General features: G+C 41.5%; 35 protein-coding genes (1 of these 35 only partly in view). 22 read left to right on the top strand and 13 right to left on the bottom strand.

Annotation, left to right across the window (positions count from 1 at the left end; all coding sequences use genetic code 11):
* Positions 1–61: 61 nt before the first annotated feature.
* On the bottom strand, positions 62–535 hold the full coding sequence (locus FY557_RS15385) for a 23S rRNA (pseudouridine(1915)-N(3))-methyltransferase RlmH (protein ID WP_149248127.1): 474 nt from the start codon (positions 533–535) through the stop codon (positions 62–64).
* A gap of 235 nt (positions 536–770) precedes the next feature.
* Between FY557_RS15385 and FY557_RS15380 the strand changes: the two genes are divergently transcribed.
* A complete protein-coding gene (locus FY557_RS15380; RefSeq protein ID WP_149248126.1) occupies positions 771–1,775 on the top strand; it encodes a YihY/virulence factor BrkB family protein in 1,005 nt (334 codons plus the stop codon).
* A gap of 143 nt (positions 1,776–1,918) precedes the next feature.
* Here FY557_RS15380 and FY557_RS15375 read toward each other — a convergent pair whose 3' ends face one another.
* The 10 genes from FY557_RS15375 to FY557_RS15330 form a co-directional block, all read right to left on the bottom strand.
* The gene (locus tag FY557_RS15375) at positions 1,919–4,123 is read right to left on the bottom strand and encodes a RelA/SpoT family protein (RefSeq protein WP_149248125.1); all 2,205 of its coding nucleotides are present in this window, start codon (positions 4,121–4,123) and stop codon (positions 1,919–1,921) included.
* A 690-nt stretch (positions 4,124–4,813) separates the two neighbouring features.
* Entirely contained in the window at positions 4,814–6,739 is a 1,926-nt protein-coding gene (gene acs / locus FY557_RS15370) for an acetate--CoA ligase (RefSeq protein ID WP_228451805.1), read from the bottom strand.
* A gap of 38 nt (positions 6,740–6,777) precedes the next feature.
* Positions 6,778–8,664 (bottom strand): AMP-binding protein, encoded by a 1,887-nt coding sequence (locus tag FY557_RS15365; protein WP_149248123.1) that lies wholly within the window; start codon positions 8,662–8,664, stop codon positions 6,778–6,780.
* Positions 8,665–8,727: 63 nt separating this feature from the next.
* Positions 8,728–9,093, bottom strand: coding sequence for a response regulator transcription factor (locus FY557_RS15360; RefSeq protein WP_149248122.1), 366 nt, complete (start codon positions 9,091–9,093; stop codon positions 8,728–8,730).
* A 36-nt stretch (positions 9,094–9,129) separates the two neighbouring features.
* Positions 9,130–11,814, bottom strand: a complete 2,685-nt coding sequence (locus tag FY557_RS15355; RefSeq protein WP_185151741.1) for an ATP-binding protein — start codon at positions 11,812–11,814, stop codon at positions 9,130–9,132.
* Positions 11,807–12,001 carry a hypothetical protein gene (locus FY557_RS15350; protein ID WP_149248120.1) on the bottom strand — a complete coding sequence of 65 codons (195 nt, stop codon included), beginning with the start codon at positions 11,999–12,001 and terminating at the stop codon, positions 11,807–11,809. The genes FY557_RS15355 and FY557_RS15350 overlap by 8 nt, the downstream gene beginning before the upstream one ends.
* A 157-nt stretch (positions 12,002–12,158) precedes the next feature.
* Positions 12,159–12,386, bottom strand: coding sequence for a DUF6814 family protein (locus tag FY557_RS15345; protein WP_149248119.1), 228 nt, complete (start codon positions 12,384–12,386; stop codon positions 12,159–12,161).
* 43 nt (positions 12,387–12,429) lie between these two features.
* Positions 12,430–14,010, bottom strand: a complete 1,581-nt coding sequence (locus FY557_RS15340; RefSeq protein WP_149248118.1) for an MFS transporter — start codon at positions 14,008–14,010, stop codon at positions 12,430–12,432.
* Positions 14,011–14,087: 77 nt separating this feature from the next.
* The gene (locus tag FY557_RS15335; protein ID WP_149248117.1) at positions 14,088–15,467 is read right to left on the bottom strand and encodes a porin; all 1,380 of its coding nucleotides are present in this window, start codon (positions 15,465–15,467) and stop codon (positions 14,088–14,090) included.
* A gap of 243 nt (positions 15,468–15,710) precedes the next feature.
* On the bottom strand, positions 15,711–16,127 hold the full coding sequence (locus FY557_RS15330) for a terminase gpP N-terminus-related DNA-binding protein (protein ID WP_149248116.1): 417 nt from the start codon (positions 16,125–16,127) through the stop codon (positions 15,711–15,713).
* Between the two features lie 160 nt (positions 16,128–16,287).
* Here FY557_RS15330 and FY557_RS15325 point away from each other — a divergent pair, with 160 nt between their 5' ends.
* The 8 genes from FY557_RS15325 (at position 16,288) to argH (ending at position 25,460) form a co-directional block, all read left to right on the top strand.
* Entirely contained in the window at positions 16,288–16,887 is a 600-nt protein-coding gene (locus FY557_RS15325; protein WP_149248115.1) for a GNAT family N-acetyltransferase, read from the top strand.
* A complete protein-coding gene (locus tag FY557_RS15320) occupies positions 16,859–18,055 on the top strand; it encodes an argininosuccinate synthase (RefSeq protein WP_149248114.1) in 1,197 nt (398 codons plus the stop codon). Before FY557_RS15325 ends, FY557_RS15320 begins: the two co-directional genes overlap by 29 nt.
* An 88-nt stretch (positions 18,056–18,143) precedes the next feature.
* Complete coding sequence (gene argC, locus FY557_RS15315; protein ID WP_149248113.1) at positions 18,144–19,106, top strand: N-acetyl-gamma-glutamyl-phosphate reductase; 963 nt, start codon at positions 18,144–18,146, stop codon at positions 19,104–19,106.
* Between the two features lie 290 nt (positions 19,107–19,396).
* The gene (locus FY557_RS15310) at positions 19,397–20,566 is read left to right on the top strand and encodes an aspartate aminotransferase family protein (RefSeq protein ID WP_149248112.1); all 1,170 of its coding nucleotides are present in this window, start codon (positions 19,397–19,399) and stop codon (positions 20,564–20,566) included.
* Positions 20,567–20,915: 349 nt separating this feature from the next.
* Positions 20,916–21,875, top strand: coding sequence for an acetylornithine carbamoyltransferase (locus FY557_RS15305; RefSeq protein WP_149248111.1), 960 nt, complete (start codon positions 20,916–20,918; stop codon positions 21,873–21,875).
* 81 nt (positions 21,876–21,956) lie between these two features.
* Complete coding sequence (gene argB, locus FY557_RS15300) at positions 21,957–22,751, top strand: acetylglutamate kinase (protein ID WP_149248110.1); 795 nt, start codon at positions 21,957–21,959, stop codon at positions 22,749–22,751.
* Positions 22,726–23,808 carry a M20 family metallo-hydrolase gene (locus FY557_RS15295; protein ID WP_149248109.1) on the top strand — a complete coding sequence of 361 codons (1,083 nt, stop codon included), beginning with the start codon at positions 22,726–22,728 and terminating at the stop codon, positions 23,806–23,808. Before argB ends, FY557_RS15295 begins: the two co-directional genes overlap by 26 nt.
* A 347-nt stretch (positions 23,809–24,155) precedes the next feature.
* Positions 24,156–25,460 (top strand): argininosuccinate lyase, encoded by a 1,305-nt coding sequence (gene argH / locus FY557_RS15290; RefSeq protein ID WP_149248108.1) that lies wholly within the window; start codon positions 24,156–24,158, stop codon positions 25,458–25,460.
* 152 nt (positions 25,461–25,612) lie between these two features.
* Here argH and FY557_RS15285 read toward each other — a convergent pair whose 3' ends face one another.
* Positions 25,613–26,074 (bottom strand): Lrp/AsnC family transcriptional regulator, encoded by a 462-nt coding sequence (locus FY557_RS15285; protein ID WP_149248107.1) that lies wholly within the window; start codon positions 26,072–26,074, stop codon positions 25,613–25,615.
* 165 nt (positions 26,075–26,239) lie between these two features.
* Here FY557_RS15285 and FY557_RS15280 point away from each other — a divergent pair, with 165 nt between their 5' ends.
* From FY557_RS15280 to FY557_RS15245, 8 genes are all read left to right on the top strand, one after another.
* Positions 26,240–27,229 carry an L-histidine N(alpha)-methyltransferase gene (locus FY557_RS15280; protein ID WP_149248106.1) on the top strand — a complete coding sequence of 330 codons (990 nt, stop codon included), beginning with the start codon at positions 26,240–26,242 and terminating at the stop codon, positions 27,227–27,229.
* Positions 27,230–27,248: 19 nt separating this feature from the next.
* Positions 27,249–28,430: an ergothioneine biosynthesis protein EgtB gene (egtB, locus tag FY557_RS15275; RefSeq protein WP_149248105.1), complete on the top strand. Its 1,182-nt coding sequence runs from the start codon at positions 27,249–27,251 to the stop codon at positions 28,428–28,430.
* Positions 28,431–28,640: 210 nt separating this feature from the next.
* On the top strand, positions 28,641–29,531 hold the full coding sequence (locus tag FY557_RS15270) for an aspartate carbamoyltransferase catalytic subunit (protein WP_149248104.1): 891 nt from the start codon (positions 28,641–28,643) through the stop codon (positions 29,529–29,531).
* A gap of 119 nt (positions 29,532–29,650) precedes the next feature.
* Positions 29,651–30,733 carry a carbamoyl phosphate synthase small subunit gene (locus tag FY557_RS15265; protein WP_149248103.1) on the top strand — a complete coding sequence of 361 codons (1,083 nt, stop codon included), beginning with the start codon at positions 29,651–29,653 and terminating at the stop codon, positions 30,731–30,733.
* A 153-nt stretch (positions 30,734–30,886) separates the two neighbouring features.
* On the top strand, positions 30,887–34,069 hold the full coding sequence (gene carB / locus FY557_RS15260) for a carbamoyl-phosphate synthase large subunit (protein WP_149248102.1): 3,183 nt from the start codon (positions 30,887–30,889) through the stop codon (positions 34,067–34,069).
* A gap of 305 nt (positions 34,070–34,374) precedes the next feature.
* Positions 34,375–34,857, top strand: coding sequence for a hypothetical protein (locus tag FY557_RS15255; RefSeq protein WP_149248101.1), 483 nt, complete (start codon positions 34,375–34,377; stop codon positions 34,855–34,857).
* 342 nt (positions 34,858–35,199) lie between these two features.
* Positions 35,200–35,748 (top strand): hypothetical protein, encoded by a 549-nt coding sequence (locus tag FY557_RS15250; RefSeq protein ID WP_149248100.1) that lies wholly within the window; start codon positions 35,200–35,202, stop codon positions 35,746–35,748.
* A 15-nt stretch (positions 35,749–35,763) separates the two neighbouring features.
* Positions 35,764–36,522 carry a hypothetical protein gene (locus tag FY557_RS15245; protein ID WP_149248099.1) on the top strand — a complete coding sequence of 253 codons (759 nt, stop codon included), beginning with the start codon at positions 35,764–35,766 and terminating at the stop codon, positions 36,520–36,522.
* A gap of 12 nt (positions 36,523–36,534) precedes the next feature.
* On the opposite strand, the gene FY557_RS15240 is transcribed toward FY557_RS15245, so the two are convergent.
* The gene (locus FY557_RS15240) at positions 36,535–37,380 is read right to left on the bottom strand and encodes a hypothetical protein (RefSeq protein ID WP_149248098.1); all 846 of its coding nucleotides are present in this window, start codon (positions 37,378–37,380) and stop codon (positions 36,535–36,537) included.
* A gap of 110 nt (positions 37,381–37,490) precedes the next feature.
* Between FY557_RS15240 and FY557_RS15235 the strand changes: the two genes are divergently transcribed.
* The 5 genes from FY557_RS15235 to FY557_RS15215 all read left to right on the top strand — a co-directional run.
* On the top strand, positions 37,491–38,642 hold the full coding sequence (locus FY557_RS15235; RefSeq protein WP_149248097.1) for an ATP-binding cassette domain-containing protein: 1,152 nt from the start codon (positions 37,491–37,493) through the stop codon (positions 38,640–38,642).
* A gap of 21 nt (positions 38,643–38,663) precedes the next feature.
* On the top strand, positions 38,664–40,526 hold the full coding sequence (locus FY557_RS15230) for a hypothetical protein (protein WP_149248096.1): 1,863 nt from the start codon (positions 38,664–38,666) through the stop codon (positions 40,524–40,526).
* Between the two features lie 49 nt (positions 40,527–40,575).
* Positions 40,576–41,100 (top strand): Crp/Fnr family transcriptional regulator, encoded by a 525-nt coding sequence (locus FY557_RS15225; RefSeq protein ID WP_149248095.1) that lies wholly within the window; start codon positions 40,576–40,578, stop codon positions 41,098–41,100.
* Between the two features lie 54 nt (positions 41,101–41,154).
* Positions 41,155–41,709: a DinB family protein gene (locus tag FY557_RS15220; RefSeq protein ID WP_149248094.1), complete on the top strand. Its 555-nt coding sequence runs from the start codon at positions 41,155–41,157 to the stop codon at positions 41,707–41,709.
* A 257-nt stretch (positions 41,710–41,966) separates the two neighbouring features.
* On the top strand, positions 41,967–42,056 hold the beginning of the coding sequence (locus FY557_RS15215; RefSeq protein WP_149248093.1) for a DUF2911 domain-containing protein. It continues 516 nt past the right edge of the window; 90 of the gene's 606 nt are visible here — the first part of the coding sequence; the start codon lies at positions 41,967–41,969; its stop codon lies off the right edge, out of view.

Here is a 42,056-nt window from a genome sequence, read left to right as displayed (position 1 = left end):
ATTAAAAATAGTACGGGTTAAGGCTCGGGACGGCTTGCCGTCCCGAGCCTTAACGTTTGTATCAGTCGTTGTGGTAAGGCTTTCCCTGCAGGATCTGATCGGCCCGGTAAAGCTGCTCTACAATAAACAGCCGGATCATCTGATGGGTAAACGTCATTTTAGACAGCGATACTTTCTCGTTCGCTCTCGAATACATTTCATCCGAAAATCCGTAAGCCCCGCCAATCAGCAGGTGGATTTTTTTTACCGAAGCATTCATCCAGCCGTCGATTTTACCGGCAAATTCCCTGCTCGTGAGCTGTTTTCCCTTTTCATCCAGAATCAGGACCAGATCCGTCCGGTCGATATGGTTTAAAAACAGTTTTCCTTCTTCCTTTTTCAGAAGGTCGGGCGAAAGATTTTTTGCATTTTTTACATCCGGGATTTCGGTAATCTCGAAGTTCCAGTGTTTCGGAAGACGTTTCAGGTAATAATTAATGAGTGAAGTGATTTCCTTATCATCTGTTTTTCCGATACAAAGTAAGCTGATCTGCATGATTAGAGTAAATTTTAATGACAAAGATATTCATAAATTAAAGAAAGTCATCATTCCTTAATTCAATGGGAAATTTCAATTTTAAAAAAATCATTACTTTTGTAGGAACACCGGTCCGATGCATAATACAAATTCCTTCCTGTATTTTCGTATTTTCTACCGATGGCTCGCATCGGCGGGAGTATCGATGGTGGATACCGAAATGCTGGACAGAACGGTTATATTAAAATAAAGAATGAGCGCAAAACTTCCAAAATTTATCTTGAAAATCCAAGAGTTTTTCGACGATATCCATATCCCTGTATTAGGTATTTCCCTCTGGCAGATGTTTCAGATCTATATCCGCGGAATTTTTAAGGATAAAATAGGCCGTAAGGCGGCAGCTATTTCGTGGAGCTTTACCATTAGTCTGTTCCCGTTTATTCTTTTCTTGCTGTCAATTCTGCCATATATGCCGCATTATGACAAGCTACAGTTTTATATTTTTGATGTTTTACTGCATAATATTTTCCCATCCAATATTGAAGGTGATGTCCGCGATTATATCGAAAACAGCATTGTCCCGAACATGAAAGGGATCAGTAACCTGACCATCGTTTTTGCCCTGATTTTTGCGACAAACGGAACCTTTTCTCTCATCAACGGATTTAATGAAAATACAGATGAAAAGATGACGGATGTGAAAGAATTCATCCTTTCCTTTTTCATTACCATCGGGTTTATATCCATCGTTTTCCTATCGCTGTTCGGGGTTTACTATTCGGAATTTGTATTGAAGCTTTTTACGCCGGTAAAGGATATCTCGTGGCTCATCAAGAACCTTTCGAAAATCATCGGATTTGTTTCCTTTCCTATTTTTTATTTTATCCTCCTTACGTTATTTTACTGGCTGGGAACGGTACGGATTGCGAGGTTCCGGCAGGCAGTTCCGGGAGCGATTCTGACGACGGTTCTGTTTGTCGTAACGACTTATATTTTTGCGCTGTATGTAAAAAACATCGCCCGTTACAATGTATTGTACGGTTCCATCGGAAGCATGATTCTTCTGATGATCTGGATTAACGTCAATGTTTATCTGCTTCTTTTCGGAAACGAATTAAATATGGCCATCAGAAAGGTGAGAATTGAAAAACTGCTGTCCGATGAACTGAAGAGAAATACCAAAAACAAAGAGATCAACAGCAAAACACTGCTGAGCCGCCGGAAAAATCTTAAAAATAAGAATGAGGAAAACGATTGATAAGTTAATCACAACTAACTTTAATCATGTAAAGTCCAGAATTTAATAATTCAAATGTACCAGCATAAGGCTGTAAGACAGAAAATCAGAATATTTCCGGAAAAATTAATATTCCGGAAAATCCTGTAAATTGTAATTACAAATTATATTCTCCTGATCCTGGAAACGCCGTTGATGTCTTTCAGTTTGGTAAAAGTCTGCTCAAGCTGGCTTTTGTTTTTCACCTCAAGAATAATGGTTCCTGTAAAAATTCCGTCGTTGGATTCGATCGACATACTTTTCATATCCATTCCCATGGAACCGCTGATAACCGTGGTAATATCATTGATCATTCCCATCCTGTCAAGCCCTTCAATTTCGATTTTCACCCTGTTTTTGAAGCTTTCCGCATTTACCCATTTGGCAGGGATTACCCGGTAATCGTATTGGGCACGGAGGTTAATGGCATTCGGGCAGTTGTCGCTGTGGACCTTGATTCCGTCTGAAATCGTAATAAACCCGAAAATTTTGTCGCCCGGAATTACCGTACAGCATTTGGCATAAGTATAATTTAGCTTCTCTTCATCTTTTCCAAAGACGATCATATCAAGATTCTGTTCCTTCGGTTCTACAAAGGCTGTATTTTTTGATGGGGATTTCCTGAATCTTGAAAGCAGATTGTTGAATACATTTTTACTTTCAATATACTTTCTCAAACTGCTTGCATCCAGTTCGTTGGATTGGAATTTCAGAAACAGTTCCTGAGAACTCTTAAGGTTATAAAATTTCTGCAGCTTGTTGATTTCGTCATCATTAAAACTGATTTTGGCATGACGGAGCTTTCGCTGCAGGATTTCTTTCCCTTCATCAACCAGCTGGTTCTTCTGTGAATTCAGGTAGCTCTTGATCTTGGATTTGGCTTTTGAGGTCACCACAAATTCCAGCCAGTCGGATTTTGGTTTCTGATTCTGGGAAGATAAAATATCCACCTGATCCCCGTTCTGAAGAACATAGGAAATCGGGACCAGCTTCCCGTTGATTTTCGCTCCCAGGCATTTCATCCCCAGATCGGAGTGAACCGAAAAGGCGAAATCAAGAGCAGTAGCATTGGTCGGTAAAATTTTAATTTCTCCTTTAGGCGTAAAGACAAAAACTTCTTTGGAATATAAATTAAGCTTGATGTTATCAAGAAGTTCCGAAGTGGTGAGGTTCTGCTGCTGTTCGAGTACCTCACGGATCTCCGTTACCCAGTTCTCAAAGTTGCGGTCTTCCGAGCTCTGCTTGTAGCCTTCTTTGTATTTGTAATGGGCAGCCACCCCTTTTTCAGCAATTTCATCCATTCTTTCCGAACGGATCTGCACTTCAATCCACTTTTTATCAGGTCCCAGGACCGTTAAATGTAAACTTTCGTAGCCTGTAGATCGCGGCTGCGTAATCCAGTCACGCATTCGGGAAGGGTTACTATGGTAAACATCTGTTACAATGGAATAAATTTTCCAGGCCAGGAATTTCTCGTTCTTGGCATCGGATTTATAGATGATCCTGATGGCATAGTTATCATATACTTCCTCAAAAGAAACGCCCTGCTTCAGCATTTTCCGGTAAATCGAGGAAATAGCCTTTGCCCTTCCTTTGATTTTAAAATGCAGGCCTTCTTCATGCAGCTTTTCGGAAACTTCCGTTTTAAACTCTTCAATATACCTTTCACGGCTTTCCTTGGCAAGCTCGAGTTTTTCCGTAATCTCCTTATAGACATCAGGATTGTTGTATTTCAAAGAAAGGTCTTCAAGTTCGGATTTGATGTTATACAAACCGAGACGATGGGCCATCGGTGCATAAATATAAACCGTTTCGGAGGCAATCTTCTTCTGCTTGTCCGGTACCATGCTTTCGAGAGTCCGCATATTATGAAGACGGTCGGCGATCTTAATCAGGATGACCCTGAAATCTTCAGAAAGTGTCAGCAGAAGTTTCCGGTAGTTTTCAGACTGTACCGAAATATTCTGGTGGTTCATGATGGAGATCTTTGTCAGCCCGTTTACGATATTTGCTATTTTCTCACCAAAGATTTTCTTAAGATCTTCGTAAGTATAGTCGGAATCCTCGACTACATCGTGCAGAAGAGCACAGGCAATAGAAGTGGCTCCCAAACCGATTTCTGTCGCTACGATTTTCGCAACGGCAATGGGATGGTAAATGTAGGGTTCACCCGATTTTCTGCGCTGGTCCTTATGGGCGTCCAGGGCAATGTCGAATGCTTTTCGGATGAGCTTGTTGTTTTCCTCATCTAAAGTCCGGTATGTGTTAGAAATTAGATCTTTGTATCTTGCAAGGATCTCCTTATTCTCTTGTTCTAAGTCGTAACTCATTTGTGCAGCAGCCTATATTTAAACGAAAATACGAAATTTCCCGCACTTTTCAAAGCTAAAAAATCCGCAGAAAGTTCTGCGGACTCAGGTTATAGATTTTATCCTTGATAGTTAAATTTCGTTTCAGAATCCTTCCCGCTTGCAAAACCTTTTATGTTCGTGCGGTTTTGGGATTTAACTTAAATTTCAAGACCAGATTAACTTTATAAATACTGGACAGGAATTATTTTTAAAATATATTCACGGTGTCTTGAATTTTAAATCGGTGGTAAAGGTAATGTAATTTTTAATATAATTTAATATTTTTTAATAAAAATTAATATTTGATATTTTATTACTAACGATTGATTGTTTTTAATAACATTAATAAAACTATAAATTTCAAAATACACTAATAAATTCTGATAATAATGTAAACTCGAAGCAGGAACAATTTAAAAGGCCTGAAGGGGCAGGCTGGATGCCGGAAGTTTTTCTACTGATATTATAGCCGGCAGTCTGTATTATCAAATTATATTATTTTCCATCTTAATTAAGAGGATGCTATTAATGATTAATTCTGATTCTGAAAACAAATTAATAATATCGTATTTACGCTAATGAAAGCAGGTGTCAATCTTTTTAAATGATCGGGAGGCTGAAAAAAAGAGCGGACTTAATAAGCCCGCTTTCGTAATTTCTTAGTTTCAATTAAATTTTCTCATTTTTAATTTCTTCCACAATTTCAGGATTTAAAAGCGTGGTAATATCCCCGAAATTACTGAAGTCGCCTTCTGCAATTTTTCTCAGGATTCTGCGCATGATTTTTCCGGAACGTGTTTTCGGAAGTCCTGAAACGAACTGAATCTTATCCAGCTTGGCAATCGGACCGATCTGATCGGCGATCAGCTGGTTGATTTCTTTTTTCAGGTTTTCCCTTTGTCTGCTTTCCCCGGTTTCCTTCAGCACGACATAGCCGTATAAAGCATTTCCTTTGATATCGTGAGGGTAGCCTACAATAGCGGATTCCGCTACAGCCGGATGCTGGTTGATGCTGTCTTCGATTGGCGCGGTTCCCAGGTTGTGTCCCGAAACGATGATTACATCGTCTACCCGTCCCGTAATTCTGTAATAGCCTACTTCATCCCTCAAGGCACCGTCACCGGTAAAATATTTCCCAGGGAAGGCTGTAAAATAGGTTTCTTTATACCGCTGGTGATCTCCCCAGATGCTTCTGGCAATTCCCGGCCATGGAAAACGGATGCACAGGTTCCCGGTTACCTGGTTGCCCATAATTTCATTGCGCTTGTCATCCATCAGGACGGGTTGTATCCCCGGCAGCGGAAGGGTGGCGTAGGTTGGTTTGGTAGGTGTTACAAATGGCAGTGGCGAAATCATAATTCCTCCGGTTTCCGTCTGCCACCATGTATCGACGATCGGGCACTTTTTCCTGCCAACGTGATCGTTGAACCAATGCCAGGCCTCATCATTGATGGGCTCACCTACGGATCCTATTACTTTCAGGCTGCTCAGGTCATGCTTGTCTACCCATTCCGCACTTTCCTTAGCCAGTGAACGTATGGCAGTAGGAGCGGTATAAAATTGGGTAATCTTATGTTTTTCAATTACTTCCCAAAAACGGTCAGGCTCAGGATAAGTAGGAACCCCTTCAAAAATGACGGTCGTGGCTCCGTTTAGCAACGGTCCGTAAAGGATATAGGAATGTCCGGTAATCCATCCGATGTCAGCCGTACACCAGTAGATATCGTTTTCTTTATAATTGAATACATTTTTAAAAGTATAAGCCGTATACACCATATATCCGGCACAGGTGTGCAGCATTCCTTTCGGCTTCCCGGTAGAACCTGAAGTATAAAGAATAAAAAGCGGGTCTTCAGCATCCATGATCATCGTCACGAAATCCGGAGAAGCATTTTCATACAGTTCTTCCATCCAGAAATCCCTGTTTTCTTTCATCTTTATTTCGTTCTTTGTTCTTTTAACGACCAAAACTTTTTCTACGCTCGGTGTTTTTTCAAGGGCTTCATCCACAATGCTTTTCAGATCGAGCACTTTGTTTCCACGGTAGCTTCCGTCTGAAGTAATCACCATTTTCGCTTCGCAGTCATTTACCCTTGAGGCAACGGCAGAAGCAGAGAATCCGGCGAAAATAACGGAATGCACGGCACCCAATTTGGCACAGGCCAGCATGGTAACGGCCAGTTCAGGAATCATCGGAAGATAGATGCACACCCGGTCGCCTTTTTCAATGCCCATTTCTTTAAGAACGTTAGCGGTTTTGTTGACCCTTGTATATAAGTCACTGTAGGAAATATGCTGGGCTTCTTCTTTCGGATCGTTAGGTTCCCAGATAATAGCGGTCTTGTCGCCGCGCACGGAAAGGTGCCTGTCCAGGCAGTTTTTGGTGATATTTAATTTGGCATTTTTAAACCAGGTGATCTTCGCTTCATTCATGTCATATTTCACGACCTTGCTCCAACGCTGATACCAGACAAAATTCTGATCGGCTATTTTGTCCCAGAATTTCTTTGGATTTTTAATAGACTTTTTATATTCTTCAAAATAATGCGGTAAATCTTCTATCAGGTAGTTTCTCATATCCCTTTCGTTTTTTATTTGAATTTTGTTATTTAAATTTATGTTTAATTTCTTGTTTACGCCCTATATTCTCTGATTTTCAGCTGAATTTCTTCGACGATTTTTTCATCATCAATTGTCGACGGAACCTGGAATTCTTTTTCGTCCAGCAAAGTACGGATCAGCTTTCTCAGGATTTTTCCGGAGCGGGTTTTCGGCAGGCGTTTTACAGTCATCACATTTTTCAGACAGGCGACAGCACCGATTTTATCCCGGACCATCTGTACGATCTGTTTCTCTATCGTTTCACAGGAAATACGGGAACAGTTCTTTAAGACAACTGTTGCAAAAGGAACCTGACCTTTCAGGTCGTCATCGATACCTACTACGGCGCATTCGGCCACATCGGGATGTGAGGAAACGATCTCTTCCATTTCGGAAGTCGAGAGGCGGTGACCGGCCACATTGATGACATCGTCGACTCTTCCGGTGATGAAGATATAGCCTTCTTCGTCTTTTATAGCGCCGTCTCCTGAGAAATAATAGCCTTTGTATTGCGATAGATAACTGCTCTGAAAACGGTCGTTATCATTCCAGATGCCGAGCAGTGCTCCCGGCGGAAGCGGAAGTTTAATAATGAGATAGCCTTCCTGATGGGCATCCAGCTCATAGCCGTTTTCATCAAAGATCTTAATATCATAGCCAGGAACCGGTTTTCCGGCGGAAGCCCTTTCGATTTTATAGTTCCCGTCAGCAGTCATCAGGCCAAGCATCGGCCAGCCCGATTCCGTCTGCCACCAATGGTCGATGGCGGGGACGCCGATGTGTTTTTCAAACCAGTCGAGGGTGGCGACATCACATCTTTCCCCGGCGAGAAACTGCTTTTTAAAATGGGTTAAATCGTATTTTTTGATCAGTTCGCCGTCAGGATCTTCTTTTTTAATCGCCCGGATGGCGGTAGGCGCCGTAAACATGACTGAGACTTTATACTCTGAAATGATCCTCCAGAAAGTTCCCGCATCAGGCGTCATCACCGGTTTCCCTTCAAAAATAATTGTGGTGTTCCGGTTGATCAGCGGTCCGTAGACGGAAAAGCTGTGGCCAACCGCCCATCCGAAATCGGAGGCAGCCCAATAGGTTTCGCCCGGTTTTACGCCGTAGATATAGTTCATGGAAAATTTTAAGGCTGTGGCGTAACCACCGGTATCCCGGGTAATGCCTTTCGGTTTTCCCGTTGTCCCCGAAGTATACAGTAAATAGAGTGGATGAATGGATTCTACGGCAACACAGTCTGCCGGTTCCGACTGTTGAACAAGTTCTTCATAATCAATCAGTCCGCCAAACATTTCATGCTGATTGTCGGCGAGTTTCCTGTTGTAGACAATGATGTTTTCCACTTTATCCTGAGCCAGCTCGATGGCTTTTTCTACCAACGGCAGGTAAGGAATCCTTTTGGAAATTTCGATGCCCGCGGTTGCGGTAATCAGTGCCTTCGGCTTGCAGTCATCAATCCTTACCACCAGCTCATGCGGGGCAAAACCTCCGAAAACTACATTGTGAATAACGCCAATTCTTGCACAGGCCAGCATAGCAAATAATGTCTGGGGAATCATCGGCATATAGATCACGGCGGTATCGCCTTTTTGTAACCCCAGGGAAACCAATCCTCCGGCAAGCTTTGTAATTTCTTCTTTAGCCTGGCTGAAGGTATATGTTTTCTTTTGTCCGGTCACAGGAGAGTCATAAATAATGGCCGTCTGGTCCCCGAAGCCGTCTTCGATATGTTTGTCGATGCACAGGTAACACATATTCAGTTCCCCGTCGGAAAACCATTGGGGATAATCGTTTTTGCCTTCCGAAAGAATTTGTGCCGGAAATCTGAACCACTGTATTTGCTCAGCCTGCTCCTTCCAGAAATTCTCTTTGTCTTCTATGCTTCTTTTAAATAAATGTTCCGTATCCATTTTTGTTTTTTTAATTAATCCAATCGTGTTTAAAAGCGATTAATCATCAATATCATTTATCAATCATTCTCCCAGCATTTCTGCAATCTGCTGCATCAATTTTTTGATGGAGTAAGGCTTGGTAACGTAGGCATCAGCACCCATCTCAAGCCCTTTTTCTATATCTTTCGGATTGTTTTTCGCGCTTAGGAAAATAACTCTGGTCTCTTTCAGTTTTTCATCCTGCCTGATGATCTCCAGGGTGCTGTATCCGTCCAGGTTCGGCATCATAATATCCAACAGGATGACATCAGGAACCATGGTTTTTAGAAATTCCAGGACTTCCGTGCCGTCTCTGGCAATAAATACGTCGTAGCCGTTTTTCCTGAAGCTGTATTCCAACGACATCAGTATCTTATGTTCGTCATCTGCAATAATGATCCTTTTCATTTTTCTTTTTCTTTATTAAATAGGAACCCTTAGGGTTCAATTTTCTTCACTACCTCTATTGGCCGGCAAGGTAACCGTAAAGGTCACGCCCAGCCCGCTGTTTTCTGCTTTTATAATGCCTCCCTGGGCCTGAACGATTTTTTTGCAAATAGCTAACCCAAGCCCGCTGCCTGCCGGTTTTAAAATATTCTGGCTTTTGGACTGGTAAAATTTGTCGAAAATCATTTCCAGATCCTCTTCCGGAATGTGTTTTCCGGTATTGAATAAGGTAATGACGAAGCGGTTTTCTTTTTCGGCAAATTTAGTCTGAATCGTTCTCTGCTCATCTGTAAATTTCAGTGCATTTCCTAAAATATTCTGAAACAGCTGAATCATACGGGCTTCATCATATTCAAATAACACCCGATTGAGAAGATTAACTTCGCTTATATGGATGTTTTTCTGCTGAATCAAATGAAGGAGCGGATTCAGTGCTTTTTTATAGGTTTCCAGGATGTTGTGTTCCTTTATGTGCAATACAATTTCACCATGTTCCAGCTTATCAAGATACAGGATATCGTTGATGATCTCGCTCAGCCGGTCGGATTCAGTGATAATATTGTTCAGGAACTCCTGTTTGATATCCGGCGGGATATCATCATCGTCAGCCAGGATTTCTCCGGCGGACCGGATAGCGGTAATCGGCGTTCTCAGCTCATGGGCAACGGAATCCAGGAAATCGTCTTTCTGCTGGTCTTTAATAATTAAATTTTCATTGGCGTTTCTCAGGTCGTCCGATAATTTTTTCAGCTCTTCCGATTGTTCCGTAAGTTTTTTATTAAGGATGATCGTTTCTTTGGATTCTTCCAGAATATTCAGGACTTCCTTCAGCGAAATTTTATCTTCTTTGGTTACCCCTTCGATTAAAATTTTTGCCGAAGCGGTGCCTATTCGTCCGGCCAGCAGGTTTTCCGAGAATTTGATAAATCTTGAGTCGGCCGTCTCAGCCTGCGAGTCGATGTTGTATTTCAAATTGAAAATCCGCAGGGCCTGTTCGGTTTTCTTTTTTCCCAGAAACCGTTCCAGGATATTTTTGATATCCGAAACATAGGCAGTCCCGCGCCAGATAAAGGCATTTTCATGATTCTGGATATATTTGTCGATGTCCACGTACAGTTCGGCAAAGTTCCGTTCCCGGTAATCGCCTTTCTTGCTTACGGAAATGATGCTGAACAATCCGGAATTCACAAGAAGTGACCAAAAGAAGATTTCCGGAATTCTTCCCAAAAAAGGAATGGTAAAAAAGTTGAAAGCCTCATACAGATCTCTCAAAGCCCCTTTTAGTTCCTGATTAAAGGAAAAATAGTATTGGGGGATAATTAAGCCGAAATAGCAGATCACCAGCCCTGCAAGCAATCCGGCGACAGCCCCTTTGTAGCTTCCTCTCCGCCAGAAGATCGCCCCGAAAAAAGCGGGTGCCAGCTGGGCGATAATCACGAAGGAAATCAGTCCCACCGAATCCAGCGAAGTTTTTAAAATGAAATATTTATAAAAGGCAAACGCCATGATGATCAGCGCGAAAATGCTGAACTTCCGGATATTGGTAATGATGCGGGTATTTTTTATTTCATTCTCTGACTTAAATTTCCCAAGCAGTCCGTAGGGAATAATTAAATTGTTGGAAAGCATGATGGATAAAGTAATGGCGGAAATAATGATCATTGAAATGGAAGAGCTCAGTCCGCCCAGAAAAACACAGACCGTAATCCAGGTATTGTTGAAATGCTGAGGGATTAAAATGGAGTAGAACTCCGGATTAACGTTTTGTCCGTCAAAGATCAGCCTTCCCGCCCAGGCGATCGGAAAAATAAAGACGGTAAAAATCAACAGATAGATCGGAAAAAACCAGATCGCTGTTTTAATGTGCTTCTCCTGCCGGTTTTCGATGATGGCCGTATGGAACTGCCGCGGCAAAATGCAGATGGCTGTTCCTGAGATCATACACAGGACCATCCAGTTCATAGCTCCTTCAATCCCGTTGAATGTGTTTTTTTGCTTAAAATCCGCGAACCGGTTGGCTTTTTCATAAATGTCCGAAAATCCGTCAAATACAAAATAAATAACGAACACTCCCAGAACAATAATGAAAAACAGTTTTAAAAAACTTTCGAAGGCAATAGCTGAGATAATGCCCAGTCTTTTTTCCGAAGCATCTACATACCGGGTGCCGTAATACGATGCAAACAGAGCGATTAAAAGAACAACAAACGTAGCACTATCCGTTAAGATATTTTTTGAAATTTCCGTTTCGGTAACCAGATGGAATGTTTCGGAAATCGCTTTGATCTGAAGTCCGATATAAGGCACGATCGCCAGAAGGCAGACAATGGTGATGATCGCGCTTAGGCTCCTGCTGTTGCCATACCGCAATGAAATGAAATCGGCCAGGCTGCTGATTTTATTAACCCTGGAAATCCGCACAATCCGGGTGTTGATGTAAATCCACGCTGGAATGATCATAATGGGGCCGACATAAATCGGTAGATAATTGAGCCCGCTGGTCGCCGCTACACCAATACTTCCGTAATACGTCCATGCGGTGCAGTAAACTGCAAGCGAGAGGGCATAGATATAAGGATTGTTGATCCATAGCTTGCTTTTCTTCCTTTCTGCCAGGTAGGCCACCAGGAACAAAAGAGCCAGGTAAAATAAAACCACGGTGAACAATGCGAAACTACTCATCATGCTTTTTTACAATTACAAAAGAAATAATGATGGAAATCATCCAGACCACGAAAATATAGACTAGAATCACCGGATAACCGAAAACTTCACGGGAACTGTTGAACAGCAGCGATATAGGAATGCTGAAGGCGATCAGAAGCCCGATGCTCAGGATAATCAGTTTTTGTTCGTGTCTTTTTTTCATGATTGATGATTGATAAATGATGATTGATCATCTTATGACAGGTAATCCGTCATTTATATTTTATAACTTTTTTTATGATAAATAATTAATGAATGGTAATTGATCGTTTGACGGAAATTTATCCATCACTGATCAATTACCATTCATCATTCATCACTTAGCTTTTCTCGTCAGCATATTCCCCGATCAGGGCATAATAGCCGAAAATCGCCAGTCCGCCTGAGATAATCGGCATCAGCACAAACAGGACGATAATTCCGAAAACCAGATCTTCCTGTTTTCCTGAGCTGATTTTGGGGATTCCCAAGACCGTAATCCCGAAATATCCTACCACCAGTGCAATGGCGATCCAGAGTATACCTAATATTTTTTTTAGTCCGTTCATTTTAGTAGATTTAAAATTAATAAAAATTTAAATGCTTCAGCACTTAATCGTGAATATTGTTGTTCTTGTTTTTAAGATAAAATAATCCGATCAGCAAACATACGGAAGCAACGCCTATCGGGTACCAAAGTCCTTCCAGATACCAGGTGGCGTGGCCCGCTTCCTTGCCTGTTGTTACCAGATAAGTAGCCACAGCCGGAAGCAGTCCCCCGAAAACGCCGTTTCCGATGTGATAAGGCAGCGACATTGAGGTATAACGGATCCTTACCGGGAACATTTCTACTAAAAATGCGGCAATAGGGCCGTATACCATCGTTACGAAAATCACCTGGATGAATACTAGAAATATCAGGAGCATATTCGTGTCGGTATTTATTTTAACGGACTGGGTTACTTTAGGTTCTTCCGCTTTTCCGTCTTTCATGACAGGTCCTGCCGGCGACCAGTGGACGATGCTGTCTTTTTTCATCAAAGTCCCGTCGGTATACGTCAGTTCTTTATGGAAGGTGATCAGGCTGTCGGTCGCAATTTTATCATGTATTTTTGCCGTTCTTTTTTCAACCAGGCCGTTTTTGGCAACCGTTTTGGATTTCAGGTCAATGCTGTTGAACATTTTATCATAAATGGGACGGTATGCCAGAATCGCAACCAGCATTCCCGTCATCATGATGGCTTTTCTTCCCACTTTATCGGAAAGCCACCCGAAAAATACGAAGAACGGCGTTCCCATCAGGAGCGCAATCGCCATCAGCTTATCGACCTGTGCGGATTCGATGTTCATTACTTTCTGCAGGAAGCTCATGGCATAAAACTGACCCGTATACCAGATTACCCCTTGTCCCATGGCTGCTCCGAACAAGGCCAGCAAGACGAATTTGAAATTGAATTTATTGCCGAAGCTTTCTTTTAACGGATTTTTAGAAGTTTTTCCTTCACTTTTAGCCTTGGCAAAAAGCGGCGATTCCTTCATGTTTTTCCGGATGATATATGAAACACCTACCATCAGGATCGAGATCCAGAAAGGAACCCTCCAGCCCCAGTTGTCAAAATCTTCAGCCGATAAGGTGCTTTTCGTAATTAAGATAATAATTAATGAAATAAACAATCCTGCCGTTGCCGTGGTCTGTATCCAGGAAGTCCAGTATCCCCGCCGGTGCGGCTGGGCGTATTCTGCCACATAAGTGGCGGCACCTCCGTATTCTCCGCCCAATGCCAATCCCTGCAATAATCTTAAAATTAAGACCAGGACAGGTGCCATAAACCCGATGGTTTCATAGCTCGGAATACATCCGATAAGGAATGTAGAGAATCCCATGATCAGTAAAGTAACCAGGAAAGTGTATTTTCTTCCGATGAGATCTCCCAGTCTTCCGAAAAACAGAGCTCCGAAAGGCCTCACCACAAATCCTGCAGCAAATGTAGCCAGCGTGGATAAGAATGCGGCGGTGGGATTGTCTGCCGGGAAAAATTTTGTCGATAAAACGACGGCAAGGCTTCCGAAGATATAGAAGTCGTACCATTCGATCAGGGTGCCGAGGGAGGAGGCGGTGATAACGCTCCAGATCGTGCGGTTTTTCTGCTTCTCAGTCATGTTCTGGTAAGCATCGTGATGATTTTCGCTCATATGGCTTGGTTTAGTGTTGGTTAAATTTGTTATTGAGTTTCTGAAATTTTCTTTTTGATGGCTGATGCCAGACATTGCTATAGATAAATCTGGAACTGTACGATAAATTCCCCTTTTGAAGAAGGACTTTCCGTCGGGCTCATATACACCGGCCTTGTTGAGTACTGGGTGGTAATTTTAGCGTGGTGGCCGTCCAGGAACCAGTTGGCTCCGATATCGAATTGTGAGGATGATTTATCTAAAGCCTCAAAGCTTTTGTGCGTATAGGCGGCAAAAGGCTGGATCCTGATTTTGGGTTTTTCTGCATGGCTTGGCAGTAATAATCCGGCCTGCGCATAAATCATATTTCCGGTACCGATCACAGGCTGAAGGTTTCCCGGTCCTGCAATGGCTTTCTGACCGATAAAATTCGGATCGGAAGCGGCAATGTTCATGGTTCCAAGATTTCTCAGGTAATTCGGGCCGAACTGGTAATTGTAATAGCCTGCATAAGCGGAAACGGCCATTTTATTTTTAGCATTGCCCAAAGGAATATCGGCGAAAGCATCCACGGCAAAAAGGCTGATGTCGTGCTTTTCAACAGTTGAATTTACGGAAGTCCGTGTTCCGTCTTTTTGATGATAAAACCCGGCGCCTACATTGAAAACTTTTTTCGTTCCTAAATAGGAGCCGACTTTAAAAGGCAGTGTATTGGATTCTTCATCCAGAAACTGGTATTCCACATAACCTGCCTTTGAGAAATTCGGGTTTCCATTATTATCTACGGCCACGGCTTTTGCCGGATCGGTAACGTTGACAGGGGTAAGATCGGTCGCAAAAGGTTTGTTCAGGCTGAAACGGTATTCCAGTTTTCCGTATTTTCCTTTCGCAAACATTCCCAGCTGCCGGGCAAACTGGTCGGAATTGTCGATCAGCGGCCAGGTAAAGACAGGGGAGTCTACGGTAAGGAAATTCAGGGTGGAAGCCATGGTCATCCGGGAAAGTCCCATATAATAATGCAGCCCGGCTCCTAAGGATAAGCTGAATTTCCCGGCCTCTCCTGGTAAAACTACGGCATATTCATTCCAGGCATCGTGGAAAAACAGCTGGGTCTTTTTCCCGTTGCCGTTTCCACCGGTACCGGTAGTTCCCGGGGCGCCACCGTTGATAAAGGTTTGATTGTTAATTCCAAAATGAAGGAGGATCATGTATCTTTTGGAGATCTGAGCATAAGCCAGAGCACGCAGCCGGCGGTTTCCCAGGCTCCAGGAATTGTCGGTAGGTTCTCTGCCCACCATACTCCCGGGATTCATTTCAGTATTTCTCAGCCAGAACTGATCCCATAAAATAAATCTGACGTATTTATCGCCCTGTTGATTCAGGTTGAGTTTCAGTCCGCTTCCATAATCCGGCGATCCCTGGGAATATAAAGAATTGCTGATTAAAGCTAATCCGATAAAAGTGAGTAATTTCTTCATAAATTATCAATTTTTGGCGTTGTTTTTTATAAAAGCCAAATTGTAATTAATAATTTAGTTACGAAAATTTAATATATATTACCGGTAAGGATATAGCTGCAAGTTATAAAGTATGAGTTATGAGTTTCAAGTTATATGTTTGATCACTGTCTCAAGGGATAGAAAAACATGATACAGGCTATTGTAAGGCTATGATTTATTAATGGTTAAATTATTTTTAATTCAGCATTAATAACTTATAACTCATTTTTTAAACCTTTCCCATTTGATCAGCATATATTTATCGGCAAATTGGGTGATGATAAGGCCTGAATTTTTGATGTTTTCTTCTTTTGACATATAGTCGATCAGTTCGTTCTGTTTCAGTATTTTATAGACCGGATGGAATTCCGAGTGGGGCGGTCTCGTAATGTTGTATTTTTTGATCCACGAACTGATGGTGACATGGGAAACCCCTATGATCCGTTCGATTTCACGGAAGCTTAATCCCTCCAGATACAGCTGTAAAGCTTTAGTTACGTAATAATCGTCAATCTGTTTTCCTAATTTTTTTACGGTAAAATAATATCCGCATTCTTTGCATAGGAAGCGCTGTTTTTCATTAACGATTCCGCTTTTTACAGCTTTGATACTGTTGCATTTAGGGCATTGATTTTCCATACCTATATTTTTTTAGCAAATATATAATAATTTATCAATATATTAAATTAACGTAAAGATAAATTAACTTTTTAATAATATTTTAAGATAAAAAATATCTTTAGTATTTGCTTTTTAAAGTAATATTATTTTAAATTTGCTGAAAAATTCAGATAAATACATGAATATAGAAGTTTCCTCATCCATTCATCTGATGTATGTGAATGAAATACAGCAGGAAATGTATGATTCTGCACAGCGCAGAGGAACAGGGATCGCCAAGCGCTCTATTGAATATCTCAGTAAAAAAATTACTGAAGGAAATGCGGTCGTCGCGACGGATAACGGAAAATGGGTAGGGTTCTGTTATATAGAAACCTGGTCTCACGGTCAGTTTGTGGCCAATTCCGGACTGATTGTTTCTCCGGATTTCAGACACCTTGGAGTCGCTACCCTGATCAAGGATAAAGTGTTTGCTTTATCCCGGAATAAGTATCCGGAAGCCAAGATTTTCGGATTAACTACCGGACAGGCAGTCATGAAGATCAACAGCGATCTCGGTTACAAACCGGTCATTTATTCCGAACTTACCCAGGATGAAGAATTCTGGAACGGCTGCAAAAGCTGCGTGAATTACGACATTCTAATGAAGAAAGAACGGAAGAACTGCCTTTGTACGGCCATGCTTTTCGTTCCTGAAAATATAAAAAAGAACAGTGCTGAAAATGTTCAGCCGGATAATCGATACAATAATGAGCAAGAAAGTAGTTTTAGCGTTTAGCGGAGGTCTGGATACCTCTTACTGTGCCAAATACCTCAGCGAAATACTGGGGTATGATGTGTATGCAGTTACTGTAAACACCGGAGGTTTTTCTAAAGAAGAAGAAAAAGAACTGGAGAAGAGGGCCATGGATCTCGGAGTGAAAGAATACAGGTGCGTTGCAGCTCAGGAAGACTACTATAATTCTTGTGTTAAGTATCTGATTTTCGGAAACGTGCTGAAAAACAATACCTATCCTCTGTCTGTTAGTGCAGAACGTACCATCCAGGCTCAGGAAATTGCTAAATACGCCATAGAAACCGGTGTCGATGCCATAGCCCACGGAAGTACGGGAGCGGGAAACGATCAGGTGCGGTTTGACCTGATTTTCCAGGTGATGTGCCCGGACGTCGAAATCATTACACCGATCCGTGATCTTTCTTTGTCGCGCGAAGAGGAAATTGAATTCCTGAGAAGCCACGGTTACGATATGGAATTCCATAAAGCGCAGTATTCCGTAAATAAAGGATTATGGGGAACATCGGTGGGCGGAAAAGAAACACTGACCTCCCGGAACAGCCTTCCGGAAGAAGCTTTTCCTTCACAAATTAAAGAAAACCGGCCTTCGGAACTGGAAATTGAATTTAAAAACGGTGAAGTTACAGCAGTGAACGGAGAACATTTTGAACATCCGGTCTACGCGATCCAGAAAATTGAACAGCTGGCTTCCTCTTACGGCGTCGGCCGTGATATTCACGTCGGCGATACGATTGTCGGTATTAAAGGAAGGGTTGGATTTGAAGCAGCGGCGGCCTCTGTGATTATTAAAGCACATCATTTACTGGAAAAACATACACTTTCAAAGTACCAGCAGATGATGAAATCCCAACTGTCCGATTGGTATGGAAACTGGCTTCATGAAGCGCTTTTCCTGGATCCTGTGATGAGAAACATCGAATCTTTTTTGATAGATTCCCAGAAAACGGTAAGCGGTAAAGTGTTTGTAACCCTTCATCCGTACCGGTTTGTTTTAAATGGGATTGAGTCGGTACATGATTTAATGTCCGATAAGTTCGGAAGCTACGGGGAAGCCAATAGAGCCTGGACCGGTGATGATGTAAAAGGGTATACGAAAATCGTAAGCAACTCACTGAATATATACCATCAAATAAATAAGGCGAATGTATGATTGCTGATGGCTGTTGGTTAATGGCTATTGGCTTTAAGCTTTACTCTTTAAGTATGTTTAAATTTATTAAAAATATCAATTCAACTTTATGAAGACGGTAGGAATTATAGGAGCCAACGGTTATACCGGCAGCGAACTGGTCCGCCTTCTGGCCTTTCATCCCAAGGTGTCTTTAAGATTTCTGTACAGCCGTTCCCATCCGGGAACAAAAATTTCGGATTTATACCCGGATCTTGAAACCGTTTGTGAAATGAAACTTACGGACCGGCCGGAAGAAACAGATGTTCTTTTCCTGTGCCTTCCTCATCAGGAGAGCCGGAACTGGCTGGCGCAAAACCCGGTAAAGGAAGAAACGCTGGTCATCGATTTAGGAAATGATTTCCGGCTGGATGGAAATTTTGGCAACAGGGATTTTATCTATGGATTGCCGGAAATCAATAAACAACAACTCTCAGGAGCCAGAAGCATTGCCAATCCGGGATGTTTTGCTACAGCCATTCAGTTGGCGTTGCTTCCCCTGGCAGAAAAAGGCCTGCTGAATGAAGTATACACCACTGGAATTACCGGTTCTACGGGCGCAGGACAGTCTTTACAGGCGACAACGCATTTTACCTGGAGGAACGATAATATTTCGGCCTATAAAACCCTGACACATCAACATGTGGATGAGATTCTTCAACAGTTGGTTGCTTCGAACTCAAATGAAGTCAGCCTGAATTTTGTGCCGTGGCGGGGGGATTTTGCAAGAGGGATATTTACAAGCTCTACAGTGAAAACGGAAGCGGAGCTTTCAGATATAGAACAATGGTTTAAGGATTTTTATGCAGAGGAACCGTTTGTAACGGTCAGTGAAAAAGCTATTGATCTGAAACAGGTTGTCAATACCAATCGCTGTGTGATTCAGATTGAAAAACGAGGGAATGTGAATGTCATTCATTCAGCGATTGACAATCTGTTAAAAGGCGCTTCCGGCCAGGCAGTGCAAAACATGAATATCGCGATGAGCTGGGAAGAAAACCTTGGGCTGAACCTGAAACCGGCAGCCTTTTAAAGATGAATAGTCAATAAAGTCAATAGTCAAAAAGTCAATGGTGAATTTTATAACCAATAAAAACCGACTTAGGAAATGGAGCGTTAAGAAAAATAATTTTGTAACCGTTGAGAAAATCCACTGTTTAAATGCGAGACAATATTGGATCAGAGAACAGATAAATAATTCGCGCGAGTTTTGGGATTTTTAGGGGACAAAAATATTTTTAGCGGAAGTTTCCAGTCTTGAACTTTTGTTTCTTTTGCTTCAAGGCAAAAGAAAGAAATCAAACATCAATTATTAATTAAGACATGAATTTATTCAACGTATATCCATTATTCAATATCAATCCGGTAAAAGCCAAAGGATCGTTTCTTTGGGACGAGAAAGGAGAACAGTACCTTGATTTTTACGGAGGCCATGCCGTGATCTCCATCGGGCACAGCCATCCGTATTATCAGAACCGATTAAAAGAGCAGTTAGATAAAATATCCTTTTATTCAAATTCCGTTCAGAACGAACTGCAGACTGAACTGGCGGATAAATTAGGAAAGCTTTCAGGACTAGAAGAATATCATTTATTCCTGTGTAATTCGGGAGCGGAAGCGAATGAGAATGCTTTAAAGCTGGCTTCTTTCCATAACGGCAAAAGCAAAGTCCTTTATTTTTCCGGCTCCTTCCACGGAAGGACTTCAGCGGCCGTGTCGGTAACCGATAATCCGAAGATCGTCGCTCCGGTAAATTATGACGAAAGATTTATCAAATCCGAATGGAACAATATCGGACAGCTTGAAGAAATTTTTGAAAAAGAAGGCCATGAGATTTCATCTGTGATCATTGAAGGGATCCAGGGTGTAGGCGGCATTATGATTCCAACGGTTGAATTTTTAACTAAAATCAAAGAATTGTGTGAAAAGTATGATTCGGTTCTGATTCTGGATGAAGTACAGTCGGGATATGGAAGAAGCGGGTATTTCTTTGCGCACCAGGAATTCGGAATCGAGGCCGATCTGATCACGACAGCGAAAGGGATGGGCAACGGTTTCCCAATCGGCGGCGTTCTGATCCATCCGAAATTTAAAGCCAGCAACGGGCTGTTGGGAACCACGTTTGGCGGGAACCATCTGGCTTGCGTGGCAGCAATCGCTGTACTGGACGTGATGAAAGAGGAAAGCCTAATCGAAAATGCCCAAAGTATGGGAGCATATATTGAAAATGAAATTAAAAATTTTCCGCATATCAGGACCATTCGCAGGAAAGGTCTGATGATCGGGATCGAACTCGACCGGGATTGTGCGGAAGTAAGGAACAGTCTGTTGTACGATCACCATATCTTCACAGGAAATTCCAATGACAAAACCGTTTTGAGGATTCTTCCGGCGCTGAATATCAAAAAGGAGGAAACCGATCTGTTTATTAAAGCTTTGAAAACGGTGTTGGAAAGCATAACCGCAAAAGAGCAGAAGGTTTTGATGCATTAGGAAAAATCATTGATAGAATTTTAACCACAAAGCTTTTTAGCACATTAGAAGCATAAGATTTTAGGTTACAGTATGGCAAATACTTCAGATCACAGAAGATAAAAAATCGAAGATTTTTTTTAATGCTGTAATATTTTGAGAAATTCGACAGTCTGGTGGCTGAGGCTCTCGAAGCCACGCTAAAACTGTGAAAATCCATGCAATCTGTGGGAGAATTTAAACATTAAAGACAAAAGCTCATGATAGCTTGGTGGCTGAGCGGAGCCGAAGCCACATTATAATCTTGTGAAAATCTATACAACCTCTGGAAGAAAAAACAATAACCGAAAGCTCCTAAAAATCCATTACAATGAAAAAATTCACCGCTGTAAGTGATGTTGACAACTTACAGGAAATTATAAAAAAAGCATTATTCATTAAAGAAAATCCGCTCTCAGAACCGGAGAAAGGAAAAGGAAAAACCATCGGACTGGTATTTTTAAATTCCAGTTTAAGAACCCGTTTAAGCAGCCAGATTGCCGCACAGAATTTAGGGTTGAATGTCTTAACCTTAAACGCCGCGCAGGAAGCCTGGAACCTGGAATTTGCAGACGGAGCGGTGATGAACGGCGATACGGTAGAGCACATCAAAGATGCCATCGAAGTCCTGAACCAGTATTGCGATATTATTGCGGTACGTTGTTTTGCCGGGATGAAAAACAAGGAAGATGATATGAACGAAAGTATTTTAAGCCAATTTGAACAGCACGCGAAAGTTCCGGTTATTTCCCTGGAATCTGCTACGCGGCATCCTCTGCAAAGCCTGGCAGACTGTATGACGATTACCGAAAACTGGACCGAAGAACGAAAGCCGAAAGTGGTCCTGACCTGGGCGCCGCACATCAAGCCGATCGCGCAGGCCGTGGGGAACTCATTTGCCGAATGGATGCAGGAAATGGACGTCGATTTCGTCATCACCAATCCGGGAGGCTATGACCTGGATCAGAATTTTACCAAAGCGGTACCGGTGATCCACGATCAGGGAGAAGCCTTAAAAGACGCTGATTTTATTTATGTTAAAAACTGGTCATCATTTGATGATTATGCAGCGATGCCCGAGGTAAAGGAAAATTGGATGCTGACCAACGAAAAGCTGGAAGCCACGAATAACGCGAAGGTCATGCACTGCCTTCCGGTCCGGAGAAATGTTGAATTGAGCGATGAGGTGATGGACGGAGAAAATTCGATCATTTACCGGCAGGCCAAGAACCGGATTTTCTCGGCGCAGGCGGTGTTTTCTGAAATTCTGGATGGATTAGATTCGAAATAGGATGTATATACCGTAGTTTAAATTTGAATGCAATTCTTTTTAAAATTCTACCTTGACAAGAATGTAGTTAAAGCATCAGTTATGAAAGAAAAATTATACATCATCAAAATTGGCGGCGCGCTGATCGACGACGAAGAATTGCTGGAAGAATTTCTTGAGCAGTTTGCGGCGATTCAGGAGAAGAAAATCCTGGTTCACGGCGGCGGAAAGCTGGCCACGACTTTAGCGGATAAGCTTGGTATTGAGCAGAAAATGGTCAACGGACGCCGGATCACTGATAAAGATACCCTGGATCTTGTAGCCATGGTGTATGCCGGTGGAATCAATAAAAATATTGTCGCCAAACTCCAGCAGAAGAAATGCAAGGCCATCGGCTTCTCAGGCGCAGATGCGAATTTAATTAAAGCTAAAAAAAGGGAAGATGCAGAAATCGATTTCGGATTTGTAGGAGATATTACGGAGAAAGGGGTGAACAGAAAACTGATTTCAAAATTGATGAAGCTTGATCTGGTTCCCGTATTTTCAGCAATTACCCATGACAAAAAAGGCCATCTTTTCAATACCAATGCCGATACCATCGCGTCGGTGATCGCACAGGCACTTTCTCAAAAGTATGAAGTGGAATTACTGTACTGTTTTGATAAAGAAGGCGTCCTGGAAGATGTGAACAATCCGGAGTCGTTGATTAAGAATATTTCCGAAGACGAATTTTCCTTATTAAAAAACAAAGGAAAGCTGCATAAAGGCATCCTGCCCAAACTTGAAAATGCGCTCGGAGCCGTAAAAAATAAGGTCAACAAAGTATTTCTCATTAAGGAAACCGAACTGAAAAACCATATCGAAAACCATCATGCAGGAACTGAAATCTGTTTATAGCAAAGAAGAATTACTGAATAACGCCGTAGAATTATTAAAAAAGCTGATTGAAATACCTTCGTTTAGCAAAGATGAATTCAATACCTCCCTAGAGATTGAAAACTTCTTCAAAAAACACGGGATCCCTACCAAACGTTTTAAAAACAATATCTGGGCGGTGAACAAAAATTTCGATGTTTTCAAGCCTTCCGTTCTGCTGAATACCCATCACGATACCGTAAAGCCGAATAAAGCCTATACGCTGGACCCGTTTTTACCGATTGAGAAAGACGGAAAATTATTTGGGCTGGGAAGTAATGATGCAGGGGCTTCTCTCGTATCAATGGCGCAGGTTTTTTTACACTTTTACGAGTGGGAAGACCTTCAGTATAACCTGGTAATTGCCTTAACAGCCGAGGAAGAAATATCCGGTTTCAACGGAATTGAGGCTCTTTTCCCGCAGCTTCCGAATATCGAGCTTGCCATTGTGGGTGAACCGACGCAGATGAACCTGGCGATTGCTGAAAAAGGCCTGCTGGTAATCGACGGCGAAATGAAAGGAACCCCATCGCACGCAGCACATCCGAATGAAGACAATTCCATTGTCAAATGCATGGAAGACCTGCAGCATATTTTGAGCTTCCGGTTTCCGAAAGTTTCCGATTACCTGGGTGAAGTAAAGGTTACACTTTCCGGAATTCATGCGGGCGTTCAGCACAATGTCGTTCCTGAATCATGTACGTTCACACTGGATGTAAGGGTGACGGATGAATATTCCAACCAGGAAGTTTTCGAAATCATTCGGTCGCAGATGAAGTCTCATTTAACGGCGAGGTCATTCAGGTTGAATTCTTCGAAAATTCCAATCGATCATCCTTTTGTACAGGCAGGACTGGAAATCGGCCGGACCACTTATGGCTCACCAACTTCATCCGATCAGGCGATCATTCCCTGCACCTCGGTAAAATTGGGACCCGGTGACAGCACACGTTCCCACACGGCTGATGAATTTATCTTCATCGAAGAGATCGCAGAAGGAATTGAGATTTATATTAAAATCCTGGAAAAAGTTTTATAAGCTTGGCACATGGTGAGGGATACCGGAAGTTTCGTAGCTATAAAATAACTGACCTAGGAAACGGAGGCGTTAAGAAAATTGAAATTTAATCCGTTAAAAAATTCCCACTGTTTGAGCACGGCATAAATTTAAACCTGAAGAACCAATGCAGATTCGTGCGAGTTTGGGAATTTTAGGATTTAATTTAAATTTTTAGACGGAGCTTCCAGTCTTGAATTTTTGTTTCTTTTGTTTTAAGACAAAAGAAAATGATTATCAATAATAATATACGGAATATAGAAAATGGTGTACCGGAAGTTCGAAAACCTTAAAGCCTCATTTCCATCTTCCCACTAAAAAAGAAACTTATGAAAAAAATATGGCAGAAAGATGACCATGCTACCAATACATTAGTCAATACATTTACCGTTGGAAAAGATCTCGATTTTGACGAGCGTCTGGCGAAATACGACGTTAAAGGTTCAATGGCGCACTGCAAAATGCTGGCAGAAGTCGGGATTCTTTCGGTTGAAGAATCCGAACGGATGCTGGCAGTATTGTCAGAAATTTTAGAAGACATCGAAAACGGAAGCTTTGAAATCGATAAGAGTGCAGAAGACATCCATTCGCAGATTGAGTCGCTTCTAATATCAAAATTAGGTGATACCGGAAAGAAAATCCATACCGCCCGTTCCAGGAATGATCAGGTTCTTGTGGATCTCAAACTGTATTTACTGGACGAAATCCGTGAAATGGCAGCTCTGACGGACGAATTTTTCCAGCTGTTGATCCAATTGGCGGAACAGCATAAAAACGTACTGCTTCCGGGCTATACCCATTTGCAGATTGCCATGCCTTCCTCTTTCGGACTTTGGTTCGGCGCTTATGCGGAAGCCCTGCTGGATGATATGGAAATGCTGTTTTCGGTGAAAAATATCATCAATAAAAACCCGTTAGGTTCGGCGGCCGGCTATGGTTCCTCATTCCCGATCGACCGGGAGAGCACTACCTATAATCTGGGCTTTCAATCCATGAACTACAATTCCGTTTATGCCCAGATGACCCGGGGAAAATCTGAAAAAATGCTGGCGATGGCAATGGCCACACTGGCGGGAACGTTAGGGAAATTTGCGTATGATATATGCCTGTATCTAAGCCAGAATTTCGATTTTATCAGTTTTCCGAAAGAATTCACGACAGGAAGCAGCATTATGCCGCACAAGAAAAACCCGGACATCTTCGAATTGGTCCGTGCACGGTGCAACAGAATACAGTCGTTACCGAACGAGTTTATTTTGCTGACGAACAATCTTCCGTCCGGTTACCACCGCGATATGCAGCTGACGAAGGAAATCCTTTTCCCGGCGGTCGATTCACTGAAAGAATGCCTGGAGATTTTAAATTATACCTTGCCGAATATTCAGGTTAAGAATGGGATTTTAGAAGATGAAAAGTATAAATACCTGTTCAGTGTAGAGAAGATCAATGAAGAAGTGAAGAATGGCAGTTCCTTCCGGGATGCTTATGTAAAAGTAGGACGGGAGATCGAAAACAACGCCTTCGATTTTAAAATTGAAAATTTAGAGCATACGCACCAGGGGAGTATCGGGAATCTTTGTCTTAATAAAATTGAATATCAGTTTAATAAAGTAAAAAATAAATTACTGGGTTAAATTATGATGAAGTCATAAAAACTGGTTTGTAATTTTTTTATGCAAAGTTTTTATTTTGCCGGCAAATAGATTAAAGGAGCAGAGAATGATCAGATTGAAGATTGTTCTTTGCTCCCTTTTCACATTATTTTAATAAAAATTTTGAGTTTAAATTAAGCCAGATCAATTTTAAACTTCGTGGATTTTTTCACCTCATGAAGCACGATCGAACTGTGGTACTGGCCGATATTCGGGATATTTGAAATCACGTTCACGGTAAAGGCATTATAGGAATTGATGTCTTTGGCAATAATTTTCAGCATATAATCGTATTCGCCGGAAAGGCTGATGACTTCCTGAACCTCATCATGCTTCATGATATTTTTTTCAAAGGTTTCCAGAACTTTATTCGACTGTTCTTTAAGCCGTACATTGCAGTATACGACAATATTAAGTCCCAGTTTCTCCCGGTTTAAAAGTCCGACGTATTTCTCAATGATTCCGTTCTTTTCCAGTTGCTTGATCCGTTCATAAGTCGGAGTGAAGGTAAGGCCTATTCTTTCTGAAATTTCTTTTACTGATAAAGTTGAGTCTTCCTGAATTATACTGAGAATCATTCTGTCTTTTAAATCCATATTGTCGGGTTTGAACTGTAAATATACGATTTTATAAAAAATATTTCCGGAATTTTTATGGTAGGAACTTGGAAAGGATGTTAACAAATGTTTAAAATATAGCGGTTTCAGGATTTGCCAATGGCAGAATAATTGCTGTAAAATGTCTACCAAAATCCCATACCCATGGACGAAAATATAAATATGGAAACCGTTTCCTGTGCAGATTGTGAAACCCATCATAAATTTGAAAGCGAAATTATCAAAGGTCTGAAAGACAATCCCAAACACTTACTTTCCAAATATTTCTATGATCAGAAAGGCGATGTCCTTTTTCAGCAGATCATGAATATGCCGGAGTATTATCTTACCGGCTGCGAAATGGAAATATTCAGCAGGAAAAGTGATGAACTGGCAAAAGCGATTCAAGCGTTTGATGCCCCTTTTGACCTGGTGGAGCTGGGTGCAGGCGATGCCACGAAATCATCCCATTTGCTGCAGTATCTCGTAGACCAAAATACCGATTTTACCTATATGCCGATCGATATTTCGGGAAATATTATTTCGGTTCTCCAGGAAAGGCTTTCAAAGGAAATTCCCGATCTTGGGCTGGTGGGACTGAACGGCGAATATTTTGAAATGCTGGATAAAGCCAACAGCATCTCGGCCCGAAGAAAAGTAATCCTGTTTTTAGGAGGAAATATCGGCAATATGGAAGTGGGGGAGGCACATGATTTCTGCAATGAGTTACGGAAGAAGCTTAACTCCGGAGATATGCTCCTGATCGGCTTTGATCTGAAGAAAGACCCGGATACCATTCTTTCCGCTTATAACGATGAAGCAGGAATTACAGCTGCCTTTAATCTGAACCTTCTCGAAAGAATAAATCATGAGCTGGACGCCAATTTTGATATTGGCAAATTTAAACACTACCAAACTTATGATCCGCTTTCGGGAGCATGCCGAAGCTATGTTATCAGTCTGGAAGAACAAAAAGTAGTGGTTGGAAATGAGTTGATTGATTTTAAAGAAAACGAAGCCATCTATATGGAAATTTCACAAAAGTATGCACTTGAAGAAACTGATGCTATGGCTTTGAAAAATGGATTCCAACCCTTGAAAAAGATCTCCGATTCAAAAGAGTGGTTTATCGATGCCATCTGGAAAGTTATTTAATATATAATAAGGTAAAATTATGGTCGAAGAAAATATTCTGTCTGCGGAGAAAGTAATGCTTGAAAATTACAAGAAGATCAGAAACCGTTCCGTTGAGATCTGTAAACCTCTTTCTATTGAGGATTACGTGGTTCAGCCGGTGGTTGATGTGAGTCCGCCGAAATGGCATCTGGGGCATACCACGTGGTTTTTTGAAACCTTTATATTAAGCCCGAATTTTGAAGGATACGAGGTTTTCGATCCTCAGTATAATTTTGTATTCAACAGTTATTACGAAACCATCGGGGCACGGGTCATCCGTACGGACCGGGGAAACCTAAGCCGGCCATCCGTGTCGGACATTTACAAATACCGGGAATATGTTGATGAGAAAATGACTGCCTTTCTCTCACAAAACCATATCTCTGATGAGCTTGGGGAGCTTTTTGAATTGGGACTCAATCACGAACAGCAGCATCAGGAATTGCTGTTGACCGATATTAAATTTATATTAGGACACAATCCTTTGTTTCCGTCCTATGACGAACATTGTCATTTGGAAAAAGCGGGAACCCAGAAAGCTGGGATGATTTCTTTTCCCGAAGGAGTGTATGAAATAGGATTCGAAGGCGAAGGTTTTTGTTTTGATAATGAGCTGAACCGCCATAAAGTACACCTGAATGATTTTGAAATTTCCCAAAGCCTTATTACCAATGCCGAATATCTCGAATTTATAAACGATGGCGGATATACGGATTTCCGGCACTGGCATGCGGAAGGCTGGGACTGGATAAAAGAAAACAACACAGCTGCTCCGCTGTATTGGTATCTGGTTAACGGAAAATGGATGCAGTATACTTTACAAGGGTTGCAAGAGGTAAATCCTGAAGAAGCAGTTTCCCACATAAATTTTTACGAAGCCTCAGCCTTTGCTTCCTGGAAAGGGATGCGTCTCCCGACGGAAGCCGAATGGGAAGTAGCTTCGGGACATTTTGAGTGGGGAAAACGCTGGGAGTGGACCGGCAGTGCCTATCTGCCTTATCCTGGATTCAAGAAAGTAGCCGGAGCGGTAGGGGAATATAACGGAAAATTTATGGTGAATCAGATGGTTTTGCGCGGTGCGTCCATTGCAACTCCGGAAGGGCACAGCCGGAATACCTACCGTAACTTCTTTCATCCACGGCTGCAATGGCAGTTTACGGGGATCAGGCTTGCCCGTTAGAATATCTGCAAGATATTACTGATCTAAATTTTGTAAAAACAATTAAATTCTGTTTTGTCATTTTGAAGAATTGTCTTATCTTTGCACCTAATGAATAACACAGTATTTATATCATTAGAATTACCGGGCGTAGACGCCCTTTACGATATTTATTTATTTTAAGCGAAGATATTTTCTTCGCTTTTTTTTTTGTAAAAATTTTAAAATAGTATGTTTACGATTACAGAACTGAGCACCGAAAGAATCAACCGAATAGTACATGAAGCACTGGCTTTTGCAGAAGGGAAGACTGCCCGGATCGAAGGTGAGGTCTTCTGTTCCAACCTCTTTTTTGAAGACAGTACCCGAACCAAGACCAGCTTTGATATTGCCGAGAGAAAATTAGGCCTGCAGGTGGTTCCGTTCGATGCCTCCAACAGTTCCGTAAACAAAGGCGAAAGTTTATATGACACCGTAAAAACAATCGAAAGCCTTGGAGTAAACCTTGTCGTGATCAGAGATAAAAAAGACCGGTATTTCGATGAGCTGAAAAACATTAAGATCCCCGTGATCAACGGCGGCGACGGCACCGGGAACCATCCGTCCCAGTGTATGCTCGACCTGATGACGATCTATCAGGAATTCGGGAAATTCGAAGGCCTGAAAATAGGCATCGTAGGCGATGTAAAGCATAGCAGGGTTGCCAATTCCAATGCCGAAGCATTGAGACGGTTAGGTGCAAAGGTGTATTTCTCCGGTCCGGAACAGTGGTTCGACGAAGGAGCCCTGATCAACGGAACCTACCTGAGCGTTGACGAACTGATCCATGAAGTGGATGTGCTGATGCTTTTAAGAATCCAGCACGAAAGACACGATTCCAAAATGAGCTTTTCCGCTTCCGAATACCACCGGAAATACGGATTGACGAAGGAAAGAGAAAAGGCTATGAAAAAAGAAGCCATCATCATGCACCCGGCGCCCATCAACCGCGGCGTGGAAATCGATACCGACCTGGTGGAATGCGGACGCTCAAGGATATTCAGGCAGATGCAGAACGGTGTCTTTGCCAGAATGGCCATCTTAAAGGAAGCCCTGGAGAAAGAAGGGTATACCTTTAAATAATTGTAAAACGTATAAAGTAAAAATGTACATCGTAAACAAAACTCATTTAAGTACCGTACATTTTACGATCCTACAACCGACATTGTACAAAATAAAATAATAAGAGATAAAAGTTTAAAATGAAGAAAAAATTAATACTGGAGTCCGGTGAAGTGTTTCATGGAGAAGGTTTCGGAGCAGCGTTGGAAACGGCAGGAGAAGTGGTTTTCAATACCGGAATGACGGGGTATCAGGAACTTATTTCCGACCCTTCTTACTGCGGACAGATTGTCTGCATGACCTATCCGCTTATCGGTAATTATGGTATTAACCGTGACGATTATGAAAGCATCGAGCCGGCCATCAAAGGGCTGATCGTAAAAGAACTGTGCGATTTTCCTTCCAATTTCCGTACGCAGATTACGCTGGATGAGCTGTTTAAAAAGAAAAACCTTTCCGGGATTTCAGGAATAGACACCCGAAGGCTGACGAGAGTGCTCCGTAGCCACGGGGTGGTGAAAGGAAAAATCGTGAATGCCGATGCTGATGAAAACACCGTCGTTGCCGAATTAAAATCAACCACCTTCCCGACCAACCAGGTGGAAACGGTTTCTACAAAGACGCCTTACGCCAATCCGGGAAGAGGCCTTAAAGTAGTCTTGGTGGATTTCGGATCCAAATTGGGAATCATCCGCGAACTGTCTCAGAGAAACTGTGACATTACCGTGGTTTCCCAGGATGTAACGGCAGAAGAAATCTTATTAATGAATCCGGACGGGGTAATGCTGTCAAACGGCCCCGGCGACCCTGAAGACAACCAGCAGGCGCTGGAAATGATCCGCGGAATCTTAGGGAAAGTGCCGATCTTCGGAATTTGTTTAGGGCACCAATTAATCGGGTTAGCCTGTGGCGCAAAAACATTCAAATTAAAATTTGGACACCGCGGCGGAAACCACCCGGTACTGGATGTAGAGAAAAACAAAGTAGCCATTACTTCACAGAACCACGGGTACGCCGTAGATCAGGAAAGCTTAAAGGATACGGATCTTATTGAAACCCACATCGCTTTGAACGACAGAACGAATGAAGGTTTAAGACATAAAATCCATCCTTGTTTCTCCGTACAGTATCACCCGGAAGCAAGCCCGGGCCCTGAAGATGCAAATTATCTTTTTGATGATTTCATCGAAATGATGAACGAATTTAAAAATGTACCGGTTTAACAATCCGTAAAATGTATCGGTTTCATATCGTATGATGAAATGATATATCAACTGAACCATGGAATGGTTCAACAACAATAACCACGGCCCAAACCGTGCAAAACAACAATGATTACGGATAACCTCCGTGACGGAAAAATTAAAAAAATTAAAATGGCAAAACGTACAGATATAAAAACAATTTTGGTAATCGGATCAGGACCCATCATCATCGGTCAGGCAGCAGAATTCGATTATGCAGGAACACAGGCTTGTTTATCTTTAAGAGAAGAAGGCTATAAAGTAATTTTGATCAATTCCAACCCGGCAACGATCATGACGGATGTGGAAATCGCAGACAAGGTGTACATCGAACCGATTTCCCTTCAGTTTGTGAGCCACATCATCAGAAAAGAACGTCCGGACGCGCTGTTACCGACCTTGGGAGGGCAAACCGGACTGAACATGGCGGTAGAGCTCGAAAAATCAGGGATTCTTGAAGAGTGCAAAGTAGAAGTATTAGGAACCAAGCTTTCAGCCATCAATAGAGCGGAAGACCGTGATCTTTTCCGTGAACTGATGAGGGAACTCAATGAGCCGGTGCCTGAATCCGATATTGTAAATACCGTAGAAGGCGCATTACATTTTGCCGACAGAATCGGTTATCCGGTCATCGTTCGTCCTGCCTTCACCATGGGAGGAACAGGAGGCGGAATCGCTTCGACTGAAGCGGAGCTGAAAGAAATTGCGGAACTGGGATTAAAGCACAGCCCGGTAACGCAATGCCTGATCGAAAAATCCATTGCCGGTTTCAAAGAAATCGAGTACGAGGTAATGCGTGATGCCAACGACAACGCGATCGTGGTTTGTAACATGGAAAACATTGACCCGGTTGGGGTACATACCGGAGACTCTATTGTAGTGGCTCCTTCCCAGACCCTTTCGGACAGGGAATACCAATTGCTGAGAAATGCTTCCCTTAAAATCATCAGAGCATTGGGAATCGAAGGAGGATGTAACGTGCAGCTGGCTTTAGACCCGTACTCTTTCAATTATTATATCATCGAGGTGAACCCTAGGGTTTCCCGTTCGTCCGCTCTGGCATCAAAGGCAACCGGATACCCGATTGCCAAGATTGCTGCGAAAATCGCGGTAGGCTTGACCCTGGACGAAATCATGAACCCGGTAACGGGAAAAACGTACGCCTGCTTCGAACCGGCTTTAGATTATGTAGTAACAAAGTTCCCGAGATTCCCGTTCGATAAGTTTGAAACGGCGGACCGGAGATTATCTACCCAGATGAAAGCGACGGGTGAGGTAATGGCGATCGGAAGAAACTTCGAAGAGTCTTTACAGAAAGCCATCCGTTCCCTGGAAACAGGAATCAAGCACCTGGGACTGAAAACCAAACAGGCTCAAGCTTTAACGGAAGAAGAAATCGAAAGACGAATCAGGGTATGTGATGACGAAAGACTGTTCATCATCGGTGATGCCCTAAGAAGAGGATATGATTGGGAACAGATTGTAGAATGGAGCAAGATCGATAAATTCTTCATCTGGAAACTGAAAAAGCTGGTGGATTTCGAAAAAACCATCGCCGAAAATAAATTCGATAAAGAAATACTAATTGAAGCGAAAAGATTAGGTTTCGCCGATGTAAATATTTCAGTTCTCTGGAATGTGACGGAGCGTGAAGTATTCAATTTCAGAAAAGAAAACGGAATCATGCCGGTATACAAAATGGTGGATACCTGCGCCGCGGAATTCGAATCTGAGACCCCTTATTTCTACGGAACCTACGAAGAAGAAAACGAAAGCGTGGTTTCCGATAAGGAAAAAATCATCGTATTAGGTTCAGGACCGATCAGGATCGGGCAGGGCGTTGAGTTTGATTATGCAACGGTTCACTCGGTTTGGGCGATCAAAGAAATGGGCTACGAAGCGATCATCATCAACAATAACCCAGAAACGGTTTCCACCGACTTCTCCATCTCTGATAAACTGTATTTCGAACCATTGACAGAAGAAGATGTGATGAACATCATCGAGCTTGAAAAGCCGAAAGGGGTAGTGGTACAGTTTGGTGGACAGACCGCCATCAACTTGGCTGATAAATTAGCTTCCCACGGCGTTCAGATTTTAGGAACTACCCTGGAAGACCTGGACAGGGCGGAAAACAGGGATAAATTTGAAAAAGCGCTTCAGGAAATGCAGATTCCTCAGCCGCTGGGGAAAACCTCTACATCCAAAGAAGAAGCGATTGAAATTGCCAATGAGATCGGTTATCCGGTATTGGTTCGTCCGAGCTACGTATTGGGCGGCCGTGCCATGGAGATCGTGTACTCTGAAAGTGAATTGGCACATTACATGGAATTCGCGGTAGACGCAAGCCCGGAACACCCGGTACTGGTAGACCGGTATATGGTCGGAAAAGAAATTGAAGTGGATGCTATCTGCGACGGTGAAACGGTGGTGATCCCTGGAATCATGGAACATATCGAAAGAGCAGGGGTTCACTCCGGAGACTCGATCGCGGTATATCCGCCACAGAACATTTCGCAGAGCGAAATCGACACTTTGGTGGATTATACCCAGCGATTGGCGAAAGGCCTGAAAGTAGTCGGACTGATGAATATCCAGTACGTCCTTTTCGAAGGTAATGTGTATGTGATCGAAGTGAATCCGCGTTCATCCAGAACGGTTCCTTTCCTTTCCAAAATCACGGAAGTACCGATGGCCAACCTGGCAACAAAAGCGATTTTAGGTCAGAAATTAACTGATTTAGGATACAAAAACGGATTGGTTCCGAATAAAGAAGGCGTTTTCGTAAAAGTGCCGGTATTCTCCTTCTCCAAATTAACGAAAGTAGACATCTCCCTCGGCCCTGAAATGAAGTCAACCGGAGAGGTAATGGGGAAAGACACCACCCTGGAAAAGGCCCTTTACAAAGGATTGGTTGCCGCAGGGAGAAAAGTGCCGATGCACGGTTCCATCCTCTTTACCGTAGCCGACAAGCACAAGCAGGAAGCAGCCGATCTGGCCGCAAGATTCCATGAAGTGGGCTTCAGGATCTGGGCCACGGAAGGAACGGCTAAATTCTTCGGCGAACAGGGGATTCCTTGTAAAATAGGATATAAAATCGGTGAAGATGACGTGAACCTGATCGACCTGATCCAGAAAGGAAAAGTGCAGTATGTCGTTAACACCATGACCAAAGGAAAGCAGTCTGAAAGAGACGGGTTCCAGATCAGAAGGATGTCTGTAGAGAACGGTGTTCCTTGTCTGACTTCCATGGATACGGTAGAAGCCATCCTGAAGGTAATTGAAAGCATGAGCTTTAAAATGGAGACGATGTAGTTTTCGGATCTTTTTAAATAAATAAAAAGCGGGAGATTTTTTTCTTCCGCTTTTTTTATGGGTATTTTTCGGGGTTTTGGGAAGTACGGCATACGCTCACGATCATAATGGTCTTATCTTTTCGATCAGCACTATAAAATATCAGGAAAGGCGATTTCCTTAAAGGGTCTTTCATGAAAATTTCCAAACCGGGTTTTGATAAGGATCATCATAAATCCTTTTGGTAAAGAGCAAGATCTTTGAAGCAATGTAAAAACATTCTTATTTTAACTATATTCGCATAACTGACTTTAAAAAATCAAACCATGAATACAATAGACGGCGGAAAAAAACTTATAATTTTACCTTTATTCTTATTTTTTCAATGCCAATCCTACAGCGATGAACAAAGCAAAACATTTGAAAAACATATTTCTGATTCAGATGAGGTGGTGTATGATTCTGATGCCCTTCATCCTTCCTGCGCTTATCTGAAGAATGGCAAAATCAGAGGAATCAAATTTACGGCACATCCGGAATGTGGGGATTATACGAAAAGATATTTTTTTTCAGATCAGGAAAAAATTGAGAAAGTGGCTATTCACAAAGACTTTTACAACAGCAGCTGTGGAGAAACTTTTGATTCCGTTTATGTGGTTGATTTTTTAAAAGATAAAATATTTGCTGCTTCCGGATTTTTTCAAGAAGAAGAAATTGAAAACGGTATGTTAAATGAGGAAACCCTTATTATTGCCGATTATCGGAAAGAAATTAGAACCTGGAAAGGAAATAACAGAGTTTCTTTATAAACCTTTTCCTTTATTAAATTCTTTGAAACATCATATTTGGATCTTAATATAATTTTATAAAAATTCAATAACTAACAACCGGACATGTTAAGATTTATTTTAAAATTCTCAATTTTATTACTGGCAGTTTCCTGTGCGGGAGAACTTGAAAAAATAAAATTGGTCAATACGGTTAGTAAAAATAAAAAGTATGGATTGGAAATCATTATAAGAGATTTCAGCCAGAATGATTCTTTAACCTTTGAGGAAAAGAGACAGCTGATTTTAGATTCAAAAAACAGGCTGATCTGTAAAAACGGGTCATCTTTTTTCTTTTATAATCATAACGGTCAACTGTCTCAGGTGAAATTTGTGTATCGCCGCGGAGGAAGAATAAATATTTTGACGGATCAATACATTTATGACCGAAAACAAAATTTAAGATTTGTCACTTATCAGTTCAGGGATATAGATACCATTAAAATATATGCTTATAACAAATTTAATCAGTTGATCCGGGAAGAATATCCGTTGAGAAAATCATTTATTCATTATAAATACCGAAATGGAAGAATTTCTGAAGCGACAAAGATTGAAAATGGCACTATTTCAAAACATTCTGAATTTGTCTATGATCAAAATGGAAATAAATCAATTGAAAACTGGGTTTTTAAAGGCGATCAGAAAATGAGAACCTATTTTAAATTTAATGCTAAACATCAACTGATCAGCAAAAGAGACAGTTGTATTACTACTTTTGGCAATCCAAACGAATATGTGGAATTTCTGAATCAGTATGTTTACAATAAGAATGATTCTTTAACAGAAAAAAGAAAGTATGACAGGGTTTTAAGTGAGAACCATTTTCAATATCGTGGAAAAATGACTTACGAATACAGAGAAATACGTTAATTAAAAACTAATTTGATGGGTTCCATTTTAAAAAATATAGTAATTGCTATCTTTATCATTCCCTGGGTTTCCTGTAAACAGGAATTGAAAAAATATCCGTTAGATAAAATTAAATCATCAAAAGTTATTTCCGATCACAACAACACATTAACCGGTAAGATCGAAAGTCTGGATGTTGACTATACTGCTTTTGGCTGTACCTGTCCGGGCTGGATCCGTGTAGAAGATCTGAAATCTGTTAATAAGGAAGGAATTAAAAACTTATATTTCTATATAGAACCTGCGGATGAAAATATGGGATTACCTGTTTATTTTGATGTATTCAGGCATTTTCTAAGAATAAAGGGGCAGTTCTATACAAAAGAAGGCGTTCCGAAAGGAACAATTCAGAATGAAGAGCCGTTGCCCAAAGGAAAAGTATTCCGATATACCGAACTTGAAGTTCTTGATAAACCTGATTTCAAACCCGAAACAAAACTAAAAACCCTGATCCTAAACTACAATGCCATTGCATGTACCTGCGCCCGGTGGAGTGAATCAAATAAGAAAGGAAATGTTGGTAAAAGTGATTATTACTGGCTGGAACCTGCAAATAAAAAATTAATTGATGCAGATCAATTGTTTGACGGAACCCATCTGCCTGTAAAGATCATAGTAACGGGGCACATCGTGACCGAAAGGGGATTTCCGAAGAATAAAAATTTAACAAAGGTTAATGAAAATGAAGCCGGGAAAGTGTTCCGGTATACCAAAATCGAAGTGCTTCAGAAATAAACAGAATTGACTTTAATTTATTTTAAAATAAGCATCCGTAAAATATTTGCTGGGCCTGATGTAGACGGTCTTCCGCTCCGCATCGAAAATCCAGTTGAATCTTTTCAGCACATCAGCTCCCAGATAGCTTGCTTTCTGGGTTTTAAGTTCTCCTGTGAAAAACCCTGCCGAAACATCTTTCAGTGTAAAGCTTCCGATGTTGAGCAGGGGCAGAATTCCGTTTTTAGTAACAATACTTTTTCCGGCTGAGTTCCTTAGCGTTTTTTCACCGGTGATTTTCAGCTTTTGGTCGAGGTCTTTTCCGTCGGCAAAGGCATTGCTGTATATAATTCCACCGGAATATCCGGATTGCAGGAGAAAATCAGCAGCTACAGGTTTCCCGTCAATAACATTCTCCGCCTGGATAAAAAGCTGTCCGTTCCGGTATACCAATGGAATTGAATGATATTCTTTAAGGTCAGGCATAGTTTCATATATTGAAAGCCGGCTGTTGTCATAGTCGATCCCAAAAATTTTTCCTTTGAAAATTCCGGTTCCGATTTTTCCGTCGGCTTCATGGCCGCTAAGCTCACCATCAAAAAAACGGATATCCTGATACGTATTTTTCCCGATGGAAACTGTATTTCCATCACTGATGCCGTCTTTAAATAGGATATGATCGGCACTTCTTTTCCGTTCCGGGGAAATCGAAGCTTCTTCCATGGCAATCTGGAACATCAGGTCTAAAGAATCTTTATTATTGACCTGAGTTTTGACAATCAGGTTATTGTACGTCGTTATTCTGAACGGAATAATTTCCTGTGCGTTGATGACGGATAAAGAAAATAAAAACAGAAACAGTACGGTTATTTTGTTCATCTGATGATTTTAACTGGATGTAAAAATAAAATTAGTTTTTATCCGGACCAAAAGAATAACGGAAAAGAAATTTATATCTTTAAAAACTGAAACCAATACCGTTGGAACCCATGACAAAACATCAGCAAAGAGTCGCCGAAGTCTATCATTTTTTCGACAACAAAGACACCGTTTTAGGATTTAGAAAATTACTGGATTGCGCGGTGGATACCCAGGATATGGAGATTTACCGCGAAGCCGTCGCCCTTACCGATTGGAAAGAAACCCACAACCATTCCGTTGAAGAACTGAACAGCAGGTCGAAGGATCTGCTGGATAAGATTGGTAAGATCAGTGTGGAAGAACATCCGGAAAAAGAAGCTGTGCTCCGCGCCTGGAATATCGTAAAATCCTACGGCAGCCGCCGCTTCTCCTTAGGTCCGGTTTCTGTAGAAATCCGTAAAGGACAGGTATACGGCCTGGTAGGAGAAAACGGTAACGGGAAAACCACTTTACTGAGGATCCTGGCAAAAGAAATTTCTCACGACGAGGGGGAACTGAATTATTCGTTCAATAAAAATCCTGAGAATGATTATGACCTCCGGACAAAGCTGGTCTACATCCCGCAAAGAACGGAAAAATGGTATGGAAGCCTCAAAGACAACCTTAAATTTGTCCTTGCCAGCTACGGCGTTCCTCCCGAAGAGAACGAAACCCGGACTTTAATGATGATCGCGCGCCTCGGGCTCTGGAACTATAAGCACCTGAAATGGAACGAGCTTTCTTCCGGCTATAAAATGCGCTTCGAGCTGGCCCGCACCCTGCTGAGGAAACCGGAAATTTTATTGCTTGACGAACCTCTTGCCAACCTGGATGTCCTGGCACAGCAGGTTATTCTGGAAGATCTGAAATCAATCGCCAATTCGGTGAATAACCCGATTGCGCTCATCCTCAGCTCGCAGCAGCTGTATGAAGTGGAGAAGGTTTCGGATAAGGTGATTTTCCTGAAAAACGGTCAGTATAAAGACAATTCCGAATTGTCCAACAGCGAGAACGACGGACTGATCCTCGAAATCGACACGGCAGATTCCAGGGAAGAGCTCCTGAAAGTCTTTGAAAACCTTAACCTCGAAAAACTGAATTTCAACGGCGGGATTTATGTCGCCTACTTTTCGGCAGATACGGCATTCCATGAGGTGATGTCGGCGCTGGGAAATGCAAAAACGGAAATCATTTATATCCGGAACATTTCTTCTTCCACCAGGAGGTTCTTTGTAAGCTAATGATCTTTAATTCGAAAAAAAATGCAAAAAATAAATCAATTCAACCGGTATCTGCTCGAAAAATATCCTACTGTCTGGAATACCAAAATCGTCTGGATGCTTCTGGCAGGGATCGTTATTCATCTCTTATTTTTTATCATCGGCTATGTTTCTCATGCGAATCCTGCTTCCATGCAGGGAATGAGTGTGAAAAATGATTATTTTAAGGATGGAATGATTTTCATCCACCTCATTATTTCGGTCCTGCTGATTGTGGCTTGGCTCATTATGATGTTCAGGAATAATGCATTCAAGAATTTTTATCCTCTTTCCAGAGGCAGGCTGTTCCTGCAGTTTGTGCAGTATTTCGTCATTATACTTATTTCTACCACCTTTTATTTTTCTTACATGGCCGGCTTTAAAATGTTCGTCCGGAATAAATATCCCGATGCACAGATGGCAGAAAATGTAAAGATTATTAACCAGGCCAATGCCTTTCTTTCCCAGAGTCTGGAGTATTACACGCTGGACAACCGAATTTTCCCCGGTTTTGATGAGCTCTACTGTGAAACCGATCTCGATAAAATCGACCGCAACAAAAAATATTTCGTTTACTACAACAGGGTTTATCAGTATTACAGCCTTTACTCAAAGAAGATCTCCAGGAAAGACCGGTACGGCAATTTTGTTTTTCCTGAAGGCGAAAAGCGTAACAGGCTCGTCGATACCCAGAGAGGTACTGATGTCTGCATATATTTTTTTAAAAAGGATGTGGTGGATATGTCACCTTACATCAATACGACGGGACTGACGTATTTTAATTTTTCAGAAATATTTTATGACCGGGAAGGCAGAGCCGGAGGATATACAGGATCATCCCGCAATAATGAAGGTGACGAAGAGTATGCCAGAAAAAATTACAGGCAAAAAAGATCCGAGATCAGCAGGCTTACGGCCGAACTTTTAAAAAAGAAAGATACTGCCGAACTGGAAAAGCTGATGAAAAAATTCCTGGATATTTCCGGACAGTTCGGGATCAGGAATAATCTGGATGCCAAAAACTGGGCGAAAATGGTCTATGCCCCGGATGATTTCAAGGTACGGTATTTCATCAAAAAATATGAAACTTCTTACGGTGAAAAATATGATCCCAACAATCTGCCGGAAGGTGGCACTTATGACTATACGGAAACGGTGGCCATCGATTCTGCGGCGGCCGTTGTAGACGGCGTTGTGGTAAATGATTCCGTGCAGATCCGGCAATTTAATCCGGATATCCAAAGTCAGCTTTCGCTGGCTCAATATTTTAAAAATAATACGACCGGTTACTACTATTACTCGCAAAATCTTCAGGATTTCCTCTACAATGTAGATGTTATAAAATCTTCGGATTTCTTTTCGGAAAATATACATATCTATCTCTGGATTGCCTTTTTCCTGTCTACCATGGTCTTCAGTTTCAGAACCACAGGGTTGAAATCGCTTTTATTCAGTATTATCAGTGCAGGCGTGCTTACCCTGGCCATTGTGCTGATCTCTGTTTTGTTTTCGGTTTCTGCCGGAAGAACCAATACCGGTTTCTTTGCTTCTTACCTGACGTTATTTATCGGATCAGCTATCTTACTGATCCCGTTATTGTTCATGAGAAGCGTGAAAAAGATAATTTCATCGGTTTTCATCAATCTTTCGGTAAACGGTTTCACGCTTTATGTACTTCTGATATTTATTATCATCAGCCTGCATCAGGACCAGCTTTGCAATGAGCAGAATATCAAAGTATATCAGTGTAGGACCATTATTGAAGTCCTGAACTTTAATTTAAGCTATATTCTCTTGGCCTGCGGATTTATTTTCATGTATTTGTATACGGCGGTCGTTCAGAAATGGAAGGCCATGCCGCAATAAACTTTCTTTTATAATTTAAAGCTTATCATTTAATTTAACGTTCTATGTAATGAATATCATTCAGACTTTACTTGATGCAGACTTATTTAAAAAGGAAAAAGTAATTAACAGGCATCACTTTCTGACAACGGAAGGTGATATTGACAGCAATATCTATTTTATTGAAAAAGGAAGTTTGCGGATTTTTATCAGGCCCGAAGAACAGGAAAGAGTGATCCGTTTTGGTTATACAGATAATATAGTGGTCTGCCTCGATTCTTTTTTGTCGGGAAAACCGACGGATTTCTATATTCAGGCCATCAGGAAAACCGAAGTAAAAATAGCTGCAAAAAAAGATTTTTATGCATTCATCCAATCTTCAGATGAAAATTTAAAGCTTTGGGCTGTTATTCTCGAGGATCTGGTTTTAAAACAAATGGAACGGGAAAAAGATTTATTAATAGGCTCTCCGAAAGAACGTTATGAAAGTGTTTTGAAGAGAAGCCCGCAGCTTTTTCAGGAAATTCCGAATAAGCATATTGCCAATTATTTAAGGATGATCCCGGAAACCTTGTCAAGACTTAAAAAATCTTGATTCCCGTCAAGATTTAAGATTTTTTAAAACCAGAGATTTGCCTTAAAAACAGACATGACAATCCCGACGGAAAAATTGCTGAATGATTTAAAAAATATCACGGCAGAAAATATGTATTTTGCTGAAAATATTTTAAATCAACCTGATGAGTTGCTTAATTTCAGGCTTTCAGAGAAAAAATGGAGTGTTTTGGAGTGTTTTGAACACCTGAACCGTTATGGTAAATTTTATATTCCTGAGATCGGTCAACGAATAAATAATTCAGGTACAAAGCCAACAGAAATATTCAATTCAGGAATTCTGGGAAATTATTTTGCTGAAAGTATGCTTCCTAAAAAGGGACTGGAAAAAATGAAAACTTTCAGATCGATGAATCCCCTTTACAGCAATTTGGATAAAAAGGTTTTAGATGAATTCATCGCTCAGCAAAAGCAGATTATTATTCTTTTAAATAATTCTGAAAAGATAGATTTAAATAAAACAAAAACGGGCACCAGCATTTCAAATCTGATCAGACTGAAACTCGGGGATACGTTCCGTTTTGTGGTTTATCATAACCTGAGGCATATTGAGCAGGCAAAAATAATTTTTAAATCAAGGTGGATTTGAATTTATTTTACTTTAATTCAATGGGTTATTGAGGTAGAAAAGTCTGGTGAGTCAGGATCTTAAACTAGAATTCGTTTGATCATCAATATTTTTGGTAATAGAAAACATCCATCCTTCATCATTCAGCTTATTACCTGATTTCTACTTCTGATTCACTTTAAATCAAGATCCTATTCCGGTTTAATTTAACAAAATTTATCAGGTCAGGAAAATGATTTCTGTATCCAATTTCGTAATTTTAGGCAAAATTTAAAAAAGTGAGAAAGTTATTATTTGCAGTTTGCCTTTCGGCGTCGGTTTTCGGTTTTGCCCAGGATTATTCGGTGCCGGCAGCCAGTCCGCGCCAG

The sequence above is a fragment of the Chryseobacterium sp. SN22 genome (genome assembly GCF_008329705.1).
Lineage (GTDB): Bacteria > Bacteroidota > Bacteroidia > Flavobacteriales > Weeksellaceae > Chryseobacterium.
Note: the sequence above shows the minus strand (reverse complement) of the source record. Positions and strands in the feature narration are given on the sequence as shown.

What these genes read in the sequence shown, in the direction of transcription:
- FY557_RS15385 (WP_149248127.1), bottom strand. Translation starts at nt 535, where the DNA reads ATGCAGATCAGCTTACTTTGTATCGGAAAAACAGATGATAAGGAAATC.
- FY557_RS15380 (WP_149248126.1), top strand. Translation starts at nt 771, where the DNA reads ATGAGCGCAAAACTTCCAAAATTTATCTTGAAAATCCAAGAGTTTTTC.
- FY557_RS15375 (WP_149248125.1), bottom strand. Translation starts at nt 4,123, where the DNA reads ATGAGTTACGACTTAGAACAAGAGAATAAGGAGATCCTTGCAAGATAC.
- FY557_RS15365 (WP_149248123.1), bottom strand. Translation starts at nt 8,664, where the DNA reads ATGGATACGGAACATTTATTTAAAAGAAGCATAGAAGACAAAGAGAAT.
- FY557_RS15360 (WP_149248122.1), bottom strand. Translation starts at nt 9,093, where the DNA reads ATGAAAAGGATCATTATTGCAGATGACGAACATAAGATACTGATGTCG.
- FY557_RS15355 (WP_185151741.1), bottom strand. Translation starts at nt 11,814, where the DNA reads ATGAGTAGTTTCGCATTGTTCACCGTGGTTTTATTTTACCTGGCTCTT.
- FY557_RS15350 (WP_149248120.1), bottom strand. Translation starts at nt 12,001, where the DNA reads ATGAAAAAAAGACACGAACAAAAACTGATTATCCTGAGCATCGGGCTT.
- FY557_RS15345 (WP_149248119.1), bottom strand. Translation starts at nt 12,386, where the DNA reads ATGAACGGACTAAAAAAAATATTAGGTATACTCTGGATCGCCATTGCA.
- FY557_RS15340 (WP_149248118.1), bottom strand. Translation starts at nt 14,010, where the DNA reads ATGAGCGAAAATCATCACGATGCTTACCAGAACATGACTGAGAAGCAG.
- FY557_RS15335 (WP_149248117.1), bottom strand. Translation starts at nt 15,467, where the DNA reads ATGAAGAAATTACTCACTTTTATCGGATTAGCTTTAATCAGCAATTCT.
- FY557_RS15330 (WP_149248116.1), bottom strand. Translation starts at nt 16,127, where the DNA reads ATGGAAAATCAATGCCCTAAATGCAACAGTATCAAAGCTGTAAAAAGC.
- FY557_RS15325 (WP_149248115.1), top strand. Translation starts at nt 16,288, where the DNA reads ATGAATATAGAAGTTTCCTCATCCATTCATCTGATGTATGTGAATGAA.
- FY557_RS15320 (WP_149248114.1), top strand. Translation starts at nt 16,859, where the DNA reads ATGAGCAAGAAAGTAGTTTTAGCGTTTAGCGGAGGTCTGGATACCTCT.
- argC (WP_149248113.1), top strand. Translation starts at nt 18,144, where the DNA reads ATGAAGACGGTAGGAATTATAGGAGCCAACGGTTATACCGGCAGCGAA.
- FY557_RS15310 (WP_149248112.1), top strand. Translation starts at nt 19,397, where the DNA reads ATGAATTTATTCAACGTATATCCATTATTCAATATCAATCCGGTAAAA.
- FY557_RS15305 (WP_149248111.1), top strand. Translation starts at nt 20,916, where the DNA reads ATGAAAAAATTCACCGCTGTAAGTGATGTTGACAACTTACAGGAAATT.
- argB (WP_149248110.1), top strand. Translation starts at nt 21,957, where the DNA reads ATGAAAGAAAAATTATACATCATCAAAATTGGCGGCGCGCTGATCGAC.
- FY557_RS15295 (WP_149248109.1), top strand. Translation starts at nt 22,726, where the DNA reads ATGCAGGAACTGAAATCTGTTTATAGCAAAGAAGAATTACTGAATAAC.
- argH (WP_149248108.1), top strand. Translation starts at nt 24,156, where the DNA reads ATGAAAAAAATATGGCAGAAAGATGACCATGCTACCAATACATTAGTC.
- FY557_RS15285 (WP_149248107.1), bottom strand. Translation starts at nt 26,074, where the DNA reads ATGGATTTAAAAGACAGAATGATTCTCAGTATAATTCAGGAAGACTCA.
- FY557_RS15280 (WP_149248106.1), top strand. Translation starts at nt 26,240, where the DNA reads ATGGACGAAAATATAAATATGGAAACCGTTTCCTGTGCAGATTGTGAA.
- egtB (WP_149248105.1), top strand. Translation starts at nt 27,249, where the DNA reads ATGGTCGAAGAAAATATTCTGTCTGCGGAGAAAGTAATGCTTGAAAAT.
- FY557_RS15270 (WP_149248104.1), top strand. Translation starts at nt 28,641, where the DNA reads ATGTTTACGATTACAGAACTGAGCACCGAAAGAATCAACCGAATAGTA.
- FY557_RS15265 (WP_149248103.1), top strand. Translation starts at nt 29,651, where the DNA reads ATGAAGAAAAAATTAATACTGGAGTCCGGTGAAGTGTTTCATGGAGAA.
- carB (WP_149248102.1), top strand. Translation starts at nt 30,887, where the DNA reads ATGGCAAAACGTACAGATATAAAAACAATTTTGGTAATCGGATCAGGA.
- FY557_RS15255 (WP_149248101.1), top strand. Translation starts at nt 34,375, where the DNA reads ATGAATACAATAGACGGCGGAAAAAAACTTATAATTTTACCTTTATTC.
- FY557_RS15245 (WP_149248099.1), top strand. Translation starts at nt 35,764, where the DNA reads ATGGGTTCCATTTTAAAAAATATAGTAATTGCTATCTTTATCATTCCC.
- FY557_RS15240 (WP_149248098.1), bottom strand. Translation starts at nt 37,380, where the DNA reads ATGAACAAAATAACCGTACTGTTTCTGTTTTTATTTTCTTTATCCGTC.
- FY557_RS15235 (WP_149248097.1), top strand. Translation starts at nt 37,491, where the DNA reads ATGACAAAACATCAGCAAAGAGTCGCCGAAGTCTATCATTTTTTCGAC.
- FY557_RS15230 (WP_149248096.1), top strand. Translation starts at nt 38,664, where the DNA reads ATGCAAAAAATAAATCAATTCAACCGGTATCTGCTCGAAAAATATCCT.
- FY557_RS15225 (WP_149248095.1), top strand. Translation starts at nt 40,576, where the DNA reads ATGAATATCATTCAGACTTTACTTGATGCAGACTTATTTAAAAAGGAA.
- FY557_RS15220 (WP_149248094.1), top strand. Translation starts at nt 41,155, where the DNA reads ATGACAATCCCGACGGAAAAATTGCTGAATGATTTAAAAAATATCACG.